At 50.0% G+C, this 57,671-nt stretch carries 51 protein-coding genes (1 of these 51 only partly in view); 21 read left to right on the top strand and 30 right to left on the bottom strand.

Annotation, left to right across the window (positions count from 1 at the left end; all coding sequences use genetic code 11):
* On the top strand, positions 1-228 hold the 3' end of the coding sequence (glf, locus tag HMPREF3192_RS01005) for a UDP-galactopyranose mutase (RefSeq protein WP_066304575.1). 975 nt of this gene lie to the left of the window's left edge; the window shows 228 of its 1,203 coding nt (coding positions 976-1,203); its start codon lies beyond the left edge, outside the window; its stop codon occupies positions 226-228.
* A gap of 141 nt (positions 229-369) precedes the next feature.
* A complete protein-coding gene (locus HMPREF3192_RS01000) occupies positions 370-1,446 on the top strand; it encodes a glycosyltransferase family 2 protein (RefSeq protein ID WP_407921945.1) in 1,077 nt (358 codons plus the stop codon).
* A 102-nt stretch (positions 1,447-1,548) separates the two neighbouring features.
* Here the strand turns inward: HMPREF3192_RS01000 and HMPREF3192_RS00995 are convergent, their stop codons facing one another.
* Both HMPREF3192_RS00995 and HMPREF3192_RS00990 read right to left on the bottom strand, forming a co-directional pair.
* The gene (locus tag HMPREF3192_RS00995; protein WP_082715517.1) at positions 1,549-2,700 is read right to left on the bottom strand and encodes a P1 family peptidase; all 1,152 of its coding nucleotides are present in this window, start codon (positions 2,698-2,700) and stop codon (positions 1,549-1,551) included.
* Between the two features lie 62 nt (positions 2,701-2,762).
* Positions 2,763-3,368 (bottom strand): Maf family protein, encoded by a 606-nt coding sequence (locus tag HMPREF3192_RS00990; RefSeq protein ID WP_066304572.1) that lies wholly within the window; start codon positions 3,366-3,368, stop codon positions 2,763-2,765.
* A 194-nt stretch (positions 3,369-3,562) separates the two neighbouring features.
* Between HMPREF3192_RS00990 and HMPREF3192_RS07035 the strand changes: the two genes are divergently transcribed.
* The gene (locus HMPREF3192_RS07035) at positions 3,563-3,688 is read left to right on the top strand and encodes a hypothetical protein (RefSeq protein ID WP_269447670.1); all 126 of its coding nucleotides are present in this window, start codon (positions 3,563-3,565) and stop codon (positions 3,686-3,688) included.
* Between the two features lie 9 nt (positions 3,689-3,697).
* Here the strand turns inward: HMPREF3192_RS07035 and HMPREF3192_RS00985 are convergent, their stop codons facing one another.
* The 7 genes from HMPREF3192_RS00985 to HMPREF3192_RS00950 form a co-directional block, all read right to left on the bottom strand.
* Complete coding sequence (locus tag HMPREF3192_RS00985) at positions 3,698-4,444, bottom strand: energy-coupling factor transporter transmembrane component T family protein (RefSeq protein ID WP_066304570.1); 747 nt, start codon at positions 4,442-4,444, stop codon at positions 3,698-3,700.
* Complete coding sequence (locus HMPREF3192_RS00980; protein ID WP_082715516.1) at positions 4,437-6,509, bottom strand: ABC transporter ATP-binding protein; 2,073 nt, start codon at positions 6,507-6,509, stop codon at positions 4,437-4,439. The genes HMPREF3192_RS00985 and HMPREF3192_RS00980 overlap by 8 nt, the downstream gene beginning before the upstream one ends.
* Before the next feature lie 5 nt (positions 6,510-6,514).
* The gene (locus HMPREF3192_RS00975) at positions 6,515-7,081 is read right to left on the bottom strand and encodes a hypothetical protein (RefSeq protein WP_066304568.1); all 567 of its coding nucleotides are present in this window, start codon (positions 7,079-7,081) and stop codon (positions 6,515-6,517) included.
* A gap of 461 nt (positions 7,082-7,542) precedes the next feature.
* Positions 7,543-8,274 (bottom strand): tRNA (cytidine(34)-2'-O)-methyltransferase, encoded by a 732-nt coding sequence (locus HMPREF3192_RS00970; protein ID WP_066304566.1) that lies wholly within the window; start codon positions 8,272-8,274, stop codon positions 7,543-7,545.
* A 115-nt stretch (positions 8,275-8,389) separates the two neighbouring features.
* Positions 8,390-9,388 (bottom strand): inorganic phosphate transporter, encoded by a 999-nt coding sequence (locus tag HMPREF3192_RS00965; protein ID WP_066304564.1) that lies wholly within the window; start codon positions 9,386-9,388, stop codon positions 8,390-8,392.
* Positions 9,381-10,004: a DUF47 domain-containing protein gene (locus HMPREF3192_RS00960; protein WP_066304562.1), complete on the bottom strand. Its 624-nt coding sequence runs from the start codon at positions 10,002-10,004 to the stop codon at positions 9,381-9,383. Before HMPREF3192_RS00960 ends, HMPREF3192_RS00965 begins: the two co-directional genes overlap by 8 nt.
* Positions 10,005-10,337: 333 nt before the next feature.
* Positions 10,338-10,700 carry a hypothetical protein gene (locus tag HMPREF3192_RS00950; protein WP_066304559.1) on the bottom strand — a complete coding sequence of 121 codons (363 nt, stop codon included), beginning with the start codon at positions 10,698-10,700 and terminating at the stop codon, positions 10,338-10,340.
* A 152-nt stretch (positions 10,701-10,852) separates the two neighbouring features.
* Between HMPREF3192_RS00950 and HMPREF3192_RS00945 the strand changes: the two genes are divergently transcribed.
* Positions 10,853-11,242, top strand: coding sequence for a pyridoxamine 5'-phosphate oxidase family protein (locus HMPREF3192_RS00945; protein ID WP_066304557.1), 390 nt, complete (start codon positions 10,853-10,855; stop codon positions 11,240-11,242).
* Positions 11,243-11,488: 246 nt separating this feature from the next.
* Here the strand turns inward: HMPREF3192_RS00945 and HMPREF3192_RS06875 are convergent, their stop codons facing one another.
* The 4 genes from HMPREF3192_RS06875 to HMPREF3192_RS00925 form a co-directional block, all read right to left on the bottom strand.
* Positions 11,489-12,403, bottom strand: a complete 915-nt coding sequence (locus tag HMPREF3192_RS06875; RefSeq protein ID WP_066304555.1) for a thermonuclease family protein — start codon at positions 12,401-12,403, stop codon at positions 11,489-11,491.
* A 55-nt stretch (positions 12,404-12,458) separates the two neighbouring features.
* The gene (gene sohB, locus HMPREF3192_RS00935) at positions 12,459-13,679 is read right to left on the bottom strand and encodes a protease SohB (RefSeq protein ID WP_066304554.1); all 1,221 of its coding nucleotides are present in this window, start codon (positions 13,677-13,679) and stop codon (positions 12,459-12,461) included.
* Between the two features lie 224 nt (positions 13,680-13,903).
* Positions 13,904-14,137, bottom strand: coding sequence for a hypothetical protein (locus HMPREF3192_RS06705; RefSeq protein WP_156422808.1), 234 nt, complete (start codon positions 14,135-14,137; stop codon positions 13,904-13,906).
* Positions 14,138-14,345: 208 nt separating this feature from the next.
* On the bottom strand, positions 14,346-14,732 hold the full coding sequence (locus HMPREF3192_RS00925) for a DUF4298 domain-containing protein (protein ID WP_066304552.1): 387 nt from the start codon (positions 14,730-14,732) through the stop codon (positions 14,346-14,348).
* A 119-nt stretch (positions 14,733-14,851) separates the two neighbouring features.
* Between HMPREF3192_RS00925 and HMPREF3192_RS00920 the strand changes: the two genes are divergently transcribed.
* Complete coding sequence (locus HMPREF3192_RS00920) at positions 14,852-15,565, top strand: HD family phosphohydrolase (RefSeq protein ID WP_197414522.1); 714 nt, start codon at positions 14,852-14,854, stop codon at positions 15,563-15,565.
* 79 nt (positions 15,566-15,644) lie between these two features.
* Here the strand turns inward: HMPREF3192_RS00920 and HMPREF3192_RS00915 are convergent, their stop codons facing one another.
* Together HMPREF3192_RS00915 and msrB are read right to left on the bottom strand one after the other, a co-directional pair.
* Entirely contained in the window at positions 15,645-16,490 is an 846-nt protein-coding gene (locus HMPREF3192_RS00915; RefSeq protein ID WP_082715515.1) for an SDR family NAD(P)-dependent oxidoreductase, read from the bottom strand.
* Positions 16,491-16,762: 272 nt separating this feature from the next.
* A complete protein-coding gene (gene msrB / locus HMPREF3192_RS07165) occupies positions 16,763-17,779 on the bottom strand; it encodes a peptide-methionine (R)-S-oxide reductase MsrB (RefSeq protein WP_082715514.1) in 1,017 nt (338 codons plus the stop codon).
* 292 nt (positions 17,780-18,071) lie between these two features.
* On the opposite strand from msrB, the gene rfbA reads away from it, so the two are divergent.
* The 3 genes from rfbA to rfbB all read left to right on the top strand — a co-directional run bounded on the left by rfbA (position 18,072) and on the right by rfbB (position 21,170).
* Positions 18,072-18,974 (top strand): glucose-1-phosphate thymidylyltransferase RfbA, encoded by a 903-nt coding sequence (gene rfbA / locus HMPREF3192_RS00905; RefSeq protein WP_066304550.1) that lies wholly within the window; start codon positions 18,072-18,074, stop codon positions 18,972-18,974.
* A 95-nt stretch (positions 18,975-19,069) separates the two neighbouring features.
* Complete coding sequence (gene rfbD, locus HMPREF3192_RS00900) at positions 19,070-20,008, top strand: dTDP-4-dehydrorhamnose reductase (RefSeq protein ID WP_066304549.1); 939 nt, start codon at positions 19,070-19,072, stop codon at positions 20,006-20,008.
* Positions 20,009-20,030: 22 nt separating this feature from the next.
* Positions 20,031-21,170, top strand: a complete 1,140-nt coding sequence (rfbB, locus tag HMPREF3192_RS00895; protein WP_066304547.1) for a dTDP-glucose 4,6-dehydratase — start codon at positions 20,031-20,033, stop codon at positions 21,168-21,170.
* A 6-nt stretch (positions 21,171-21,176) separates the two neighbouring features.
* On the opposite strand, the gene HMPREF3192_RS00890 is transcribed toward rfbB, so the two are convergent.
* From HMPREF3192_RS00890 to HMPREF3192_RS00880, 3 genes are all read right to left on the bottom strand, one after another.
* Positions 21,177-23,441, bottom strand: coding sequence for a DUF6541 family protein (locus HMPREF3192_RS00890; RefSeq protein WP_066304546.1), 2,265 nt, complete (start codon positions 23,439-23,441; stop codon positions 21,177-21,179).
* A 25-nt stretch (positions 23,442-23,466) separates the two neighbouring features.
* Positions 23,467-23,877 carry a DUF2304 domain-containing protein gene (locus HMPREF3192_RS00885; RefSeq protein WP_066304545.1) on the bottom strand — a complete coding sequence of 137 codons (411 nt, stop codon included), beginning with the start codon at positions 23,875-23,877 and terminating at the stop codon, positions 23,467-23,469.
* Positions 23,878-23,976: 99 nt separating this feature from the next.
* The gene (locus tag HMPREF3192_RS00880) at positions 23,977-24,660 is read right to left on the bottom strand and encodes a glycosyltransferase (protein ID WP_066304542.1); all 684 of its coding nucleotides are present in this window, start codon (positions 24,658-24,660) and stop codon (positions 23,977-23,979) included.
* A gap of 119 nt (positions 24,661-24,779) precedes the next feature.
* Between HMPREF3192_RS00880 and rfbC the strand changes: the two genes are divergently transcribed.
* Together rfbC and HMPREF3192_RS00870 are read left to right on the top strand one after the other, a co-directional pair.
* Entirely contained in the window at positions 24,780-25,514 is a 735-nt protein-coding gene (gene rfbC / locus HMPREF3192_RS00875; protein ID WP_231723320.1) for a dTDP-4-dehydrorhamnose 3,5-epimerase, read from the top strand.
* A gap of 78 nt (positions 25,515-25,592) precedes the next feature.
* On the top strand, positions 25,593-26,438 hold the full coding sequence (locus HMPREF3192_RS00870) for a LicD family protein (protein WP_066304540.1): 846 nt from the start codon (positions 25,593-25,595) through the stop codon (positions 26,436-26,438).
* A 96-nt stretch (positions 26,439-26,534) separates the two neighbouring features.
* Here the strand turns inward: HMPREF3192_RS00870 and HMPREF3192_RS00865 are convergent, their stop codons facing one another.
* A complete protein-coding gene (locus tag HMPREF3192_RS00865; protein WP_066304539.1) occupies positions 26,535-27,416 on the bottom strand; it encodes a glycosyltransferase family A protein in 882 nt (293 codons plus the stop codon).
* Between the two features lie 115 nt (positions 27,417-27,531).
* Here HMPREF3192_RS00865 and HMPREF3192_RS00860 point away from each other — a divergent pair, with 115 nt between their 5' ends.
* From HMPREF3192_RS00860 to HMPREF3192_RS00840, 5 genes are all read left to right on the top strand, one after another.
* Positions 27,532-28,449 (top strand): LicD family protein, encoded by a 918-nt coding sequence (locus HMPREF3192_RS00860; protein ID WP_066304538.1) that lies wholly within the window; start codon positions 27,532-27,534, stop codon positions 28,447-28,449.
* An 11-nt stretch (positions 28,450-28,460) separates the two neighbouring features.
* Positions 28,461-29,810 carry a lipopolysaccharide biosynthesis protein gene (locus HMPREF3192_RS00855; RefSeq protein ID WP_156422807.1) on the top strand — a complete coding sequence of 450 codons (1,350 nt, stop codon included), beginning with the start codon at positions 28,461-28,463 and terminating at the stop codon, positions 29,808-29,810.
* Entirely contained in the window at positions 29,803-31,029 is a 1,227-nt protein-coding gene (locus HMPREF3192_RS00850; protein ID WP_082715513.1) for an acyltransferase family protein, read from the top strand. Before HMPREF3192_RS00855 ends, HMPREF3192_RS00850 begins: the two co-directional genes overlap by 8 nt.
* Before the next feature lie 70 nt (positions 31,030-31,099).
* Positions 31,100-32,143, top strand: a complete 1,044-nt coding sequence (locus HMPREF3192_RS00845; RefSeq protein WP_066304537.1) for a DUF1015 family protein — start codon at positions 31,100-31,102, stop codon at positions 32,141-32,143.
* A gap of 78 nt (positions 32,144-32,221) precedes the next feature.
* Complete coding sequence (locus tag HMPREF3192_RS00840) at positions 32,222-34,027, top strand: aminotransferase class I/II-fold pyridoxal phosphate-dependent enzyme (protein WP_066304535.1); 1,806 nt, start codon at positions 32,222-32,224, stop codon at positions 34,025-34,027.
* A gap of 51 nt (positions 34,028-34,078) precedes the next feature.
* Here the strand turns inward: HMPREF3192_RS00840 and HMPREF3192_RS00835 are convergent, their stop codons facing one another.
* Entirely contained in the window at positions 34,079-36,349 is a 2,271-nt protein-coding gene (locus HMPREF3192_RS00835; RefSeq protein WP_066304533.1) for a DUF6541 family protein, read from the bottom strand.
* A 325-nt stretch (positions 36,350-36,674) separates the two neighbouring features.
* Between HMPREF3192_RS00835 and HMPREF3192_RS00830 the strand changes: the two genes are divergently transcribed.
* Entirely contained in the window at positions 36,675-38,237 is a 1,563-nt protein-coding gene (locus HMPREF3192_RS00830; RefSeq protein ID WP_066304531.1) for a DUF3825 domain-containing protein, read from the top strand.
* Between the two features lie 251 nt (positions 38,238-38,488).
* Here the strand turns inward: HMPREF3192_RS00830 and HMPREF3192_RS00825 are convergent, their stop codons facing one another.
* The 5 genes from HMPREF3192_RS00825 to HMPREF3192_RS00810 form a co-directional block, all read right to left on the bottom strand.
* Entirely contained in the window at positions 38,489-39,121 is a 633-nt protein-coding gene (locus HMPREF3192_RS00825; RefSeq protein ID WP_197414521.1) for a hypothetical protein, read from the bottom strand.
* Between the two features lie 91 nt (positions 39,122-39,212).
* Positions 39,213-39,359, bottom strand: coding sequence for a ketopantoate reductase family protein (locus HMPREF3192_RS06870; protein ID WP_197414520.1), 147 nt, complete (start codon positions 39,357-39,359; stop codon positions 39,213-39,215).
* 100 nt (positions 39,360-39,459) lie between these two features.
* Complete coding sequence (locus HMPREF3192_RS00820) at positions 39,460-39,960, bottom strand: hypothetical protein (RefSeq protein WP_066304529.1); 501 nt, start codon at positions 39,958-39,960, stop codon at positions 39,460-39,462.
* A gap of 345 nt (positions 39,961-40,305) precedes the next feature.
* A complete protein-coding gene (locus HMPREF3192_RS00815; protein WP_066304527.1) occupies positions 40,306-40,503 on the bottom strand; it encodes a helix-turn-helix domain-containing protein in 198 nt (65 codons plus the stop codon).
* Positions 40,504-40,837: 334 nt separating this feature from the next.
* The gene (locus HMPREF3192_RS00810) at positions 40,838-42,271 is read right to left on the bottom strand and encodes a class I SAM-dependent RNA methyltransferase (RefSeq protein WP_066304525.1); all 1,434 of its coding nucleotides are present in this window, start codon (positions 42,269-42,271) and stop codon (positions 40,838-40,840) included.
* Between the two features lie 833 nt (positions 42,272-43,104).
* Here HMPREF3192_RS00810 and HMPREF3192_RS00805 point away from each other — a divergent pair.
* The 3 genes from HMPREF3192_RS00805 (at position 43,105) to HMPREF3192_RS00795 (ending at position 47,625) form a co-directional block, all read left to right on the top strand.
* Positions 43,105-44,355 (top strand): arginine deiminase, encoded by a 1,251-nt coding sequence (locus HMPREF3192_RS00805; protein ID WP_066304523.1) that lies wholly within the window; start codon positions 43,105-43,107, stop codon positions 44,353-44,355.
* 201 nt (positions 44,356-44,556) lie between these two features.
* Positions 44,557-45,552: an ornithine carbamoyltransferase gene (gene argF, locus HMPREF3192_RS00800; RefSeq protein WP_066304521.1), complete on the top strand. Its 996-nt coding sequence runs from the start codon at positions 44,557-44,559 to the stop codon at positions 45,550-45,552.
* 495 nt (positions 45,553-46,047) lie between these two features.
* Positions 46,048-47,625, top strand: a complete 1,578-nt coding sequence (locus tag HMPREF3192_RS00795) for a YfcC family protein (protein ID WP_066304519.1) — start codon at positions 46,048-46,050, stop codon at positions 47,623-47,625.
* 200 nt (positions 47,626-47,825) lie between these two features.
* Here the strand turns inward: HMPREF3192_RS00795 and trpS are convergent, their stop codons facing one another.
* The gene (gene trpS, locus HMPREF3192_RS00790; RefSeq protein ID WP_066304518.1) at positions 47,826-48,878 is read right to left on the bottom strand and encodes a tryptophan--tRNA ligase; all 1,053 of its coding nucleotides are present in this window, start codon (positions 48,876-48,878) and stop codon (positions 47,826-47,828) included.
* 494 nt (positions 48,879-49,372) lie between these two features.
* Between trpS and nrdD the strand changes: the two genes are divergently transcribed.
* Together nrdD and nrdG are read left to right on the top strand one after the other, a co-directional pair.
* Positions 49,373-51,598: an anaerobic ribonucleoside-triphosphate reductase gene (gene nrdD / locus HMPREF3192_RS00785; RefSeq protein WP_066304516.1), complete on the top strand. Its 2,226-nt coding sequence runs from the start codon at positions 49,373-49,375 to the stop codon at positions 51,596-51,598.
* Between the two features lie 158 nt (positions 51,599-51,756).
* Entirely contained in the window at positions 51,757-52,305 is a 549-nt protein-coding gene (nrdG, locus tag HMPREF3192_RS00780; RefSeq protein ID WP_066304514.1) for an anaerobic ribonucleoside-triphosphate reductase activating protein, read from the top strand.
* 86 nt (positions 52,306-52,391) lie between these two features.
* Here nrdG and HMPREF3192_RS06560 read toward each other — a convergent pair whose 3' ends face one another.
* The 4 genes from HMPREF3192_RS06560 to aroC all read right to left on the bottom strand — a co-directional run bounded on the left by HMPREF3192_RS06560 (position 52,392) and on the right by aroC (position 57,663).
* The gene (locus HMPREF3192_RS06560) at positions 52,392-53,537 is read right to left on the bottom strand and encodes a type II 3-dehydroquinate dehydratase (protein ID WP_082715511.1); all 1,146 of its coding nucleotides are present in this window, start codon (positions 53,535-53,537) and stop codon (positions 52,392-52,394) included.
* A gap of 305 nt (positions 53,538-53,842) precedes the next feature.
* Positions 53,843-55,270, bottom strand: a complete 1,428-nt coding sequence (locus HMPREF3192_RS00770; protein ID WP_066304510.1) for a shikimate kinase — start codon at positions 55,268-55,270, stop codon at positions 53,843-53,845.
* On the bottom strand, positions 55,270-56,454 hold the full coding sequence (locus tag HMPREF3192_RS00765) for a bifunctional chorismate mutase/prephenate dehydratase (protein ID WP_066304509.1): 1,185 nt from the start codon (positions 56,452-56,454) through the stop codon (positions 55,270-55,272). Before HMPREF3192_RS00765 ends, HMPREF3192_RS00770 begins: the two co-directional genes overlap by 1 nt.
* 84 nt (positions 56,455-56,538) lie before the next feature.
* A complete protein-coding gene (gene aroC / locus HMPREF3192_RS00760) occupies positions 56,539-57,663 on the bottom strand; it encodes a chorismate synthase (protein WP_066304508.1) in 1,125 nt (374 codons plus the stop codon).
* Positions 57,664-57,671 lie beyond the last annotated feature (8 nt).

The raw sequence follows: 57,671 nt of genomic DNA, 5'->3' as shown, positions 1-57,671 counted from the left end.
ATGCGCGAGTATTCCAAGGCGTTTGAGCCTGGCAGTGGCGAGACGCCGTACTATGCCATTCTTGAGGACTCGAGTCGCGCGTTGTACGAGCAGTATTGCAGTCGCGTGCGTGGTCTGTTGAATTTCCACCCCGTGGGCCGCTTGGCGGAGTATCGTTATTACGATATGGATGGGGTTGTGGCCTCGGCGCTCGACGTTTGCGACGACATCGTTTCGCAGCGTTCATAGGATGTGCATGCAAACGTGACGAGCTCGTTTGACACATCAGCCTTAAAGCCCGCTGCCGAGAAGAGCGCTCAAGCTGGCGCCGTTAGCACGAGCGTTAGCACTGATCCCGCCCTGCACGAGGCACTTGTGCTGCACAAAGCCCTGGTCGCGCGAGACCCGCAAGCGCTTGCTGCTGCACCTGTGCAAGACAAGGTCATTACCTTTGGTATCCCATGCTACAACTCGGCCGACTACATGGATCGCTGCATCACCTCGCTGCTTGAAGGTTCAAACTATGCCACTGATATGCACATATGCATCGTCGATGATGGCTCAACCAAAGATGCAACGTCGCAAAAAGCTGACGAGTGGGCCGCGCGCTATCCAGACATCATTAGCGTGGTGCATCAGCCCAACGGTGGTCATGGCATGGCAGTGCTGGCCGCGTTAAGTCATGCCCGTGGAAAATACTTCAAAATTGTCGACTCGGATGACTGGCTGCAAGCCCATGCTTTGCAGGCGCTTCTGTCCAAGCTCCGCGAGTTTATAGCCAACGACGAGGCCGTTGATCTGGTCATTACCAATTACGTCTTCGAACACGTGCTGGACGGCAAGCAAAACGTCGTCGATTTTCGTTACGCCCTGCCGCGCGAGCGCATCATTTGCTGGGACCAAATCGGCCACTTCATGATGACGCAAAACCTGCTCATGCACTCGCTATGCTACCGAACGGACGTCCTTCTCGACGGCGGCCTGCCCATGCCCGCACACACGTTTTACGTGGACAACATTTACGCCTATGTGCCGCTGCCGCGCTGCAAACGTCTGTATTACTTGGACGTCGACTTGTACCGCTATTTTATTGGCCGAGAAGACCAATCGATTAACGAAAGTGTCGCCATTTCGCGCATTGACCAGCAGCTTGTTGTAACGCGCATCATGATGCATGCGTATCATTTGAATGATGACATTGCCTGCGTTAAGCTGCGCAATTACATGTGCAATCACTTTACGCTGATGATGGCGGTGTGCTCGGTGTACTCTCGCATGTCCGATAAGCCCGACGCAATGGCCAATTTGCAAGCGTTGTGGGATGAGCTGAAGGCGTACGACGAGTACATGTACAAGCGCGCTCGTCGCGGGGCGTTTGGCGTGGCAACAAATCTGCCCACGAAGGCGGGCGTAAAAACTACGATTTACATTTATCGTATCGCGCAAAAGTTGTATAAGTTTAATTAGGGTGCGGGCCGCGCGATGTCGCCCAGCACTTACTATTCTGAGTCGCGTCTTACTGCTGGCGCTGCCGCTCGCGTGCCGATAAGCTCGCTCGGCTGCTGACCTCTACAAATCGCGCGCTGCTACAAATCCGTAGGCGCTTTTTGCCTGCATTACACCATCGACAATAGCGCGTTCAAGCGCACGTGTTGCAAGAACTCCCACAACATCTACTGCAGCATCAACCTGGTTGGTGGCCATCACAAAAATGGTATCGCCATCGTTAGTGGTGTGCGTTGGACTAATGACATGCGCATATGCATCAGCACACATTTGAGCAACCTTGGTGGCTTGTGCCTTGTTTAGCCGCGCATTGGTCACGATGCACGAAATCGTGGTGTTGGTGCGCGCGGATTTGGGGCTGCTTGTTGATGCGTTTGGAGTTGCTGCTGCACCGCCTGTTACCCCGTCGCCCGTTGCTTCATCACGTTTGGTGTCGAGTGGCATTTGTGCTTGCATTGCGCAAAGCATGTCGGTTGAACTGGCAAGTTGCGAGGGATCCGACGCATTACGCACGCCAGCGATACGCGCATGCGTTTCGGGGTCGATAATGTCTCCGCAAGCATTCACAGCACTGACCGCTCCACAGATAAGAGTGCCTGCTTGCTGGATATTCTCACCAAAGCCGCCCTTCATGGCAAGGTTTTTGCCTGCGAGTTTTCCGACTGTCGCGCCTGTTCCAACTCCGACATTTCCGCACTGCAGCGACTCGGAGTCGTGCGTTTGAATGACGTCTTGGGTGTCCGCCCACGTAGCATTACGAAGTGCCTTTTCGGTCGCTGCAGCACCATCCTCGCGTGTGGGGCGAACATCAAACTCGCCGCACGCCAGATCAAAAATGCAGGCTCCCGAAACGATGGGAACAACGCCGCCAGGAACAGGAAGGCCAATGCCATGTTTTTCGAGCTGATTGGCAACGCCGCACATGGATTCCAAGCCGTAGGCGCTGCCGCCCGATAAAACCACAGCATGAAGCACCTGGACGGTTTCCTCAGGTTTCAACAGATCGGTCTCGCGCGTGGCAGGAGCTCCGCCGCGAACATCGACAGCGCCCGTCGCGCCCTCGGGACAAATGATGACGGTGCATCCAGTACCCGCTTCTGCATTGGTATAATGAGCTGCGCAAATGCCAGGGATCTGCGTGATTGACTGAGGAGTTGTTACGTCAAATTCGTTGTCGTCGGCGCTTGCGCCACGCAAGCCACATTGAGCGGTCATGTGATTCATTCCTTTATCGTTAATATCGTGAGGCACTCGGCTTACGCTGCTAAGTGCTTAGCTTATAAGGATAGCGCTTCAAGTTCGCGCATCACGCGCGCGATGGGCAAACCCACAATAGCAAAATAATCGCCCTCGATGCTTTGCACGAGCAGACGTCCCAGCCCCTGAATGCCGTAGCCGCCCGCTTTATCAAAGGGCTCGCCCGTTGCAATATAGCGATCGATCTGCGCGTCTGAAAGGGGATAGAAGCGCACTGTACTCGTTTCGACAAAGGCTGTCTTGCGAGCGAGCGCGGTCTTCTCGTCAAGCTGTAGCAGACAAACGCCTGTTGAAACGTGATGCGTGGTTCCCGATAAGAGCTTCAGCATGTGACACGCTTCATCGGCGTCGTGCGGCTTGCCGAGAAGATCGTCGCCCCGCCAAACGCTGGTATCAGCCGCCAAAATGCATTGACGGGCGAGGGGAGTGGCGTTGAGCTCTTGTTGCTGGTTCTGCAGGTATTCATAGCATGCCTTAGCCTTCGCGCAAGCAAGGCGTTTGACGAGCTCGGCGCCTTTCTCGCCCGCGAGTGGTGTTTCGTCAATACCAACGCTTATTACCTCGGGTGTGATGCCGATTTCTTTTAGGAGCTGCAATCGCCGTGGCGATGATGAAGCAAGTATCATGAATGGTCCTCATAACGTTCTTGTGATGTGTCAGGATATGCAATTTTTAGAACTCATTTTTAATTGTATCTTATTCTTTTTGTTTAGGGTTTTGTTCATGGGAGCTATAACCATCCACTTCAATAGATAAAAGGGGTTTAGCGCTTTTTAACTTTCTAAAAATTGCGAAGTCAACATGAGATGCGGGATGTTTTATGAACTCTTCTGGCGAGAAGTTCGTCGTTTGTGCAGCGACTATCGTGGCGAGCCGTCAGCGCGCTGGCGGTGGTGTGCGTGCGAGCGCCAAGCGCTCTTCTCGTCGGCGCATCCGTGTCGGCTAAAATCGTTTGCTAAAACATAATTCCAATAACAACCAGCGCGACTGCATACACAATGGTGGCCCAATCAAGCGCCTGCAAGGGAAAGCGCTTGTACGAACTCTGTGGTCCACGCAAATAAAATCCGCGCTGCTCAGCCGAAAGCGCCGACGCATCGGTTTTAGCAACCGAGCTAATGAGTAAGGGGATAATGACGGGTAGCATGAGCTGCATTTTTTTGATCGGATTTTTAGAGTCAAACTCCACGCCGCGTGCGGTTTGCGCCTCCATGATGGCTTGCATTTCTTGAGCAAACAAAGGCACAAAACGAAAGACGGTCGTAAAAGTAAAGGCATACGGATAGGGAATGTGCAACTGCTCGACACAGGCGTTAGCCAGGTCATTTGGTTTTGTCACCATAAACATTAACACGAGTGGCAGCGCAATACCCACCAAGCGCAAGCTCACGCGAGCGCCATCATACATACCCCCTTGCGTCATGCCTAAAAACAGCACTGGCCCTGAAGGAACAAAGTAGGTCTGCAGCAAAAACATAATGATGGCGAGAGGAATGAGCAGCTGTGCCATACATATGATGCGCTTGCCAACCGTGGCGCTAAAGCCAAGCGCAAGGGTGTGCACGAGCAAAAGCGCCAACAGCACAAGGGAGTTTGAGCACAGGGTGGCCACAATAATGCCAATTGCAAGCACCAATTTAATCAGCGGATGGACGCGGTGTAAAAGGCTGGTACCTTTGGTATACGCAAGAGGATTAGTCATGGTGAATCAGCCTTTCGGTTTGTGCGGGAGTTGCGTTTTGCGTGCGGTCTTCGGCTGTAGAGGGCACCTCGATAAGCCTTTCGGTTTGTGTAACGATTTCGTTAACCTGGGTAAGGCCCTCAAACGCTGCGGAAGTTTTGCGTGTCAGCGCCTGCGAAAGTTGCATAACTTGCGGTGGCTGCAGATAGGCCTGCTTCATGATCTTCTCGTCAGTAAAGCTGTCGAGAAGACCGGCGTCCTTGAGGACACATCCGTGGGCCATCACCAGAAGACGGTCAGCAAAGTCAGAGACTACCTCCATGTCGTGGCAAACCATCAGCACGGCGCACCCCGTGTGGGTCATGGCTTTGACCTGCTGCATGATGGTCATGCATTCCAGATAATCGAGGCCGCTGGTTGGTTCGTCAAGAATAATCAGCTTGGGGTCCAGGATTAAAACGCAGCCCAGCGCAAGGAGCTGGCGTTGGCCACGCGACAGTTGGAAGGGTGAGGCGTCGGATGGAAGCTTAAAGTGTTTTGCAAAGCGCCGCGCGGTTTGCGTGGCCGTGGCTTCGTCGGTTCCGTGCAAGGTGAGGCTGAAGATAAGCTCCTCGAGCACGGTATTTTTTGAGAGTTGTCGATCGGGATTTTGGAATAGGGTTGCCACCTGCGTCGCCAGCGTGCTCGTCGGCGTCGTCTTTGTATTAAGTCCTGCGACGGTGACGTTGCCTTTGCGTGGCTTAAGCAAGCCGTTAATGAGTTTTGTGAGGGTTGTCTTACCCGCACCGTTTTGGCCGACCACTGCGAGCACATCGCCAGGATACAGTGCAAAGTTTACGTCGAGAACCCCGTCGCCGTTCGAATAGTTAAAACTTACGTCATCTACCTGCAGGATTGGCTGGTGCTGGGGGCCGGCTTCGTGCTGAGGGTCATGTCGACCCTGCTGTGGGCTCGCCATGTGTTGCGTGGTTGCCATATGCTGTGCTGCGTGGTGCTGCGAAACGCTGGTCTTCTCGGCAGCACCCGCATCGATCTTCTCGTCTGTGTCGGCATCCAGCGCGCTCACGCCGTGCTTCACCACATCATCGATAAGCTGCGCTGTTTCGGTCACGCTTAAGCAGGTTTGGCGTGCAAGCAACAAGCCCTTATCGTACAGCTGATTCGAAACGCGGGTCATACGGGGGGTGTCGACACCAATCTGGCGCAACAGAGCCGACTGTGCAAAGACTTTGCGTGGTGTGTCGTCAGCCGCAATGCTTCCCTGATTCATAACCACAATGCGCTCGCAAAAGTCGGCCAGAAGCGCCACTTTTTGCTCGATAACCAGCACGGTAATGCCGCGCATGTGGCTGAGCGTTTGCAGGATCTCAAAAATCACCTGTGATGACTCTGGGTCGAGTGCGGCGGTTGGCTCGTCCAACACAAGAATGCGGGGCTGCAGCGCCAAAATTGCCGCCAAGGCAACCTTTTGCTTTTGTCCGCCCGAAAGCGTTGCAATTTCGCGGTCGCGAAGTTCGGTGATGCCTGTGGCCTTAAGCGCCTGTTGCAGACGCACTTCAATCTGGTCGCGCGGAATACCAAAGTTTTCGAGCCCAAAAAGCAGCTCATCTTCGACTTCCGATGCGACCATCTGCGCGTCAATATCCTGCAAAATACTACCGACGACCTGCGAGATGTCGGTCAGGCTCACCTCGCAGGTATCGCGCCCTGCCACCCGCGCACTGCCGTAGAGCGTGCCATGATAGTGGTGCGGAATCGCGCCCGAAATAATCGACGCAAGGGTGGACTTACCAGCACCCGACGGGCCGATAATACCGACGAACTCGCCAGACGCAATCCGCAGGTTTACGTGCTTAAGCGCGTAGGGAAGTGCAGCTTCGTCAATCTTCTTGTCATGCGATGCACGAAGGCCCTGGTACGAATAGCTGATGTCATCGAGCTGAATCAAACAGTCGTTGTCGAAACGCTCATCAAAGCGCTTATCGGCGTGCTTGTCGAAATCCTCGACGCCAAGTTTGCTGTATAGCTCATCAATCTTCTCGTCCGAAAAACGAGCGGTGTCGTGGTGCTGGTACGTGTCAGACATGTGAGTTATTCACCAATCTTAAGAGCTTTGCATAAAGGAATGTAGAGTGCTTGTACCACAATTGCGTTGAATGCGGCTGTCAAAATGATAACAGGAAGCATGGCGGGGACCAGCTGTGCTGCGCCGCCGACGATGGCGACTTTGATCACCATAAAGATCAGGCCCGATACGGTCGTGGTAATAAAGGTGGCGATAAGTGGCAATAAGGGCAGGTCACCAGGGCGCTTTTCGAGTTTGAGCAGGGCAGCCATAAGCATTGCGCTGATGCCCTCTGCCGCAAAATCAATGAAGGGAGAGTTGGTCGTGATCTGAATTACGGCTGCCGATACCAGGCCGATAATACCCGCCTGAATAAGGCTGGGGCGCTCGATCAAAATCGTCAGGCAGAAGGCCGAAATAATGAACTCGGGTCCAATGGCGCCACCCGAAAGGCTCGCGATGGCCTTACCCAGGGTAAAGTTCAGAATAAATCCTGCGGCAAGTAGCACCGCGAGCAGGATCAGCGAGCGAATATCGAGGCCGTGAGTTTCGTCGGTTTGGATAGTACGAGGTTGTTGAGAAGTGCTTGGCATGCTGGTTTCCTTTCTACAAACTAAGTACTGCCGCGTCACAACAAAAAAGAGCTCCCGGTCATACGGGAGCTCTTTTTGAAGGCTGATGTGTATGCGCAAGAGACTCACGATTGACCAATCGATATAGACTTGCTCCACCACCAGTTGTTAGCTGTGAATACCACGTTGGCTACTACGGCTGCGATTGCGTTGTTGTGTGCAACATTGTTGTTTGCAATGCTGCTGTTGCTTGCGATTGCGCGGGTGGTGCTCATCTGTCTCTTACGCCTCCTTAAAATGTGAGATGTCGAATAGGTTTGCACGCGGCGTCGCTGCGCTGTGCGGCTTGTGCGCCGTCGTGCGTAACTGCTTGCGTTGCTAAGAACTGTACGATAGCTGAACAAACAATGCAAGCACTTTTTTGAGCATCTGCGAACGGAAACAAAGTAGTAACGAAATATAAGCGAGGTCTCATATATTAGTTACATGCCTACAAAACCCGTTTGTCGCAGCGCTTCATATAGCACAATCGCTGCGGCGTTCGAGAGATTCAGTGCGCTGACGTGGTAATCTTCGGGATCGATAAAATTCCCGCAGATGTCCTGCTGCAAAAGCGCCTCGTGGGTGCGCGTGTTTGCGTGCGCCTCGTCCGTGCGTAGTTGCGCGATATGGTCTGACCAATCCGTGGCATTTACGAGGGCCTTCTCGTCAGTCAACATAGGAATGCGCTCACATTCGAAAGGATGCTGCGCCAAGAGTTGCTCGTCAAGCCCTGAGCTTTCTTTTCCGAAGATGATAAAATCGCCGTCTTTATAGTTGGCCTCGGTGTAGGTCTTTGCGGCCTTCTTCGTCAAAAAATGCAGCCGCGGCAACGGGGAAGTTGCTTGATTTCGCAAGCTGTGTGCTGCGAGTGGATCGCATCGGTCTAGATCTGTGTGTCCGCCATGCCAACCTCTGGCGTCCGTTGCCGTCGCGTCCGTTGCTGTAGGATCTGCAAAAGGCTTGTTCTTCTCGACAAATTCATCCCACGAGTTATATACACTGACCTGCAGACTTTCCCAATATGCCATGCCTGCGCGCTTAAGTTGTTTGCTATCAAGCGAGAAGCCCAACGGACCCACCAAATGCAAATGCGTGCCACTCACCACGCAGGTTCTGCCTATATTGCCCGTGTTAGCAGGAATTTCGGGCTCTACCAGTACGATGTTAAACATAGCTGTCCTTTGTCTAAGATGTGCTGATGCCTTTGCGAATGACGTACGTGGTGGGTTTTCGTCGTGCTTGCGCGATCTTCTCGTCCGTACGCTATACATCCACCGCGCCAGCGCCTTACGCGCCAAGCACCAATCCCGTGACGCATCCAACGATGGCACCGAGTGCAATCGTTGCTGGTAGTGTAACAAACCAGGCCGCAATTATCTTGCGAGCCACGCCCCAGCGCACACTGGTACGACGCCGAGCACTGCCAGCACCCATAATAGAAGTGGTAATAACCTGCGTGGTCGAGACGGGCGCGCCCAACGCGGTCATCGTCTCGATAGCAATGGTCGAACTCGCTTCGGCCACAAAGCCAATGACGGGAGTCAGACGCGTGACGCCGTCGCCCACGGTACGCATAATGCGACTGCCGCCAATCGAGGTGCCCAGCGCCATCGTAGTAGCGCACATAATTTTTACCCACAGCGGAATGCCGTCCGCAGGATTATGCAGGCCTGCAGTGACCAGCGCTAACGTAATAATGCCCATCGTTTTTTGCGCATCGTTATTGCCATGGCTGTAGGCCATAAACGCTGCCGATAAGACCTGCAAGCGGTGAAACAACCCATTAGCCTTCCGAGGCGTCCAGTCGGCAAAAAGCTCAAACACAAGGCGCATAAACACAAATCCGAGCGCCATGCCAATGAGCGGCGAGGTAAACAGAGGAATCACAACTTTTTGCAGCACGCCTGCCCAACGGATATGGTTGCAGGTCCCCGTAAAAACGCAGGTCGCTCCAATAAGGCTGCCGATAAGAGCATGTGAAGATGAACTCGGAATCGAGCACCACCAAGTAAACAAATCCCAGATGATGGCACCCATCAGCGCCGCAAATACGACGTAGAGCTCAAGCTTTATGTCGACGAGCCCCGCCGCAATAGTCATCGCCACCTTTTCGCTGGTCAACGCACCAATAAAGTTCATGGTTGCGGACATAATAATGGCCCAGCGCAGCGTGAGGGCGCGAGTGTACACGGTGGTTGCGATGGCGTTAGCGGTATCGTGAAAGCCGTTGATAAATTCAAAAATGAGCGCGGCAAGAAGCACGGCAATAAGAAACATGTTAGGCATTTTTCACAATGACATTCTGCATGGCATTGGCAACATGTTTGCAGGCGTCGAGCGTTTCCTCGAGTTTATCCATGAGGCTTTTCCATTTAATAACCTCGATAGCATTGGTTTCGTTGCGAAAAATATTCGAAAGCGCCGTGCGATACACCACGTCGCCCTTATCTTCATACTCGTTTGTCGCCTTGGTGTGCTTGATGACGGAGTCGTCCTTTTTGTAATCCGAAAAACGGTCGAAGGCCTTTTGCAACTCCTCGGCAGCAAAAAGAATCAGGTGCGCCATTTGTGCTGCTTCGGGATGCATCGTCTTGATGTCGTACAGCCCGATACGCGCTGAGGTGCTCTCCATGCCGTCGACAATTTCGTCCATGAGCAGCGCCAAACTCGAGATGTCTTCTCGGTCAAAGGGCGTGATAAACGAAGAGTTGAGCGTCGAGAAAATCTTGCCGACTTGATCATCGCACAGGGTTTCGTAATCTTTGATTTTGGGAATGAGATCCTGGGAGTGAGGGTAGTTGTCAATAAGTTCGACGAAGAGCTGGCCTGTGGCAACGGTAAGCGAACTAAATTCGTAAAACAAACTAAAAAACGCTTCTTCTTTGTGCGACACTCGACTCATGCGTATACCTTCCTGCTCTGATGTTATGGCAGAGTTTTGGCTGTTTTTTGCTTATGCTGTGTTTGCGTTCGCTGCGCTGCGTTCATATTGCTGCGTCCGAGTGTGCGCGCTGCGCTTACACTGTTGAGCATAAGCTGAAAAAAGCCAACTTTTCCATTATAGGAATCTGTGCTTGCGTCAACGCGACAAAAAAGAAAAAAGTTAAAAGTTTGAGTAGGCACTACGCTTTAAGAAGATACTGTTCAAGTCCGTCTGGGCAGTTTAGTCAGTTTGGACGTTATCACACACGCACTCCGAACATGTGGGCTGTCCGCTCAATCTGCGCACCCGTCGTTAAAAAAGACGACCCTGTTCAAACAGTGAACCACATATCTGCCCGATGTAGCTTACAACACCAAAAATAAAAATGTAGATGGCGGCAGATTCATTGAGCATGGCAAGGTTGGGCAACCATATCAAACCAACGATGGCAGAAAAAGGCCAGCTAAAACCATACTTTTTGCCATACACAAACGAGACTGCAAAAATAAGCAGTGGCAAGACAAGCAAAAGAAGAAACATAGCCATGCCCGTATCATGTATCAAAAAGGGGAAGGCAATCTCTGCAATCGCAAGAGGACCCAGGTAGAGCATCTGCGTTTTGAAGTTCATTTTAAAGTTCGATTTGACGGTCTTCTCGACAGGTGTATGTTTCATAGGAGCCTTAGCGTTTGTGTATCATGCAATCCAAACCATGCACAAAATTTTGCAAGAACGTATCACGTGTGCGGAAGAACAAGACTATTATAGGGTATATACAAAGCGTCTTACAAGGCGTCTTTGTGAATAAATCGAAAGGAGCTTATAGTATGAAGCTTACCAAGGAAATGCAAGAAGTCATTGGTGACGAGCTTGCCTGGATTGCGACGGTCAACAACGATGGTACCCCCGATTTGGGTCCCAAAAGGACGATGCGCGTGCTTGACGATGAGCATCTTATTTTTTGCGAGAATACCGACGGCCAGCACCATGCAAATATAAAGGCTAACGGCAAGATTGTGGTTGGTGTCGCAAAGCGCTTCGACAACGTTGGCTTTAGGTTTGTTGGTAAGGCAACTTCATACACCGACTCCGAGCACATGGAGCTTGCTAAGGAAAAAGCAGGTGTCATGCCCAAAGCTGCTGCCATTATTATCGATATCGAGAAGATCTACACCTTGAATTCTGGCCCTCTTGCAGGCAAGCCTGTTGAGGAGTAGCGCGAAGTACGTACGCGAATAGCGTTTTACGTACGCGCTTCTGCGTTTTGAGTACCCGACGTTTTGAGTACGCGACAGCGTTTTTTGAGTGCTTCACAGTTCGTGCAGCAATAAAGTTGTGGTAATAACCGCAGGGTGCTGTACACGTTTATGAAGGGGTTCCCCCTGTGGCGACGCTGCGGCATGGGGTCCCTTTTTTATACGTGAGTTTTATTCGTGATCAAAAACAACCAGCCGAGAACAGCACTACCCCCACAGGCCTGCACCTTTGTTACGAGCTTCAGCCTCAAATTTACGGAATTCATGCACATATTTCACGTCAGGTGGGAATGTTGACAGATATGCGTAGCCCTCGCGCAGCAAGATTGCGTTGAAGCATTTTGTGCCAAGTTCACTTTGATTAGCGGGAATATCAAGCCATACGTAGCGCAGCAAACGCTTGTAACGGTCGCGTTCCGAAGTGTCCTTTTCGAGATAGACAGTTCGTCCTTTGAGCTGCGATTTTGTAAAGTTGGAAGCTTCTTTTCCGTAATACTCAACACCTTTTCGTGGGTGCTTTGTCTCGGGGGTGTTCACCAGTATGAGGCGAACTTTTTCTTTGCCATTACCGCGATTCACCACGATGGTGTCTCCATCAACGACGCGCACGACGGTGGCCTTTTCAAAGTTACTCGGGATGGCTGTGTTACGATCGTTGGCTGGCAGAGGCTTGCCGTCCCACTTGCCCGTTTTGTTAACATAGTAGCCGTCGGGAGTAGTGGCATCCTTAAGCATCTTGCCATCGCTGCCGACGTAGTAGACGTTGCCAACCCAGCAATTGCTAAGCATGTATCCCGATGCATCAAAATAATACCAATCAAGCTTGCTGCCTAAGGCTCTCCATTGATTTTTGGGATAGGACCCATCGGCCTCCTGATACCACCAACGACCATTGGTTTGCTTCCATCCCTCAACAATCGCAGGTTTTTCTGGAGTCTTTGGCTTAGCTTTTTTATCCTGTGCTTGTTGGCTGTTCGAAGCACTTGAAGCGCTTGAAGCGACCGTTGCGCTGGCATCGTTTGTCGTCTTGCTGCTGGAAGACGATTGGGGATTAAGCGCATTTCCAATGGCGCCAATAAGTATGAGCGCAACAAAACCCTGCGCTATTCGTTTTAACTTCATCAAACTCACTTCTTACCACATACTGTGACTCACTGCGGCGCATGATGGTCTCAAGTTACATCTTGTTGGCGTGCCCATGCATCAAGCTGGTGATAATGCGCACCACGGCAGACTCCGTATACACACCGAGTTGCTCGAGCCAAGTCTCTTCTTTTTTGGTGCGGACGAGAAATACATCTTTGGTATCCATCGCATCTAGAATGATGTCGTCGCTGGTCGCAATCTCGTCAACCAGATTGAGCTCGCGCGCCTGTGTGCCAAACCAGTATTCGCCCGTGGCGATTTTTTCGATATCGACCTGCGGACGGTGCTTGTGGACAAACGCCTTAAAGAGGCGGTGTGCTTCGTTGAGCTCCTCGATGAATTTCTGTCGACCTTCCTCGGTATTCTCGCCAAGCATAGTCATGGTGCGCTTGTATTTACCAGCGGTAAGAATGTCGACGTCAACGTCGTGTTTTTTCAAGAAGCGGTGCACGTTGGGGATTTGCGCGACAACGCCGATGGAACCGATTTCGCTAAAGGGCGCCGCGACAATTTTGTTGCCGATGCATGCCATCATGTAGCCACCGCTTGCCGCGACTTTGTCAACGGCGACGGTTAGCGGAATGTTGCGATCTCGAATGCGCTTGAGCTGCGAGGCGCCCAGGCCATAGCCATCGATGACACCGCCAGGGCTTTCGAGCTTGACAAGGACTTCGTCGCCCTTATCGATAAGGGCAAGCGTGGCGGTGATTTCTTTGCTTAAGTCCGAAACCTCTTCTGCTTGCACCTCGCCTTTGAAGCTTAAGACAAACAGGCGTGGCTTGTGGTGCCTGCCGCGAAACGCCCGATATTCTGCCTCAGCAGCGTTAGCTGCGGCAAAAAGTTCAGCCACCTGAGCTTCTCCAGATGGCTCCTCGGGTTCAGTGGGTTTTGAGCCGTTTTCAGCAGCTTTTGCAGCGGCCATCGCTGCTTTTCTTGCTTCTTTCTTGGCCTTCTCGCGGGCCTCTTCTTCGAGTGCTCGCTGCTCTTCTTTGGCCTTGCGGAGCGCCTTTTTGGCTTTCTTTTTGATCTTATCGCGATCGTCGATCGTGTCGCTATCAAGGAGCGCTTCTTCGAGGCGCTCCTTTTGCTCGATGTACTCCTTCTTGAGGTCCACGATCTCGATTTCTTTGGTCTTCTCGTCCTTGTCCTTAATAAAGGCATATGGAATGCCAATAATGATCCCGATGACGGTTACTGCCTTCAGAGCAAAGACGATGTAGTCGCTAAAAAAATTTCCTAGACTTTCAAGCATAGATACCATCTTTCTTATTGTTTGATCGTCTCTTGTATCTTACACAGGACCATAGACACATCAGACAAATTTATGTTGCGCTGGCGGCGCCTGCATAAAACCTTAACAGCTTCGATAAGCTTTTCCTGTAAATGGCGAGAATTCCATCATTAAGCTTTCGGTCAATCTCTATCCAAACGGAATCGATGCCCTTGGTATTCTGAAGGTCGATCGCTACGATCGTATTAAGACGGATCCCAAGTATCCCCGTACAAGGACAGCTCATCCGCACGGGCTACAAAATTTCGAACCTTTTGCCGCACGATCAGGCGCGTATTGCTGGCGAAGTGTATCATCCCGATGGCACGGTGCTTGACCAGGCAAAAGCCTTTATCGTGACGAAAGAGAATGCCGAGCAGTACAAAAAGTAGCTCGGTGTTCGCGATTTTCACCCCGGCGAAATTCTTTCCAGATGCCAAAAGGTGCCTTGCAGAACAAGGACTCCGTGTTTAATCAGGACAAATTTAGGGGCATCCAAAGTCTCAAAGTGCCCGCAGCGAATCCCGCCGCCGCAACCTATATGGCACCCATGGCGAGCACCGTGCACGCACAAGCCAAGCACTTTGCGAAACCTGCGCTGGTCATTGCGTCAGCCAAGGCTCGCTCGAGTCAAAGCCGCCACTCGTCTTACATCAAGCTTTCTAAGCGCTCATATAATGCATCTTTTTCGGCAAGAGCATTATAAATGCCATCTTCCGAAAGGACTCCGCGGGGCAAGTCTTTGGGCAATATGCCCCGCTCGTCATCTCGAAAGTCTTTTTGCCACAGCTTGCTGGAATAGTATTCTTCCAACAGTTCGTAGTCAGCCTGAAAATCGCTGTATTCGTCAAGGGCAGCGTTAAGGCGCTCGATACCTGCTGTCAGCCTATTGAGCGCCGCTTCCGTTACTTGGATGCGCTCGCACTGTTCGAGTTCGTCAATGCCATTATCGCCCCAGCTAGAACGACTGTTTGCGACCCTATCAAGAAACTTACGCGCGAAGTGGCTGGCGGTATTTTTGTTATCGTTGAACATATTCACTCCTTATAATGCGTTCCTACAAGAGTTCCAGAGTCCTACGAGAGTCCCGTAGAGAGGCTATTTCACGCCTTATGTATGTCTTATACCATATAGAGTACACTAACGATATGATTATGCAGCAAAATCGCCCAGCCACCAACGAGGAAGAGGCGTATACCATGGTGACGACCTTATCGACAAATCTGACACGAGACGAAGCCTTCGCGTTAGTTAAACAATACAATCAAGAAGAGTTCCACATTGTGCACGCCTTGACGCTGGAGCGTTTGATGCGCTACTTTGCAGCGATTCACGATAAGGACAATATCGAGTTTTGGGGGCAGGTTGGCCTGCTGCATGATATGGACTGGGAGATTTGCGACGGCGACGAGGACCACACCCTGTGTACCGAACGAATTTTGCGCCAGCACGACGTTCCCGATGCCCTGATCCGCGCTATCCAAACACATAACTCGGATTGCAATACTGAGCTGCCCAAACCCGAGCTCAAGATGGAGCGCGTTCTTTTTGCGATTGACGAGACGTCTGGTCTTATCGACGCCTGCGCGCGCCTGCGCCCGTCAAAGTCGTGTCAGGATTTGCCCCTGAGCAGCTTGAAGAAAAAGTTCAAAAACAAAAAGTTTGCGGCTGGCTGTGGTCGTGAGCAAATGACCTTGGGCGCCGAGTATAACAATTGCGATGTCGAAACAATGCTCGCCGCCACGCTTGCCGCCTGCAAAGCGACCGATCCTAGTCGTGAGCAGTGGCTGGCCGAGAACCCCGCGTGGCTGGTCGAGAATCCCGATGAGCGCGATGGGGCATTGCTGGAGATCGCTTCGAAGCTGTGATGTAGCGGTTGCTCATCAGTTGTGCGACCTTACCGATCTTCTCGTCAGCCGCTGGCAGCTAGTGGACAGGCGTCGTAGTTTACAGCGTCGTCCAGCCGCCGTCAACACCCAGTACTTGTCCCGTCGTGTACGAACTCTTATCGGATGCCAAATACAAAAGCGCGGTGTCGAGTTCACCTTCTTGTCCAGGGCGATCCATAGGTGTCATTGCGTGAATCGTCTGCTTAAAGCCCTCGGCCTGCAACATGGCGTGGGTCATCTCGCTGTCAAAATACCCTGGTGCAATGGCGTTAACGGTGATACCGTATTGTGCCCAACCCGCAGCCAGCGCAATGGTGATGCCCTTGACGCCGTGCTTGGCGGTGACGTAGGCGATAAGCTGGTCGCCCGAAATATTTTCGGTCTTCATCGTGACACTCGCATGCACCGATGCCATGTTAATAATGCGTCCATAGCGCTGATTAGCCATGACGCGACCCACCTTTTGAGACATGTAAAAGACGCTGTTCATGTTGGTGTCGATAACGCGCAGCCAGTCGGTTTTTTTCATCTCGAGCGCAGGTGCGGCACATGAAGTTCCTGCGTTATTAACGAGAATATCGATGGTGCCGAAGTCGTTTACGATCTCATCGACGACGCGGTTAATAGCGTCGGTGTCGCTTACATCAAGCAGATAAGCTTGCGCACGCGTGTGGTAGGTCGAGGTGATTTCGTCGCGCAGGGCTTCTAGCTTTTCGCGACGACGCGCGCATAGTGCAACGTCTGCACCTTGTGATGCTAGCACCTTAGCAAAACGACGGCCAAGCCCTGAGGATGCACCTGTGACCAGCGCAACTTTGCCTGTAAGGTCAAAGTAGTTTTGAGACGTTGTGCTGGCGTTTTGTGTTGTTGTCGCTGTAGTGGGGGTCTTCTCGGTAGTTTCCATAGGTGATTCCTTCCTGTGAGCCTTGCCTTGTCATTACTGCTGATTGCAGCGGCGAGTACCACTACGTCTCGCGTCGCGTGCTGATTTTTGTGCAACATCTTGTCGCACGTTGCTCTTCGGGTGCAGATGACAAGGTTTGTACCCATATACACCTGAAACCTATATTACAACTTAAATTTTTCTGAATACCCAAAGATTTGTGAGCGGTGCAAACTTCTCTGTGGCGGTCTACAAATTCACCCGTGATGACCTACAAATCCGTTCGCTGCAGTCTACAAATCTGCAAGATACTGCCCGTAACCTCGCTCGGCCATCTCGGCTTCGGGGATAAACTCCAGTGCAGCACCGTTAATGCAATAGCGCAGACCACCCTTTTGAGCAGGACCATCATCAAAGACATGCCCCAAGTGGCTGTGCGCTCGCGAGCTCGTCACTTCGGTTCGCATCATGCCGTGTGTGGTGTCCATCCTGTAACTTACCTCGCCTGCAGAAAGCGGCTTCGTAAAGCTTGGCCAGCCGCAACCCGCATCGAACTTATCTTTTGACGAGAAGAGCGGTGCTTTGCTAACCACATCCACGTAAATACCCCGCTCGAAGGACTTGTCATAGGGGCTCGAAAAAGGTCGCTCAGTGGCAGCATGCTGTGTTACCTCAAATGCCAACCCCGACACCCGCTGCCGTGCCTCCTCTAGATTCTCAGGCTCATCATAGCTGGGTTCAAGCGGTTGTGTTGCCAACGCCAAGTTGATATGGCAGTAACCACCTGGATTTTTGTCAAGATAATCCTGATGACAATCCTCCGCCGCCACAAAATTATGCAACGGCTCAATCACGATAGCGCTGAGCTGTCCAAGCATTTTTTCTAATGAGAAGATCGCTGTTTGAATGACGGGCACATCCTGTTGGTCAACGTAAAAAATTCCTGTTCGATATTGGCGACCGACGTCATTGCCTTGTCGGTTTACTGCTGTTGGATCAATGATGCGGAAGAAGTGTCGTAAGATTTCTGCAAGGGAGATCTGGTGTTCGTTGTAGTCAAGCTGCAGTGTTTCGGCATGATCGGTGTCTTTTATCTGGGCATAGTCGGTTGTTGTGGTTTTGCCATTGGCGTAGCCAACCCGTGTTGCCACAACGCCCGTGAGCTGCTTGAAATAACCTTGCGTTCCCCAAAAGCATCCCGCCGCCAAGTAAATGCGTTTGATGCTTTGCGTTGGTGTTGCTGGTGCGGATTCTGATGTGTGGTTGGTTTCAGGGCCGTCTGCGCCTGCGCGTGCGTGGTGCCTATCCATGTGATTTTCCTTTCGAGCGTGTGAAGGTGTGTGATACCTTGAGCGTGCTAACATGTGCTTGCTCTAGTCGTACCCAATCCTCGGCAACTACGGTCTTCTTGCCCTCAAATTCCTTGTTATATTTTTGCAGTGGTCGTTTCGCACGGCGAGCGTGCGTATAATGAATCCGATAGTTGATGTGCGCCAATAAGAGCGCTACCATGCGCGCGTATGTGCACCACCATGCGTGCCAACATGATCGCGTATGTGCGCCAACACGTGCGTGTGAGCGAGCTGACAGGAGGAACACGAGGTGAAAGGCATTATTTTGGCGGGTGGTTCGGGTACTCGTTTGTACCCGCTGACGCTGGTCACGAGCAAGCAGCTCCTGCCAATTTACAACAAACCCATGGTGTATTACCCCCTAAGCACACTTATGCTTGCTGGTATACGCGATATTTTGGTGATTTCGACCCCGCACGATCTGCCGAATTTTAAGCAGCTGCTGGGCGATGGATCGCAATTTGGCGTGAGCTTCTCGTACGCCGAGCAGCCACAGCCCAATGGTCTTGCGCAGGCCTTCGTCATTGGCAAAGATTTTGTCGGTGATGACAGCTGTGCGCTTGTGCTGGGCGATAATATCTTTTACGGCAACGGCTTGTCGCAACGCCTGCGCCGAGCGGTTGCGGCTACCAACGAGGGCCGTGCCACCGTGTTTGGCTATCGCGTTGACGATGCCGAGCGCTTTGGTGTCGTCGAATTTGATGCCAACTACAATGCGATTTCGATTGAAGAGAAGCCCGCAGTGCCCAAGAGCAATTATGCGGTGACGGGCCTGTATTTTTACGATAATCGCGTCTGCGATTTTGCCGCGACGGTGCGTCCGTCTGCTCGCGGCGAGTACGAGATAACCGACCTCAATCGCATGTATTTGGAGGATGGTAGCCTCAACGTCGTGACGCTTGGTCGTGGCTTTGCTTGGCTGGATACGGGCACGATGGAGTCGTTGTTCGAGGCGTCTCAGTTCGTGCGCACGGTCGAAAAGGCGCAGGATCTTCCCGTGTCAGTACCCGAAGAAATTGCGTTTGAAAATGGTTGGATTTCTCGCGAGCAGCTTCTGTGCAGTGCCGAGAAGTACGGCAAAAGTGATTACGGTAAACACTTGCAGATCGTGGCAGAGGGAAAGATTGTTCCGAGCCCCACGATGCGCGAGTAAGTACGATGCGTTGGCGCGCGAGTAAGCAAGCTCGCGATCTTTTCGGCATGCAACGGCGTAAAACGACATGAGAGTAAGTATAAGGCGATTGTAGTATGCATATATTGGTAACAGGATCAAAGGGTCAACTCGGCTGTGCCTTTCGGCATTTGTTTACAGCAGGTGCTTCTGAGGTGGGGGTGGTGCCTGATGCGTTGTGTAACGCTGAGGTCGACTATATTGACAGATCTGACGTCGATATAGCCTCTTTTGAAGCGGTGAGCTCGTGGTTTGACGAGCATAAACCCTATGATGTAGTTATTAATTGCGCTGCGATGACCAATGTCGATGGCTGCGATGCCGACCGCAAGGCTGCTTTTGCCGCCAACGCGCAAGGTCCGTATCATCTGGCGCTGGCCTGTGCGCAACAGGGCGCTGCACTCGTTCATGTTTCGACCGACTATGTGTTTAGTGGTACCGAGGAGCGCCCCCGTACTGAGGACGATATTCCGCATCCCATCAGTGGTTACGGCCAGTCAAAATTCGCAGGTGAGGCGCTGGTTCGTGCCACCTGTCCGCAAAGCTATATTGTCCGCACGGCCTGGCTCTACGGCTATGTGGGCAAAAATTTTGTCAAAACCATGCTTTCGCTTGCCCAGACGCATTCGCACATCACGGTCGTTGCCGATCAGCTTGGCAATCCCACGTCCGCCGAGGATGTGGCTTATGCCATCTGTCAGATGCTCACCTGTGGCAAGCCTGGTATTTATCACTGCACCAATGAGGGAACTTGTAGCTGGGCTGAGTTCGCGCAAGCCATCATGGATGAGTTTGGGCGCAGCTGCACCGTGGAGCCCATAAGCTCCGAAGAGTATAAAAAGGCGCATCCCGCAACGGCCGATCGCCCTCATTTTTCGAGTTTAGACAAACGTGCACTTCGTCAAAACTGCCAGCACACGATGCGTTCATGGCAAGAGGCGCTGACAAGCTATGCACATAATTTTAGGAAGTTCGCACGAGATCGTGAGGAACAGCATTGCGAGAATAGCTCGTAAGACCAAGATCGTGAGGAATAGCATGAAAACATATCTTGTAACTGGTGGCGCCGGGTTTATCGGCTCGAATTTTATTCTGTACATGCTCAAGAAGCATACCGACATCACCATCGTGAATGTCGATGCACTGACTTACGCTGGTAATCTCGAAAACCTCAGCTCGGTCGAGCACGATGATCGCTACAGCTTCGAACACGCTGATATTCGTGACGCTGCTGCTATTGACTGCATTTTGGCGCAGTACGACCCCGATGTGGTCATTAATTTTGCTGCCGAGTCGCACGTGGATCGTTCCATTTCGAATCCGTCGATTTTTGTCGATACCAATGTGGCTGGCACGGTCAACCTTTTGAATTGTTGTCGCCGCGCCTGGGAACAGAAGGGCGACACCGGTACCGCTGGCAACGCCGCCTGCACGTCCGCTCCCTACGGTAGCAAGCGCTTTTTGCAGGTCTCGACCGACGAGGTCTACGGCGCGTTGACGCTCGACCACGAGATGAATCCCGACGGCAGCCCCGCGCGCCCGACTGAGGTTTCGTATTTTTATGAAGACACACCCTTGGCTGGTCACAGCCCCTATTCGGCATCGAAATGCTCCGCCGATCTGTTTGTGCGCGCCTACCACTCGACCTACGGCTTCCCAAGTGTGATTACGCGCTGTTCCAACAACTACGGACCTTATCAATTTCCCGAAAAGCTCATTCCGCTAATGATCCACAACGCCTTGCAGCACAAGGAGCTTCCCGTATATGGCGACGGCCTGAATGTACGAGACTGGTTGTATGTCGACGACCATTGCAAGGCCATCGACATGGTTGCCGAGAATGGCCGCTTAGGTGAGGTATACAACGTTGGCGGTCACAACGAGCGATCGAACATCTACATTGTTAAAACCATCATCGAGCGTCTGCAGGAAGTGACGGGGGATAGCGCGATCAACGAGTCGCTCATTCGCTACATTTCCGATCGCAAGGGTCACGACCGCCGCTACGGTATCGACCCCTCGAAGATAAAAGCCGAGCTCGGCTGGGAGCCTGACACGGCCTATGAAGACGGTATCCGTGCAACCATCGACTGGTATCTTGCGCATCAAGATTGGGTGGATCACGTCTGCACAGGTGTATACGCGAGCTACTACGAGCAGATGTACACTGGCCGATAAGCCCTGCTAGTGTATATCCGTGATTTCGTACAGACGCATATCGCCATCGGCGGCAAGAACTTTAAAGCCGGGCGTTCTGTCGCTTATGTGATCAATGCCTGCATAATCGGGCTTGTGGTAGTTTTGCGAGAAGGGGATAAAACCAGGATCTTCCAGCTGTAGCACATAGCGAATGCCTGTTTGCTTGAGCGCTTCGATAACCTCGGGGTGTACCTGGTAGTGCACGAGCTTCTCGCGAATAATGCGTGTTTGTTCGCGTTCGTCCTCAAAGGTGACAGGATGGCGGTACACACAAGGCAGATCTGCAAGACCGTAGGCTATAAAGGAACCATCATAAGGATTATTTGCAACTCCTGCGCGACCACGAGCATTGATTATGTTCGCAGCTTGCTTTAAAAATGCCTGCTCTTTAGAGCTTACTTCGCCAGCTGTATATGTGTAATGACACATTGCCTTGTAGACTTGTGGCGCTGCTTGGTGGTAATACTCAGATGGAAAACGAAGCGTAAGTGCACCTAAAACGACTAGGCATGCTACAGCCGCGGTGGAACATGCGAGCGCCCCTTTGCTTAAAAGCGGGGTGGTGTTTGTGGCGGCGGCGGGTGCGGTGCTTGCCATTGTGTTCAGTTCATCGTTCGGAGTTGTAATGTCTAAAGATGCGTTCTTCTCGTGCTTCTCTTGCATACGGGCAATGAGCTTAGCAACAGCAAAAATCAAATAAGCCATACCAACTGAAGCAAGGAGTATGGATAAAACCCCTGAATTTGCTCCAACGCGTTGATAGTCTGTGTACCAAAATCCCGTGAGAAACCGTTTTCCAACAAGATCGGTTGCCGTAACGTAATAGCACATGCATGCCGATGCAACCCAAGAAAAAGCAAGCCACTGGCATTTGATTTTTCGTACCGCAATCCACAATCCTAAAAAGACTAGAAGCGAAAGTGCTGGTTGTGGCACTTGTAAAAGGTACTTGGGCAATTCGGGTACAAAATTCATACCAAGAATGCTGCGCACTGCCTGCCAGGCATCGGCATACGCTCCCCAATAAAACGCACGTAGGGGGCCTTTCTTTATGAGGAAAAACCATGCGGTAAACCAAAGCGCGCCACAAAAGAGGGTGAATATCGAGGCCGCAAGCTGGCGAGGAATAAAGCGCGCGGGCTTTTTTGGGGAATGCTTGCGAGAGATTCGAGGAAGTGACCACTGAACAGAACCTGTCCAGAGCGCTTGAATATACCATGGTATGACAAAGAGCACGCAACTAAAAAGCGTGGAAGGATGTATGAGTACGAGTGATAAGATACAACAAATAAGCAGCACAAAAAGGCGTAAGCGCATGTGCCATACGTATTGGTTTTTAGTGAGTGCATACTGTATAAATAACCAACAGAGTGCAGGAGCAAGACTCAAGCCGAGGATGTATGGGAACAAAGGTCCAAAGACCAAACAGCTCCAAGGAAAAATAATAAAGAGGCAAGAGATAAGAGCTCCCGACCAACATATGAGCTGCTCCATAAAGCGTGAGGATGTTTCTTGCTTTGTAGTCGTGTGCTCCATACCCATGTGCTTTGTACCAGTGTGTTCCGTAATCATATGTGCCATGGATGCGATGAAGCCCATCATAGAGAGCGGAAAAACCAAACTACACGAAACAGTATTTAAAGCATTTGATGCTATGGCAAAATTGAGATTTATTACGGATCCTATCGAGGCATAAAGCATATTCCAAGTGGCAGGATACACAACTGCGCTGTTTCCTTCCCAGGGGATGTAAGGCATTTCAGATGTAAGATACGAGCTAATGTGAAATGAAGAAAAAATACCATCATTAACCATGGCTCTTGTAGCATTAAAGTGATTGGCCATATCCCAAGCAGGGTTGACGTTATTAGGACTTTCAAGAGAGCTAATAAACAAAAACAAGGTGGCAGTTATGCCACATGCCACGTATGCCAAGGGAAGCAAGGCAGGCATAGCGGGAAGCTTGATGCGAGGAGTTTCGAGTTTGTATGTTTGCACAACAAGCTTTTGTAGTGCAAAAGCAGCCACTATTACGAGAAGGGTCACCGCAGTAAGCTTCGTGGGTGTCAGAGGGATGTGTGCTCTATAAGCGACTTCACCCACAAGAGACATAACGCCTGAGGTCAACAGCGGTGCAATGCTCAGTGCCCAACCACCTCGTATTCCAAAGGTTCGTGCGCAAATGTAACCTGGTACATACAGAAGTAGCGCTCCGTAGAGGTATGCAATAAGAAATATAGTCCAGCCCATACGTATCTATTCTCGTTGTCGTTGACTAGTTGTTACCGGTCTTATCAAGATTTTTATCGAGGCACTTATCGTCGTCCTTCTCGTCACGTCCCGCACACTTGTCGTACGTCGCCTTGTTCGTAAGGGCAATTTCTTGTGCGAGCTGGTGTACCTGGTACTTCAGGCGCGAGATCTCGATCGACGAGGTGAAGACCTTCAGTAGTAGCACGCCGATAATAACCAAAAAGACAAAATTGCTGGTAGAGATAAAGCCAAAAAGACCAGCGGCCCACATCATAATGCTCGGGAACAGTGCGATAAGAATGATAAGGCTGACAAAGCAGGTCCAAAAGAGCGAATCTTCAATTTGGATGCGCGATTTTTTGATGCTTCGCAACACGAGAAGCATGACAAAGACGGCACCAGCAATTAAGAGCAGTCTCAGGGGGAGTGACATAGACAAATCCAATCGGCTTAGTGGAATGTGGTGTGGCTAGCAGACGAGGCGTGGCTTAGCGGAACAGCGCGCACTTTAACAGACGCATAACGCCGCACCTTAGCGGAACCATTGAAATAAAATGATAGACAAGCAGGTTCTGCTCATATAGGCAATGATGCTCTTCAGATTAAAATAGCTCTCGCCACCTTGACGCTCACGCATGACGGTAGGAATTTCTTCAATATGCGCGCCTTTACGAGCAAAAAAGGCGAGGGCGTCGGGTTCGGGAGCTAAATCAAAGCTGTGAGCATAGGCGTTAATGAGCTTGGCGTTAAACATGCGCATGCCACTGGTGGGGTCATAGATTTTAACGTGCGCAAAGAGCTTGATAAGTGCCGAGATCAGCTTGCTTCCCGCGCCGCGTGCACCTGTGGGACGCGTGCCATCGCAAAAACGAGAAGCAATAACGATGTCGGCATTTGTTATTTGCATGTGTTCGTACATGGGCATGATGGATTCGGGGCGATGCTGCCCGTCAGCATCAAATTGCACAACTGCTTCATAGCCGTGACGGTGCGCATACTTCATACCGGCTTGGAAGCCACTCGAAAGCCCGCAGTTGATGGGCACGTTAAGGTAATTAAAATGCTCACGGCGGCAAATATCAGCGGTATTATCGCGAGAACCATCATTAATGACGAGGTAGTCGATGTTGGGACAACACGCCGTCAACTCCTCAATCGTGTTTTTAATGCATTGTGCCTCGTTGTAGGCAGGCACGATGGCTAAAATGTTTACCATAACACTCCCATGTATTGCTATAACCATCTAAATATAGCATACCTGTGCCGTAAATGCGCAGCTGGCGCTTCCGTGCTACCATGCTTGAGGAGCTTATCGGGGGCCGAAAGGAACATACTATGCCAGATATGCAAACCTCTCCACAAATTATGACAAATGTCGTGCCGAGAAGGTCGTCGAGCGGTACGTTGGATGACGCTACGGCCGACGTGACGACTGCCGAGTCGGGCGCCTCGAATGACGTGTCGACCGCCGCACCAAGCGTCACGTCGGGCAATTTTACCTTTACACACACGGGCATCGAGGGCGTCATACTGGTTGAGGTAAAGCAGTATGCCGATAAGCGCGGCTATTTTATGGAAACCTACAAACGCACAGATTTTGAAGCGGGCGGTATTCTCGCCAATTTTGTGCAAGACAATCAATCGAGCTCGACGAAGGGTGTGCTGCGTGGATTGCATTTTCAGATAGCGCATCCTCAGGCCAAGCTCGTGCGTGTCGTGCGTGGTCGCGTCTTTGATGTGGCCGTTGACCTGCGCCGCAACTCAGCTACCTTTGGCAAATGGGTGGGCGTGGTGCTTTCGGAAGAGAATCAGCGCCAGTTTTTTATACCGCGCGGCTTTGCCCACGGCTTTTTGGTTTTGAGCGATGCGGCCGAGTTTTGCTATAAATGTGACGATGTATATCATCCTGGTGATGAGGGTGGCTTGATGTGGAATGATCCAGACATTGCCATTAGCTGGCCTGCGCTTGACGGCGACGCAAGCTTCGACGAGCAGAAGGCAATCCTTTCCAAGAAGGACACGAAGCACCCGTCACTGGCCGAGCTTATCGCGCAGCAAGACGTCAAGTAGCGCCGTGCCCCACCAGGTAGCATCGCAAACAATACCAAAGAAAATACCAGCTAATAATAGGTAATAGGAGTTTTACGTATGAAAGAATATGACGACGAGACACTGCATCACGTGCAACGCCTTGAATTGATGATTTTAAAAGATTTTATCAAGGTGTGCACTGAGCATAATCTGACATATTTTGCTTATGCAGGCACTGGCCTTGGCGCGCTTCGTCACAAAGGATTTATTCCCTGGGATGATGACATTGATGTGTGTCTTCCTGCGGCCGATCACGATAAAGTCCTGCGGATATTCGAAGAGCAGTACTCCGATAAATACGAGGTCATTAACGCTCAAAAAAATCCTCAGTACCCGCTGCCCACGTCGCGCATCATGATTAAGGGCACACAGTTTTGTGAGGAAGCACTGAGGGATTTGCCCCTTGATCTCGGGATTTTTTTGGACGTGTATTCGCTTGATACGGTTAGTGAGGGCGAGAAGGCCTTCCGTAAGCAAGCTCGTCGCGCTTGGTTCTGGTCACACTTGCGTTTGCTGAAGCTCATCCCGCGACCCTTTATTGTGTTCCATGGTTGGAAAGGGCGTCTTATAAAGGCAGCAACCTATACGGTTGGTACCTTGGTGTCGCTGTTGCCTATTTCGCTTGAACGTTGCGTTGCCAAAGAAATGCAAGTGCGCCGCATGCATGCCGATAAACCTTGGAAGCGTGTCGCCTATATGTGCGACACCTTGCCATATGATTCATCGTGGACCTATGATGAGGTGTTTCCTTTACAGCAGCTTGAATTTGAAGGTATGAAGGTCAACTTCCCTGCAAATCTTCATGAGCATCTCACGAAGTTTTACGGCGATTATATGCAGTTGCCCCCCGTTGAGCAGCGGAAGAACCATTATCCTGCACGTCTTGATTTTGGCACCTGGTAATACGTGCACCGACAGCACTTGATTAAAAGCTTAATTAAGAGTTCATTATTACGAGACGCAAATAGTAGGTAGCTATATCTAACCGCAGTTACTCGTTTACCTGCGGTTACTTTTTTGTCCCTTTTTGTAGACCACATTAATGAGGCGCGCAATAGGGCGAGGCCAAAACTTTGCGAGCATTTCGAAGTCTTCGTCTTCACGGGCATGATTTTGTATCAGGCGAGAGGTCTCCGACTCTTCATGGATACGGTGACACATCTCAATGGTTGGATTGTATACAAAGGCTCCAGGAAGTTTGGCAATCATAAGCCAGGTTTGCCAATCAAGGTTACTACCAAAATGCGCGTCAAAAAATTCTTCCCGTCCAAGCTTGTCTAAGGTTGTACGCAAAAGCGTAATGGAAGGACAGCAAATAGGGTTTCCCAGCCCCAATATGGCAGTGCGCACCCAACGCCAACAAGCAAAAAGCGAAACGCGCAGAGGAACAAGCATCAGGCGTTTAATGCGTAGTAACTTGTTGTGAGTAATTTCGTACCCGTCGCGAAGCTCAGCGTAGTTCGTAAAATACAGCAGCGGCTCTTTATGTGTCGACGGCTCGTTGTGCTGCACGCCTTCTGTTTGTGTCTCGTCGGTCTTCTCGGCAGCTTTATTAAGCACGGCAAGCATATCAGCGGTATAACTGGGCTTATACACATCATCTTGGTGGGCGATGGTCACGAGTTTTGTGCTCGTTTGTGCAACACCAAAGTTCCAGTCGCCCGCAATACCGTGATGTGGCCCCTGATTGATATACAGGGGGATCTCAAACTCACCGCAGAGCTTCTCTATGGATTTATTGGGGGTCGACGTGACGAGAATAACGCGGGAAGTTGTGGTTTGCCCTACGAGCGATTCGATACATTGACGCAGGTATTCACTTTGTTTGTAGGCACACACAACAAAGGTATGATCGTGCGGCGTATATACAGCTTGGTTCATCGTAGGCGTTTGTCTCCATCACTATATGGCGTTCACATTTATATAATAGTATATAGTGCTTGTGTTCAAGAACGATGTGCAATCTTTTGCATGATTACTATGAAAAGTTGGTAGCATGGCATACAAACAGTACGAAGACCCAGCTGAACTACGTAAATTGCAGCTCGTTACGACTGACATTCTTGGAGAATTTGACAGAATTTGTCAGCAGCTTAACATTCCTTATTTTGCGTATGGTGGCACCGCTATAGGTGCCGTGCGTCATAAAGGTTTTATCCCCTGGGATGATGACGTTGATATTGCATTGTTTCGTGAGGACTATGAGCGCTTTATGAGTGAGGCACCCGCGATTATGGGCGATGAGTTTGTGCTTGTTAGTGGGCGCAATGAGCCATTTTTCCCCGCCTGTAATGCAAACTTTTCCCTCAAAGGGACTCTCTGTGTGCCTGAAGAATTTGATAACTGCCCGTTTCAATATCCCATAGGCATTGGGCTCTTTGCACTGGATAAACCTTCGCGTGATGCACGGATTTTCCGTGCGCAAAAACGCGCTTGCTGGTTTTGGGCTCGCTTGGCCTTTTTGCGCGCAACGCCACGCCCGCATATACAAGCAGCACAGCCTTGGCGTAGTCTGGCGCAAATTGTCTGCTATGTTGCATATGGTTTGATGAAGCTGTTCTGCGTTTCTCCCTTGTGGATTCATGAACAGTGGGAAAGATCTGCTCGTCGAGCAGAACAAGAGGATGGCAATCTATACGTTGACTTTATGGATCGCAATCCGTTGGCATGGGCTTCTCGCCCAGATGAGGTGTATCCCGCTATACGCGCACCGTTTGAGCACATTGTCATAAATCTTCCTAAGAATTATGACGAGCAACTCACACGCGGTTACGATGACTACATGGAGCTTCCGCCGCTTGATGATCGCAAAAATCACTATCCCTCAAAGCTTGATTTTGGATCCTATGTGACACGCGACGTTGCTGACGCTGGCTCCGATGCGGCTCGCGACGCTGACGACACGACTCATTAAAGGAATTACGAGTGCAGATTGAACAAAGTGCTTCTCAACTAAAAAAGAATTATCTTTGGAATACCGTGGCGTCGTTTACCAACGCCTTGTCGAGCGCCTGCCTGCTTCTTGCCTGTGCGCGCATCTTGGGTACAGTTCCCGCTGGGATTTTTTCGTTGGCCTTTGCGCTTTCGCAGCAATTCCAGGTCATCGGTCACTTTGAAATTCGTTCATTTCAGGCAACCGACGCCGAAGAACGTTTTTCGTTTGCAACATATCTAGGCGCACGCTATCTTAGCTGCGGCTGCATGGTGCTTGCGATTGTGGCCTACACGTTGGTTATGAGGGGCTTCAGTGCCGAGACGCTTACTATCATGTTCATTATGCTCTTGCGCGTGTTCGATGCATTTGAAGATGTCTTTCATGGCATGTTTCAGCAACGAGGACGTTTGGACATTGCAGGTAAGGCATTCTTCTTCCGCGTCCTGTCGATGATGCTCGCGTTTTGCGTTGTGGCAGCTCTAACCCTTGATTTGACCTCGAGCGCTATAGCAGCGCTGGCGGCTTCGGCACTAAGCTGCTTTGTTTGCAACATTATTCCAGCACGTCGTTTTGTGAGCCTCAAACCGTCCTTTAGTTTGATCGATATTCGCCAGCTGCTATGGGCATGCTTCCCGCTGTTTTGTGGCTCATTTATGCTCATCTACATCACCAACGCTCCTAAGTATGCCATTGACGCCTATCTTAATCCCGAGTTTCAGGCGTTGTACTCCTACATTTTTATGCCTTCGTTGGTCATTAATTTGTTGAGTGGTTTTGTCTTTAAGCCGCTTTTGTCCGAAATGGCAGCAACGTACAAAAACCATCAGATCACGCGTTTTATGAGCATCATTACCAAGGGCTTCGTCGCGGTGGGTATTGCTACTGCGTTTACCATGGTCATCGCTTGGTTTTTGGGCACGCCTGTCTTAGGGATCCTGTATGATACGGAGCTCGATTCATACACCTTCGAGCTCATGGTCCTTTTAGCGGGCGGTCTCTTCAATGCTTTGGGCATCATTTTGTACTATGGTATCGTGACCATGCGTCATCAAAAAGTAATTTATGTTGTGTACGGCGCGGCCTGTACGTTTTGCTATGCTGCATCGCATTTAGTGCAGCAATATAAGCTTTTGGGCGCAGCCGTGCTCTATGACGGTGCTATGTTCGTGTGCGCGCTGGGCTTTTTGTGTGCGCTCGTATATTTCTTACATAAGGACAACCGCGCTTACGAGAAGATCGCGGATGCCGATATCAACCACGCTGCCGAGAAGGGCGCGAATGACGAGGATTTTGTCAGTAACGCCAACGACAATCTTTTGAATGAGGATGCAGATGCATAAGTTGAACTCCTCTGATTTTGCGAGATCCGACTCTACGGCGTCTGCCAATACGCAGCCTGCAACTGCGCAATCTGCCGCCAGCACTCGCTCGCGCAGCGTAGCATTGCGTGAAGTGTGCTATTCTCGGCATAATAACCTCAACTTGATACGTTTTATTGCAGCGTTAGCCGTCATTTTTTCGCATTCGTTTAGCGTGACGCAAGGCGCCAATAGTCCAGCTACTTTTCTCGATCAACTAACAGCCGATCGTCTAAGTTTTGGCGGACTAGCAGTCGGGATTTTCTTTTTGTATAGTGGCTTTTTGATTGCGAAGAGTTGCGAGCGACACGCAAGCTTTGCTGAGTTTTTTAGAAAGCGCGTGCTACGTATTTTTCCTGAGCTGCTGGTATGCGTCATTGCCTGCGTCATTATCGCGGGCTTCTGCCTGAGTTCCTTGGGTGCTGTGCAATTCTTTACGAATCTTCTGACGTATAAGTATCTGCTGAATGCCTGCCTTATTCCCGTGCACAGCTTGCCAGGTGTCTTTGAGACAAATCCATATCCCGCAGTAGTCAATGCGGCGCTATGGACCCTCCCTGTTGAATTTGTCTGCTATGTGTTTTGCTATGCGTTGTATCGCTTGACTGCCTTTGACCCAAAGCGCATGCTCGTATTCTCGCTCATTCCATCGGCGGCACTCGCAGCATATATCGTAGTGGGACACAATTTTATGCTCAGCGCGGTGCGTGCCGTTCTTGAATTCTATATCGGTGTGCTGCTCTGGTCGCTGAAGGGCAGCATAAAACTCAATATATATGCTGCGAGCTTCGCTGGTCTTCTCTTCATCGGCTTATGTGTGACTGGATATGATTTAGCGGCAATGCTTATCGCTTTTCCGTATCTTTGCCTGTGGTTTGGGTGGGGCACGCGTCACATATATGATTCTTTTTCTGCGAAGCAAGACTATTCGTACGGCATCTTTTTGTGGGGATTTCCCGTGCAGCAAACTTTGGTCTGGCTGTTTATGAATCATGCGGGAGCGCCCATGCCATTTTGGTTGAATACGTTGCTTTCGTGGGGGATAGCTGCGGAGCTTACCTGGCTTACGGCTCAGTTTTTACGCGCACTGAATAGTGTGAGTAACCGTCTGCGGTCCGTCGACACGACACAGTCACAGCACCCGTCCCAGCCACATCGACAACACCCGCAGCAGCCACAACGCCCACCCCAGTCACATTAATCACATCACCCACAAGTCTGATTTGCTAGAATGCATAAGGTAAAGTGTAAACACCTGAGGAGAACCTCGTATGAAATTACGCGCGCTGGATAACGCATATCTTAATGTGAGCGGCAATCGCTATGATCCCGACTTTATAAATTTAAGCGTCATTACAAACGATAAGACCACCCTCGACGAGCGCGTGATGTTCTTATCGGAAGCACAAAAAGAGATGTTCAATCACGACATCATCAAGGGTTATAAAACAGCGGTCTTTGTGACCAAAATCGAAGATCGCTATGCCTTGGTTGCCGACATCGACATCAATGAATACAAGCAGGGCAACGTTAAGACGCACGAATTGGTGATTCCCGACACCATCCAAGGTATGCTTGCCAATTTTAATGTCTATAACACCGAGGTACAGCCCATATTGTTGGTACATAAGCCGCATATTCCGCTCAGGGAGTACGTCCGCGAGGTTGCGAGCGATGACTTTTTTGAGTGTCAGGGTATCCAAATTTACGTTTATTGTGACGAGAAGGCCGACGCTCTGTTAGCTAAATACCAGGATATCGACCACATGTATGTGGCTGACGGTCATCACCGTCTGTATTCAACTTCCATTTTGAAGCATAAAAAATCGATGCTGTCGTGCTTTATGAACATTGATGACACCACGATTTATCCTATTCACCGCATTTTGCGCAATATCGATGCCGTAAAGTTTGACTTTGCCAAAAAACTCTTCCAGTGTAAAAACATGCTTGTTGAAGCCCCCTGTGTCGAGAAGAACATTGTCAAGATCAGCTATCAAAACGAAGTGCTCTACGTAAAATTGATTAATGTAGCGGATGATGAGTTTTGGAATAACGACGTTCTGCGACTCAATACACAGATCCTTACCACGGCATTTCGCATTAACAATTTTTCGGATCTGTCGTTTGTGTCTGGCTATGACTTTGAACAAGGGAATTACATCTTAGAAAAGCATGATGTGCTGTTGGAAGTTTCGGCCGTTACGCCGTCCGAGTTCATCGATTTTATCGACCTCGACCTCATGATGCCTCCAAAATCGACTTGTTTTGAACCAAAGTTTCCGTCGTTTTTGATTATGAAAAAATACAAGTAGGCTACAAGACTCCAGGTAAAGGACACCATAACAGGACACAGGATATTCTCGAGAGCAATGCTTGCGTAAGGAGCAATAATGCAAGGACTGATATTAGCAGCAGGTATGGGAAGCCGCCTGAAGCACTTAACGCAAAATCAAACAAAGAGCATGGTTGAAGTCAACGGTGTTTCTCTAATCAAGCGCATGCTCACACAGCTGTCTGCGCTTCCTTTGGAGCGCGTCATCATTGTGACGGGCTATGAGGCTCAAAAATTCGAGGCATATATCAATGACCTGCAGCTCGATATTCCCATAACCTATGTGCATAATGACATTTACGACACAACGAATAACATTTATTCGCTTTACCTTGCAAAAGACGAGATGCTCAAAGACGACACGATTTTGCTTGAGTCGGATTTAATCTTTGATGATGCGCTTCTCACGAATTTGCTTGCCGATAAGCGACCTAATTTGGCAGTCGTTGCTGCTTACGAACCTTGGATGGATGGGACCTGCGTCGAGCTCGACGATCAGGATTGCATCACTAAATTTATCCCTGGTTCTGAGTTCGACTTTAATCATACACAGCGCTACTTTAAGACGGTGAACGTCTACAAGTTCTCGCGGGACTTTTTGAAGAGTTGCTATTTTCCGTTTATGGAGGCGTATCTTTCTGCGTCAGGAACCAACCAATACTACGAGCGCGTACTTAAAAGCATTATTGAGCTTGATAGTTCGCTTGTTCGAGGCAAGCGTATTGCTTGCGAGAAGTGGTACGAAATTGATGACGAGCAGGACCTCGACATTGCCTCATCACTGTTTTGTGAGCCTGCTGAGCAGCTGCAAAAGATGTTTAGTCGCTACGGCGGCTACTGGCGCTATCCCAAGGTTTTGGACTTTTGCTACCTTGTTAACCCTTATTTCCCTCCACAAAAACTTGTTGACGAGCTCAAAGCGAGCTTTACGACGTTGCTGACGCAGTATCCGTCGGGAATGGGTGTTAATTCGCTGCTCGCAGCAAAGAATTTTGGCGTTCGTCAAGAAAATATGGTCGTTGGCAATGGCGCTGCCGAACTCATAAAATCACTGATGGATACGACCGACGGGGCTGTTGGTTTTATCCGCCCAACCTTCGAAGAGTATCCTAATCGCTATCACGCGAGCGAGTCGATTTCGTTTTACCCAGCGAACGACAACTACTCTTATACGGCCAACGATGTCATGCAATTCTTTGACGATAAGACCATCACGACGCTAGTGCTTGTCAATCCCGATAATCCGACGGGAAATTACATCCCCAAGGCTGACATGCGTAGGCTTATAGCCTGGACTAAGCAGCGTGGTATTAGGTTTATTTTGGACGAGTCTTTTGTCGACTTTTCTGATGAGCTTGATGCAAGCTTTATTGAGCAAGACATCCTCGAGAAAAATCCGCAGCTCTTTGTCGTTAAGAGCATTTCGAAGTCGTATGGTGTTCCGGGCTTGCGTCTTGGTGTGCTAGCCTCAGGAAACACGCAGGCGATAGCTGCCATAAAAAAGGATGTTTCTATTTGGAACATCAACTCATTTGGCGAGTATTATTTGCAAATTGCCGAGAAGTACAAGAAGGACTATCAAAAAGCACTGGTATCGATCCGCGCTGAGCGCGCTCGTTTTGAGGCAGCGCTTGCTGCTATTGAGGGGCTGCGCATCATTCCTTCGCAAGCGAACTATGTCATGGCAGAACTTATTGGTAACATGAGCACTGAGCAGCTCAGTGAAGTTCTTCTGACAACATACAACATCCTCATTAAGGATCTGTCGCACAAAATGCATGGTAAGAAATATGTGCGTCTCGCGATTCGAAATAAAGCAGACGACAATCGACTGTTAGAGGCACTCAAAAAGGAAGTCTTTTAGGTCTGAGGGATCAAATTTAGGGATATAAGTCTTGGTATTTGGGCGGCGCCATCAATTTTTAGTGGCGTCGCCATTAGTTTTATCGTCGTCGTTATTAATTTTAGGGATTTTGATCCTGTACAGCCGCATATCGCCCTCTTCAAGCACGAGCTCATAGGCGGGGGTGTCCTTTTTCACCCGATCAATACCTGCGAAGTCATATGGCATATATGTTTCTGCCAGACTTGCATCTTTGCGGATGTTGCCTCTCAGTTGTATGAGATAGTGGGCTTGTATCCATTCACATGAGTCCTGTACCTTGTAATTTGTTGCAAGATTATGAGCCTCGCTACGGATTCGTGCAAAACCAGGCCGCTCATAACTACCTTCAGCTGTTTCAAGAGTATGAGGATAACGCCAAAAGACATTCATGTCGCAGAGACCATAGGCCAAAACGCTTCCGTCATAGGGGTTATTGAGGACAACGTCATTTTTAGTGATTTGCTTGGCCCGTTTAAGAAAATCAAGCTTTGCGCTATTCAGAAAACGATTGTCATGCGTGCCCATAAATATCACTTTGATATTGGTGAATGGCGCCGACAGGGGAGGAAATGTTTCTCCCTTGGGCCATTTGGGTCCTCCGGGCAGCACAATAAGCGTATGAGCAGCGAGGACAAGAATGCAGACCACGAAAGAAGTTGCCTTCACCAGAAACGCTTTTTGAGCGTTGGCGCTTTTCTTGCCGTTACCCTTCTTGGCAATGTCATTGATCTTCTTGCCAGCGCGGTTCTTAAGACGCTTCGCGACGAAGTTCTCGACAACATCGATCAGGTTGTCGAGGCCCAAGCCCAAAAGAGGCATAGCACAGATAATGGCCAGCGCAGCAAGGCGATAGGGGTCGGTGTACCAAAAGCTTCCGAGCAGACCTTTGAGCGCGCCGTCATAACTGATCATAAGGATGCACAAAAAGGCGAGATACGCAAAGGATACGATTAAAAAGCGCCCGCGCTGCAGTTTAATGGCTTTCCAGGCGCCCATGATGAAAAGCAGCGTTAGTACTGGTTGAGGAACCACAAACCAGCTGCTTTGAAGTCCTGTCCCGACAAACTCAAGTAAAAGTAGCTGTGCGAGTGCCTGTGGAACGGTGGTATAGGATTTCCACCAAAAATTGAGTGCATGTTTCCCCAAGACGAGCACATAATAGCAACCAGCCCACGCGAGGAGCACCACTGCAAAAAAGGCGATGCTTAAAAAGACGGGGCGCACGCCTTTTTGAATGATAGCGAGCTTTCGATGCGTGCGGGAAATGCGTGCCATGCACCAAGGCGTCATAATGATAACGCAGGCAAAAAATGATGAGGTATGCAGCAAAACAAGGCAAATACCAGCCAAAATAAAGCACATCCCTAAGCGCCACAACTCCGAGAGCGGAGTTTTTGACCTGGTAAGATGCATAAATATCCAAAAGACGGACGGCATCGCACAGCAGGCAATAATAAAGGGATACAGCGGTCCATACACAAGCAGCGTCCACGGAAAAATGCAAGATATGCCACAGAGAAGCGATGTTAGGCGTAACGCACGATCTTCTTGGGCGAAAGCCGAGCGTACAAAAAGCATCATACTTAACGGATACACGAGCGCGCAGGCAATATAATTCAACGCATTAGCAGCGATGGGCAGCGTGGTGCCGCCAAACTGCGCGATGTAGGCGCACAAAATGTTCCAGCCGCTTGGGTAAAAACCGTACGGGACACTCGATGGATTTAAAAACGCTTCGGCTGCGCTGTAGTACGAAGGGTTCAGCGAGGTATAAGCGCCGTTGTGGATCATGGTTTGCGTGAAGTTGAGGTGCGCAACAATATCCCAACCATGTGCAAGATTCTCGGGATTTTTCAAAGGGAACAAAAAGAAGCAAATCGCCGAGATTGTGCCCGCGACAAGGTAGTACAGCAGGGTACGTGCTGGTATTTGGGGGAGTGACGAGAAGATCGTTTGTTGCTCCGCTCTAGTTGTTTGCGCAGCGCCTCGCATTGAGCTTTGCATGGCGCCTTGCGTGATGTCCCGTGTGCAACTTTGCGTGCGCATGATCAGGAATATGCAAACAGCACCAAATGCCGTCAGCACCGCAGTAAGCGCAAATGGCATAGGGTTGATATGCAAGCACGCAAAAATCTCGGATAGGCAAAAGATGCAAGCACCACTTATAAGCGGTGCTGCTCCTATAGCCCACATGCGAGGTATACGAAGCGCACGAAGAACGAGAAATCCAGGAACAAAAAGCAGTATCATACCCACAGCAAGCGCTTGTAAAAACTGTATCCAGAGGCAGGTGATGTGCAACAAAAGCTCCCTATCTATGTACGACGTAAAACATCCTAGATTATAGGGCATAGACCGCTTGTTGGTGCAGTTTGTGTCTTACTTACGGTAGATACTAGCGTTACAAGCGTTCGTCTGGGGTACAAGCCTCGTCTGGGGAGCAAGAGCCCGCAAGCTAAAGAGGGAAGCATCTTATGATAAAAGCATTAGTAGCATTTTTCTTGGCAACGGGTACCATAAATTCACCTTGCGTGTAGCACTTTTGATTTTACGCACCCGCAAACGATATAATTCTTTTGACGAGTTAGTCGATGAGGCTAAAGCAGAACACCAAAAAGAGGTAAACGTGTTTCAATTTGATCAGATTACAGATAACAACTTGAGTAATGAACAACTAAATGACGTGTCTTTGGATGATGAGCAAGTAAGTGATGCCACGCTAAGTGACGAGCAGCTGAACAACGAGCAAGTAAGTGATGCAGCGCTGAGTGATGCGTATCTGAGCAACGACGACTTGAGAGGTCGTCTGTTAGAGATTGCGACAAGTCTGCAAAAAACGCCAGATACTTGGATTAATTTGGTGCAGATTGGCACAGAGCTTATCCAGAAGAAGATAAGCTATCGTGATTTTGGGTTTGCTAAGCTACGTCCCTTTTTGGAAAGTTTTGACGATACGTTTGAGTTTTACGTAAAAGCAGAGCCAGGTAAAACTCCTGTGTATTTCTTACGGCCACGTGGAAGTGATTCTTCTCGCGAAAATGCGTATGAAAATGCGTATTCGGGAAGCGCCTATTCCGAAAACGAGTCTCGCAACGACGCCGATCTTCTCGCCAGCGCGTATTCAGAGAACGATCGTCGCGACAACAACTACCGTGACAGCAGCTACCGCGACAACGGTCATCGCGAGAAATTCCCCACGGTGCATTCGTGGCTCACAAAGTGGGCGTTTATTCACTACGATAAGTATCCAAGTCTTGCTGGGATGGCGCTGCCAGAACGTTGGTATTGCGGAGAAGATCCTGAGGTAGACGACGAGTATCAGCGCTATGCCCTTCTCCGTAATTATTTGAATTACACCTTTTTGCGCCTCGTGTACGAGCGCAAAGTGCTTATCAAGAAGGATCTCGAGACAAACGAGGAATACGCCGCTTTTAATACGGGGTTGGTCGATCGCAAGTACAATGACATTTTTGCACTCTTCAAAAAGAGTGACATCCTGGATAAAGAGAATTACTGGTATTTGATTGATTTTGTTGTTGCGGGCGAAGACGCAGGTAAAACGCTTGTTCGGGTCTTTAATCCACTGCCCGCACGTGCCAACTATTTTGGTAAAAACCTGCAGAACATGCTCTACGATACCAGTACGGGCGATCTTTCATGCGACTATCAGCACATTATTATCGAGCGCTTGTATCGTTTTCCCGTGCCGTTTTTAAAGAAGTGCTGCCCGCCCGAAATGCGGCAGATTGGCGACATGGATATAGATGACGCCTACGATTTGTCTGCTCCGCTTGCCGAGCGAAAAGCATACTTTGAGGAGCTTGCGCAGCGCATTGACGCCAACAACCAGAGTTTTAACTGGATCAAGAATCGTTTGGAATACGCGATCAAAATGGCGCTCAAGCGGGTAGAATGGAATTATAAGACGGCCATTCCTATGTACAACCCAAAGTATAAAAAGGTGCAGCTTCTTTTACCGCTTTCGTTGCTTGACGAGAATAAAGTGGACTTGGCGCTCGTGGTGCAACGCTATCTTTCGGGGGCGTACCAAGGGGAGACTATTTTGCCGTTAGATCGCGCGTACGGCAACAGTCGCTTGGTTACAAGACCCGATAGTGATTGGTTGAAGACCGAGGGCATTCACCTCAGCGAGGATGGCGTTGATGATGACGAGAATATCGACGACTAAAGATGCTCCTTTTTTCGGAACACCGCTGGAATCCCCTAATTTCAAGCTGTTTCTATTATGTTTACTCCTCAACCCGTGACAGGAGACAGACCGTCTCCACATGTATTAAGACTACTCTGATGATAACCCTACATCAAGAAATAGGTCTGCACGCTCGTTGCACGATGGAAGTTGGCAAAGGGAAGGATGCTTGAGAATAAACATCCAGTATGCTTTTAGAAAAGCATAAAAACCTACAAACACTTATCGGTTCATTCGTCATAAATACCTATATAGTTATAAAATTGCTCATGTAACCGCCTCATTTCATCCGGAACCTTTATTGAATGTCGGTACATAAACTTTTCACCAAAACGGCTTCGAAAAATAATCCCAAGAATAAACCCCATAATAGAGCATGGAAGAATTTGTAAAAACTTCATTTTTATCGGAACAAGTTTAATTCCTTTTGTTTTAACATTAAAAAGATTTCTTCTGATTTGCTTAGCTGTTTTATTCATTAATACACGATCGTTTCCGGCATGCTCAGGATCATCTGAATGATAATAAGCATCTGCAATCGGCACGACCATTGCAAGATGACAGATCTGCCATGAATGCATGTCTTTTACAACTTGGCATGGAATTCTTGCCGATCGGAACAAATCGAACAGTTCTTTCTCACGACCACCTGATATGCCGATTGTAGTTGGCTGAATAAAGCGAGGCGCAAGGGCTGCATCCAAAATATCTCCGTCAAAGCCGCCGCCGGCACCAGGGAAAGCAGGGAGGATACGTCCTTTTCCGCAAATCTTTTCCCATGTATCATACGTTTCTAAAGAATTTACCATAGTTACAATGACGGGACTTATATTAGCTTTCAGTTCCGCCAAAGCAATATGCAACTGATTTTCTCTTACCGCAAGCAATATAAAATCATAACTGTCTAACGGCAGCAGTCGAGATAAAACGGATACTTTGGCAGTCTGAATCTCATTATTTTTTTTTATACCTTAGCCCATACATCTGTAATTCTTTCAAACGATTTCCACGAGCATATACGGATACGTCTGCTCCCGCTTCGGAAATCAAAGCCGCATAAAGACTTCCTATCACTCCTGCACCATAAATCAATACTCTCATCTTTACGGTCCTTTTATGTTTCTTCCTAAATTTCGATGTATTTTACGTATCCAAACAAAAGCTCACTATCCATTTAGATAAATGACCCAAAAATTCATCTTTATAATATTCCAACAATCAAAGCCTGAACCGCCGCTACAAATGGTATAATTAAAAACGGAGTAACTACAAAATGTTCCATGATTGCCAAATGCCTCATCCAGTTACTGAATTCATAATCCGGATGTCCCTCTGTCCCCTGAATGACGATTTTATCCTTATATTTCCCCTGGAACAACAGACAATCCAACAAAAAGAAATCCCCTAAGTTTAATATGCTCCACTGAATATAGCCCATCCAAAAAAGATTCCAAAAACCTGAAATTCCAGCATGGAAAAAACTTGCTGCTGAATATATGAAACAAATCCCGCAAATTATAATTGTTAGAAAGAGATTTATGTTTTTCTCTTTTTTTGTCATCTGTTCCGGCGCAACTTTCTGAATTGCCTTTGGATAAGAATCAAAAAAGTATCTTGGATTAATAAGTACCAAGACTGCCACTGCACCGTTAAAGATTGCGGCTATTGCAATCCCGTCCAGAATCGCTCGTATATAATCCATAAAACTATCTCCTTAGCAAATTCTATTCTTTATCGCCATATACTATGCTTAAAACTTTGCTGCGACAGAAAAATCAAAGAGTTTTATTCGCATATAACCTTATAACCATAATGGAATAATTACCGTTAAAACGAATGCCAGAATAAGACTTATTCCGCAAAATACAACAAGCTTCATCACCTGGCTTTTGGCATTAAATCCAATGTCTGGCAAAACGGATGCTTTGTTAGTCCAGGACCGACGGCCTTGTACATATATCTTGATGTTATCAACGAGTATGGCTTATATTTTGATGAATATAAGAATCGATTATCACCAAGAATAATTTCCGCAAATATTACCTTGTCATTCGATTGCACTTTTTCCACTGGCAATCCACTCCTTCAGTTCGGAGAGTTTGAACTTCCAGGCTTTCCCTATCTTCCTCCGAGGGATATCTTTGCCCTTGCGAATCCAGTCACGAATAGTGGCAGGCTGCACGCCAAGATACTCAGCCGCCTCTTTTGTACCGATCCATTTTTCTTCTTTTATTATTTCGCTCATTTAGGTTCTCCCCACTCACGAAAATGCGCACGCAATATTCCAAAAAAACATTATACCAGATATCTTATATTTTTCAACGGTTTGAGTATTTTTGTATCATTTTGCGTGGTGACTAAGATAATTGACGACGGTTCCATAGTCTCAATATCTCCAAAACCACCTATAACAACAGTTCTGTAGTCTCAATACGGCAAAAAGCACTTCCGTAGTTACAACCCTCTATTTTCCAGTAGTCAGAACTGTTGTCAAACGGTCTAAAAAAGGAATTTCGAACATTTGCCCAAACCGGGACAGTTCTTCGAAATCCCTTGATTTCAGGCCTTTTTTATACAGTTTAGTCCTTCACTCTTGACATCAAACAGACCGTCTCAACATGGAATGTCTGCGGGAATAAATCAACAGGCACAATGCGTTGTACCTTATAGATGCCCCTCTCTTCAAAGCGAGCCAAATCACGGGCCAGTGTCGCTGGATCACATGACACATAGGTAATGCTTCGAGCGGGCTGTTCGCACAGCTGATCGATGACGTTTGGCGCCAGGCCCGAGCGTGGGGGATCGACCACGATGATATTTGCTCGCGTATCGGGAAACTCGCGTCCCGCATCGCCGCCCGTGATCTGCACATTGTGCAAGCCACATGCATCAAGATTTCGGCGTAGGTCCCGAACCGACGATCCGTAGCTTTCGACGGCATATACCTGCTTGCAGCGACGGGCGAGCGGCAAGGTAAACGTGCCCGCGCCACTATACAGATCCATGGCGATATCGTTGCTCGCGGGCTGCAAGAACTCCATGACCAGCTCGACGAGTTTCTCTGCACCCTTGGTATTCACCTGGAAAAATGAAGGTGCCGAGAAGGTCATGCGTGTGCCGTTTGTGGTGACGCTTGAGCCTGCGTGCGCATTCAAATTTGCATTTACGTCTGCCTGCGGTGTCGCGGGCATGTTATACAACAGTTGCTCGCTCCAAGAGCCCTTGCCAAAAAGGCGCTCGACACCAACTGTTTTTCTCGCCTTTTGTGGACCTTTGATAAGCACGCGCACAATGCTTGTAAGCTTGGCCTGCTCCTGTATTGCGTCATTTAAAACGCGTGCCACCTGCGAGCGCGGAAACGCTTCAGGTTCGCACCATAGCGCCAGCTCGAGATCCTTGGTGCGTTTTGATGCGCGTATGCCAACTCGCAGCAACGACAAATCACGCGAGTTTGACAGATAGCCTAGGGCACCAGCAACGGCTTTTGGCAGACTCGCAAGAGGCGAGGGGAGAAGCTCAGTGCGCTTTAAGGCCATGAGCTGGTTTGTAGCACTATTGCGAACGCCGATCTGGACGCGGCCACAGGTCTTCTCGGCAGTAAGTTCGAGTTTATTGCGATAGTGCCATGAATCCGATGCCTGCTGGCATGGTGCCACGAGCGTTTCTATCCGCGATGGATCGAAGTGCGCAATACGCATGAGGGCATTGGTAACGTGCCCTTGTTTGGCGATGAGCTGGTAGGCATAGTCAACGTTTGCCCAAGGGCATCCGCTAAGAAGTTCAACTTCGGAGCACGCGGGCTTTATATGATGTGGCCCTCGCTCGACGATGTTGACGACCTGAGCATTGCTATAGCTTTTATGCTGCGACGTGATTTGCGCCTCGACGGTATCGCCCGCAACACCACCCAGTACAAACACAGTTTTGCCGTCCCTGTCATGCGCAAGCGCACTTGGGCCATAGGTCATGCGTTCGAGCGTAAGTGTGGTGTTTTGTGCTGTGCTTTGTGCCATGCGAGATCATCCTTTTAAAGTGTTGTGGCGCACGCTTTGCGTGCTTTAAAAATATACCATCATTCTCAGCGCTCATGTGCACCAGCGCCCAGCGCTGGGCAGTTGATAAGCGGCCGCTCTTCTCGGCTGTTAGACGACCATTAACCTACGAACAGCCGATTATCGATACTTTGTGACCGATTATTGAAAACTGTGCCTCAGTATGCACTGCAAATTTATTCATTTTTTGGGGCATATCGCAAAAAAATATACTTGCATATCGATACAAACCACAAATAAAAAGCGCCTTAATCCTTATAAATTTTATAAAACATGCTGGTCAGGTGCTTTTTATAGTCAGCGTGCACCCGTCAAGTCTTAAAGCATAAAAACGGGTATAAAACCATCCGTATGTAGTGAATAAAAATATCGATTTTACTGAATATTATGCCATATTACCGAAATGTTAACTATTTGTACAAATGATGAATTTCTCGAAACGTTTATTTTATAAAAATTCGAGTTTCAACGAAAAATACCAGTTAATTACCATAGTTTATGGGGGATATATGAATCATTTATGCAGACGCAAGTATTTCAAGGCCGTTAACGGGCGGATACATGCCGTTCAAATTTTTTGTTTGATTTATTGGATAATGCGGGTATATTGATAGATGTAAATCCACGGTACGGACAAGACGTTTGTTTCCGTGTTTTAAGTAAGGCATGCCGTACATGGCTGTGCAACCAGCGCGCCGCCGCAAGGCGACATAGCGCCACAAGCCGCACAAGCCCGTACACGCGTGCTAGTCCAGAGAGCGTCGCATAATGCGGCATTGAAAGGAGGAGGGACAATGGCTAACGGACTCTACGTCCACAGCGAGATTGGTCCTCTGAAGCAAGTCTTGCTTCACCGTCCTGGTGAGGAACTTCTCAATCTTCCCCCCGATGAGCTTGGTCGTTTGTTGTTTGACGATGTACCTTTCCTAGAGGTTGCTCAGCAAGAGCATGACAAATTTGCAGAAATTCTTCGCGGTGAGGGCGCCGAGGTTCTTTACCTCGAGAAGCTTGTTGCTGAGGCTCTTGATGCAGCTGGTTCTCGTGAGGAGTTCACCAACCAGTGGCTCGACGAGTCTGGCCTTCGTGGCACCACTGCTCGTGCAGCAGTTAAGGAGTTCATGGACTCCATTACCGATACTCAGGCATTTGTAGAGAAGACCATTGCTGGTATTCGTAAGAACGAGCTTGAGCTTCCTACCAACTCTTCTTCTCTTCTGGATGACATGGTTGGACACGATGTCGATGGTGAGTCTGATCTTCTGATCGACCCAATGCCCAACACCTACTTCACGCGTGACCCCTTCGCAATTGTTGGTAAGGGTGTAAACCTTAACCGCATGTACTCGGTCACCCGTAACCGCGAGACCCTGTACGGTAAGTACTTGTTCCGCGATCACCCAGGCTTCAACGACGCACCTTTGTGGTACCGTCGTGACTCCGCATATCACACCGAGGGTGGCGACGTTCTGAACATCAACGCTCACACTTTGGCTATTGGTATTTCTCAGCGCACCCAGGCCGCAGCTATCGATGCTTTGGCTCAGAACATGTTCTGGGAGAAGGGCGACGTTTGCGAGATTGACACCATCTATGCATTCGACATTCCTTCCACCCGTGCATTCATGCACCTCGACACTGTCTTCACGCAGATCGATGTTGACAAGTTCACCATCCACCCAGGCATTATGGGTACCCTGCGCGTCTTCAAGCTCACCAAGGGTGCTTCCCAGGGCGAGGTCAAGATCGAAGAAATGAATGACACGCTCGAGCACGTTCTTTCTAAGGCTCTTGGCCTTGACGCCGTCAAGCTCATTCCTTGCGGTGGCGGCGATCCTGTTGCTGCTGCTCGTGAGCAGTGGAACGATGGCTCCAACACCCTGTGTGTTGCTCCTGGTAAGATTTGCGTATATCAGCGCAACTCCGTTACCAACGATGTTCTTTACAAAGAGGGCCTCGATCTTTTGGTATGTCCTTCCGCTGAGCTCTCCCGCGGTCGTGGTGGCCCACGCTGCATGAGCATGCCTTTCGTACGTGAGGACATCTAATTTTAGGCTTGTAAGTCTGTGATCCGGGGGTGGTAATCCATCCCCGGATTACCCTTGATGTGTGCATGCAATCTCGCGAATCTTCTCTTGAAATTTGCATAATTTTGATGATTGCATGCATATTTTATTTTCAATAACTCTTGTTTTTATTTGTGCTTTAATCAAAACATCCGTTGTAGTTTTCTATTGAAAGGAACGTTCATGGGAGTAAGCCTTTCTGGTCGTAGCTTCTTGAAGCTTCTCGATTTCTCTACCGATGAGATTAACTACTTGCTTGACCTTTCTGCAGAGTTCAAGCGCATGAAGATGACTGGTGTTCCTCACCGTTATCTCGAGGGCAAGAATATTGCTCTTATTTTTGAGAAGACTTCAACCCGCACTCGTTGCGCTTTTGAAGTTGGCGCTTATGATCTTGGTATGGGCGTAACCTATCTTGAGCCAACTGGTTCACAGATGGGTCACAAGGAGTCCGTTGAGGACACCGCTCGTGTTCTTGGCCGCATGTATGATGGTATTGAGTACCGCGGTTTTGATCAGGAAGTTGTCGAAGAGCTTGCCGAGAAGGCCGGTGTTCCTGTATGGAACGGCTTGACCGATGCTTTCCACCCAACGCAGATGCTCGCTGACATCTTGACCGTGAAGGAGAACTTCAACAACGACATCAAGGGCAAGCAGCTCACCTTCATGGGCGACGCTCGTAACAACGTAGCTAACTCCTTGATGGTTGTTTGCTCGAAGCTTGGCGTTAACTTTGTTGCTTGCGGTCCTGAAGAGTACATGCCTGAGGAGTCTTTGGTCAACACCTGCCGCGCTCTTGCTAAAGAGAATGGTTCTACCATTACCCTTACCTCCGATGTTCACGAGGGCGTTAAGGATGCAGACGTCATCTACACCGACATTTGGGTATCCATGGGTGAGCCCGATGAGCTTTACAAGAAGCGCATTCCTCTGATGGAGCCCTACCGCGTAACCACCGAGGTTATGGCTCAGGCTCATGACGATGCAATCTTCCTGCACTGCCTGCCTTCCTTCCACGACACCAACACCAAAAAGGGTGCTGAGGTTGCCGAGAAGTTCGGCGTCACCGAGATGGAAGTTGAGGACAAGGTATTCGAGTCCTCCGCATCGAAGGTCTTTGAAGAGGCCGAGAACCGTATGCACACCATTAAGGCTGTTATGTACGCAACCCTTAAATAAGGTATGTCTGCGTTAGCTTTTGCACCGCAAGTCCGCTAAGGACTTTGTAAAGAGAAGTCTCCTCGCGCGAGCGGGGAGACTTTTTTGCCGCTCACACAAAACTTTTTGTGAAAACCTATATGTAATAAAAAGTCAAGTACTTTTCTCTAAACGGAGTTTAAGACTTATACAATAAAAACCAGAAAAAGTCTCTTTTATGCAAAATTTATACCATAAACAAAGATATTTCTAATTTTTTTGCAAATACTAAAAGATGTGTAAAAAGGAGAACGCAAGTCAGTCACTACCAAAATGACCTGTTACTTTTTACGGAACTCAAAATGTAAAGCCACAATTTGGTAAAAAAGTAACGTTCACCGACTATTGGATAATAATTAAAAATTTTTAGTGCATTTTGTCACCAAATCTGCAAAACTTGTATATGTCAGTGATGGGCATCCATGAGGTGCCCTGTCGTTCGTTGTTGCTTATGTTTCTCATGAAAGGAGAACGGTCATGACAGACCAGGCACAGCCTAAGAAGAAGAGACAGATGCTCTCGTCTTTCTCTATTATCTTCATTATTCTTGCTGCAGTATGTCTTATTACTATTGCAGTTGCGCAGACCACCAAAGATGTTACGGGCGCAACCCTTGGTGACTTCTTGATGGCTCCCGCAAAGGGCTTCGCAGACGCTATGGACGTTTGCTTGTTCGTTATGGTTCTTGGTGGATTCCTTGGAGTTGTAAACAAGACCAATGCTCTTTCGGATGGCATTGCTGTTCTCGTTCGTAAAATGGGCGGTAACGAGCTTATGCTTATCCCCATCCTGATGGCCCTATTTGCCTTCGGTGGTTCTACCTATGGTATGTGCGAAGAGACCGTAGGTTTTTATGCACTTCTTTCTGCAACTATGATGGCTGCAGGATTTGACGCCCTCACTGGCGCCATGATTGTTCTTTTGGGTGCTGGTGTTGGTTGCCTCGGTTCTACCGTTAACCCCTTCGCAACGGGTGTAGCTTCTGCTGCTCTTACCTCTGCAAATATCGAAGTAGACCAGACCATCGTCTTGGGTCTTGGTATTGTTCTTGCTGTTGTTTCTTGGGCCATTTCGCTATTCTTCGTTATTCAGTATGCAAAGCGCGTTAAGGCTGATCCTTCTCGCACTCTTCTTTCTGCAACTGAGCTTGCTAACACTGAGGCTGCCTATGGCAATGCTTCTGAGGAAGCTACCAAAGACGTTAAGCTTACTGGTCGCCAGAAGGCTGTCCTTTCCGTCTTTGCTGCCGCCTTCATTATCATGGTTATCTCCTTCGTACCCTGGGAGAAACTGAATATTAAGACCTTTGTAAGCGATGCTGCATCTCACGAAGAGACCACCGAGATTACTGGTGAAGACATCATTAAGAAATATGATGATAAAGGCTTTGGTGCTCTTGATATTCCTCAGGATCTTCAGGGTAAGCTCACCGAAGAGGTTACCGATAATCCTGGTTGGTCTGCTTTCTTAACCGGCACTCCTATTGGTCAATGGTACTTCGCTGAGTCCACAACGTGGTTCTTGCTCTTGGCTATTATCATCGGTGTTATCGGTGGTCTTTCTGAGCGCGAGGTTGTTGACGAGTTCATGGCTGGTTCTGGCGATATGATGAGCGTTGTCATGGTCATCGCGCTATCCCGTGGTGTTTCCGTCGTTATGAGCTCCACTGGTCTTTCGGATTACGTTTTGAATGCTGCTGCTGCCGCCCTTGAGGGTACGTCTGGCATCGCCTTCTCCCTTGGTAGCTATGCACTCTACTTCGTCCTTTCCTTCCTGATTCCTTCCACCTCTGGTATGGCAACGGTTTCCATGCCCATTATGGGACCCTTGGCCGCAAAGCTTGGCTTCAACCCTGCAGTCATGATCATGATCTTCTCTGCAGCATCTGGTGCAGTCAACCTCATTACCCCAACCAGTGGTGCAATCATGGGTGGTTTGGCACTGTCCCGTGTTGAGTACTCTACCTGGGTGAAGTTCGCCATCAAGATCGTGGTAACCATTGCTGTCGCAAGTATGGTCATCCTTACCATTGCTATGATGACCCTTCATGCATAAGCAGTTAGCTCTGTAACACAGTAAACGCTGTTTAGCAGATAAAAGAAACCGCCTCACGTATGTGGGGCGGTTTTTTGTGGGTGCGCTTGTTTGGTTGGAACGTGCATCGGCCGAGAAGAGCGCATGGGTGAGAAGGGCATGTCCGCTTGTGAGTCGTCCAGACGCACGATGCGTCGGCCGAGAAGCCGTGCCTTCCGAAACTAGTACACCATACCCATAGCCTCGCGTACCTCATCGAGGGTTTGTGCTGCTACCTGGCGTGCACGCTTATTACCTTCGTGCAGGACTTCCTTAATATAGGCGAGGTCCTTCTCGTACTCGTGACGCTTTTCTCGTATGGGAGCAAAGTAGTCGTTGACGACTTCAGTGACATAGGCTTTGAGCTGACCAGAGCCACCCATGCCAATCTCGTCAGAAATTTCGCGAGGGTCACGTCCAGAGCAAATGCCTGCCGTGGTAAGCAATGCCGAAACACCAGGACGCCCTTCGGGATCGAAGCTAATCATGCGCTCAGAATCCGTTTTGGACTTTTTAATGAGCTTGGCTGTTTGCTCGGCGGTCATGCTCAGCGAAATCGCATTGCCATATGATTTGCTCATCTTGCGCCCATCAAGACCAGGCAGCAGGGGAGTGGAGGTCAAAAGTCCCGAAACCTCGGGGAAGACCTGTCCGTAGCGCTCATTAAAGCGACGTGCAATTTTGCTCGTGATCTCGATGTGAGGAAGCTGATCGCGACCCACGGGTACCACGTTGCCCTTGCAGAACAAAATGTCGCAGGCTTGATGCACGGGGTAGGTGAGCAACAGCCCCGTTAAAGTATGACCAGAAGCAGCCTGTTCGGCTTTAACCGTCGGGTTTCTCTGCATTTCGGCCTCGGTGACCAGCGATAAAAACACGAGCATGAGCTGGTTTGCCTCGGGGATGGCGGAGTGCGTAAAGATCATCGTCTTTGCGGGATCAATGCCGCAGGCCAAATAATCGATGACCATGTTGTAGACATTGTCTTGAATTGTTTCGGTGGTGTCTCGGTCGGTGATGACCTGGTAGTCGGCGATGACGATATTGGTTTTGATTCCCGCATTTTGCAGAGCGACTCGCTGCGAGAGCGTGCCAAAATAGTGGCCGAGGTGCAAACGCCCTGTGGGACGATCACCGGTCAGCATGGTGTAGGCCTGTGTTTTACCAGCCGCAATATCGGCATGGATGGCGTCACTTCGCTTGCAGGCTACTTCATAACTACCCTCATTGGGCATGGCGTTCCTTTCGTCGTTTTTCATACCTTACTAGTGTAGCGTGTTGTGCCTCGCGCGTGTGACGCATGCTGATGTTGCGCGGGCGTTTTGCAAAGGTTTTGCACATGTTGTGAACGAATACTGCGCCCGCTTACGCCGCTGGGCCTTCTGTCGAGAAGACCTTGTGCGCCGCTACCCCACACTATGTAGGCCCTGCGCAATGTGATAAAAAAATAGCAAATTTTCTAGCTGCAAAAACAAGGTCTTCTCGACCAGCCGCACGCCCTTTAACACACAATATGTAGTGTTCCTTATAAAAAAATACACAACAATTTGTGTTTTCTCGCTTCCCTTAGGCTCCTCAATACGATAGGATAAGTATGTCGATGGGAGTACCAATCCCATCTGCGAGACAAACTTGCTATACGCTGCAGGTTCGTCATTTATGCTGTCGCGTCCACTAGGCGACCCACAACAAACCATATCGGGATATATCGGGAGAAAGTTTAACAGCCATGAAGATTATCAAACGCAACGGATCTGAAGTTGTCTTCGATATCAATAAAATTTCGAACGCTATTCGTGCGGCCAACAAGGAGGTTCCTTCGGATGCGCGCCTGACCGAGCGCCAGGTAATTTATGCGTCCGAAAACGTTCGCGATCGCTGCCAGGACGCGGGCCACACCGTCACCGTTGAAGAGATTCAGGACATGGTCGAGGACGAAATCATGGCGCTCGACTGCTTTGAAGTCGCCCGTAAATACATCATTTACCGCTATGTCCAAAGCCTCAAGCGTCAAAAGAACACGACTGACGATAAGATCCTCTCGCTGATCGAATGCAACAACGAGGACGTCAAGCAGGAAAACTCCAACAAGAATCCAACCGTCAACTCGGTGCAGCGCGATTACATGGCCGGCGAGATTTCAAAAGACTTGACCATGCGCATGCTTTTGCCCGAGGACATTGTGCAGGCGCACAATGAGGGTATTATCCACTTCCACGACGCCGACTATTACGCGCAGCACATGCACAACTGCGACTTGGTGAACCTCGACGACATGCTGCAAAATGGTACTGTCATTTCGGGCACGATGATCGAGAAGCCCCACAGTTTCTCGACCGCTTGCAACATTGCAACGCAGATCATCGCACAGGTGGCCTCAAGTCAGTACGGCGGCCAGTCCATCTCGTTGGCGCACCTCGCGCCCTTCGTGGATGTGTCTCGTAAGAAGATTCGCGCCCAGGTGATCGACGAGCTCAACAGCCTTGGCATTGAGCCAGATGCCTCCAAGCTCGATGCCATTGTCGAGAAGCGCCTGCGCGACGAGATTCGCCGTGGTGTACAAACGATTCAATACCAGGTCGTTACCCTGATGACCACCAATGGCCAGGCACCGTTTGTGACTGTCTTCATGTACCTCAACGAGGTTGACGATCCCCAAACCAAGAAGGACCTCGCACTCGTCATCGAAGAGACCCTGCGTCAGCGCCACGAAGGCGTCAAAAACGAGCAGGGCGTCTGGATCACTCCCGCATTCCCGAAGCTCATTTACGTGCTTGAGCCCGACAATATCGAGCCAGGCCAGCCCTTTTTCTACCTGACGCAACTTGCAGCAAAGTGCACCGCAAAGCGCCTAGTACCCGACTACATCTCCGAGAAGAAGATGAAGGAATATAAGCTTTCGACTGGAGAGAAGCCCGGCGAAGGTGACACCTTTACCTGCATGGGTTGCCGCTCATTCTTAACGCCCGACCGTTCGAGCGGCGGCTACAACAACATTGCTCGCGCCAAGAACTATGTTCCTGGCAAGCCCAAGTACTACGGTCGTTTTAACCAGGGCGTTGTGACGATCAACTTGCCTGACGTTGCCCTTTCCTCCGGCGGCGATGTCAAGCGTTTCTGGGAAATCTTTGATGAGCGCCTCGAGCTTTGCCACCGCGCACTGCGTTGCCGTCACGAGCGCTTGCTGGGCACCCTTTCAGATGCTGCTCCTATTTTGTGGCAGTACGGTGCCTTGGCGCGCCTCGACAAGGACGAGCCCATCGATAAACTCCTTTACGATGGCTACTCGACCATTTCTCTTGGTTATGCAGGTCTGTACGAAGCTACGCGCTTCATGACCGGTCATTCTCACACCGATCCAGAAGCAACGCCCTTTGCGATTGCCATTATGCAGCGCATGAACGACAAATGCGAAGAGTGGAAGGCTGCCGAGAATATCGACTACTCGCTGTACGGTACGCCCCTGGAGTCGACCACCTACAAGTTTGCTCGCTGCCTGCAGCGCCGCTTTGGTGTCATTCCACACATCACCGACCACGGCTACATCACTAACAGCTATCACGTGCATGTTGCCGAGAAGATCGACGCCTTTAAGAAGCTCGAGTTCGAAAGCCAGTTCCAGCGCCTTTCGCCTGGCGGAGCTATCTCCTACGTCGAGGTTCCCAATATGCAGGACAATCTACAGGCGGTCATTAGCGTGATGCGTTTCATTTATGATCACATCATGTATGCCGAGCTCAATACGAAGAGCGACTACTGCCAGAAGTGCTCCTATGATGGCGAGATCAAGATTGTCGAAGACGCCGATGGTAAGCTGGTATGGGAGTGCCCACGCTGCGCCAATCGCGATCAAAGCAAGCTTAATGTTGCGCGCCGAACCTGCGGCTACATTGGTACGCAGTTCTGGAACCAGGGTCGTACGGAAGAGATTAAAGACCGCGTTTTGCACCTGTAAACGCACGTTGACGCAACCTGAGTAAGTACTACGCTGTGCGGGCTACGCAAGTGGCCCGCCTTGGCATCTATATCCACCTGAGCGTCTGCGCGCCATCGAACTGCCTGCAGCACATCGCAGCCAGGTAGTACATGAATCTATATTGAAGGAATAAGCACGTGAATTACGGAACGATAAAATATGCTGACATCGCCAATGGGCCTGGTGTGCGTACCTGCTTATTCGTATCGGGCTGCCGTCGCGGCTGCAAAGGCTGCTTTAACTTTTTGGTTCAAAACTTTAACTTTGGTGAACCGTTTACCTCCAAAACCGCGCAAGATATTATCGACAGCCTTGCCCCCGACTACATTGCGGGCCTGACGGTGCTCGGCGGCGAGCCCATGGAGCCCGAAAATCAACACGGCCTAGTGGATCTGTTTGAGCGTGTTCGTCGCGCCTATCCGCATAAAAGCATTTGGTGCTACACAGGCGACACCTACGAAGAAATTAGCGAGGGCGGTTTTCACCACACCGACGTCACGGATCGCATTCTGGCCTGTCTTGACGTGCTGGTCGACGGCCCTTTCGAGAAAGATTTGTACGACATCACGCTGCGTTTTCGCGGGTCGTCCAATCAGCGTCTGATCGACATTCCTAAAACGCTCGCGCAAAACAAGGTTGTTCTGTGGCAGGACGAGAAGGTCTACGCAACGCACAAAATGGAATAACGCGACCCGCGCGCCGCACCTCACTTCGCATCTCTGCACACAAAGACCGCTGGCGCGTTGATCTTTTCGGCGAAGCAGGTATAGCTTTACGCTTGCAGTAAATGCTGTGCCATATCGTGAATGGCCTGAACGTAGCCATTAAGCCCCATGCCCATAATGGTTTTGAAGCACGCGCGACGAATATACGAAATCTGCCTAAAATCCTCGCGCTTATCGACCTCAGAAATATGCACTTCAATGCAGGGAATTTGCACGGCGTTCAGCGCATCGAGCAGCGCAATGGACGTGTGCGTATAGGCACCTGGATTGAAGATAATTCCATCGTAGAGCCCGCACGCATGCTGAATTTCGTCCACAAGCGCGCCCTCATGATTCGACTGATAGCAATTGCAGGCGCCAAAGCCAACAAGCCTAGCTTCGCACTGGCACAGGGAGATAAGATCGGCGTAAGTTTGTGCTCCATACAGTGTGGGTTCGCGAATGCCGAGCATATTAATGTTGGGGCCATTCAGAATAAGAATTTTTTTAATGCCGAGAAGCTCAGCGTTTGATGTTTTTTGGATCTCAGAAGTTGACGGGGCACCACCTGCGCCATTGTTTGCGGCAGTTGTTTGATCATCGGTCGACATGCGGCTGCTAGACGAGTTTGTGCTGGTCTCCGCAGCAGTGGCCGACTTTTTCTTTGAGCTCTGAAGAGTGTCGAGCACCGCCAGCAATGACGCGATGTCATCATCAAGCGTCGAAGGGCTGTCCTGGGTATTTGATGAGGTCTGCGCGCTTGGCTGTGAGCTTGCTGTGTGCGAACTCTGCGAAGTGTTTGCATTTGCGCTGGTAGATGCGCTGTTGTTAGTCACGTCACTGGCGCTGCGGCCAGCGCTCGCCCCAGCGGCGACCCCTCCGCTATATGCACCACGAGCGATCTGCACGCGAAGCGTTCCTGCGCTAAGAGGGTGCTCAGGAGGTTCCGTCTCGTTATTGCTCGATCCAACAAGGGCCGCAAAAGGTTCGTAGATCTTCTCGACAATGCCAGGACCAAATACAATCTCGAGGCCATGATTGCCTCGACGCACGATACCCAGCACGCTCTCGAGCATGTTGAGCTCGTTATCGTCGATGCGCGAAATGTCCGTGAGATTCAGGCGCAGGCGCGTCATGCACACGGTGCTCGTTCGGACGTTGTCCTTGCCACCGATGTGAGTAAGAATATGTGAAGCTATGTCTGCATATTTCATGGCGCTCTCCTGTGCTCATCACGTACCAATATCATGCTTTGTTTATGCCAACGTATGCTTTGCTTTTGCCAACGCACTGAGCGGCTCGTTGTGTGGCGATGTCATCGTGTGGCGGTAGGCACCGTAAAACTTAGTACAATCTGAATATCGAGTACCTATTATCGCATGAGATTGCGATACGCGCGCGCCTTGCGCCGAGAATATCTACCAAGTGACACGCACGGCGCCGTCAGTGGTTGTTGGAACACGCATCTATACAATACCTCCATGTTTTTGCATAAATATTCTGTTTGCTGTATGCATGCTTACGATAAGCTGAGCGTATCGATAATGGTTTGCGTAGCTGTAGCAGGAGAGCTTGGATTGTGAATGCTTATGTCGGCCCACTGCTGGTAAAGGGGCATGCGCGCCTGTTGCAACGCCTGTAGGCTTTGCGCTTGCGTGATGGGTCGATTTTCGCAGCTTAGAGCCTTAAGTGGGCGATTGAGCATGACGATTGTGGCATTTTGCTTCAGGAGCTCATAGTTTTTGTGACGGCATACAACCCCGCCACCGCACGAAAGTATTTGTCCAGATTTTTTGGCATATACCTGCAGAACTTCGGTTTCGCGCGCTCTAAAAGCGGCTTCTGTGTGTTTGCGTATAAAATCGGCTGGTGTGGTGCCTACAATTTGCGTAAAAGCGTCATCCAGATCAATAAAAGGGCGCCCAAGGCGTTGGGCGAGGAGCTGTCCTGTGGTTGTTTTGCCCACACCCGGCATACCGATAAGCGCCACGTTTTGCATACGTTGCGCAAGATTATGCACGATACGGTCGATGCAAGTGGTATCAATTTCCTTGTGCAAAAAGAGTTGCGCGGCGGCCCACGCCTGTGCTGCGAGCATGCGTAGGCCGTTGGCATAAACCTTATGGCAGGCGAGGGCGTCCTGACCCAAGCGGGTAATTTGCGGATTGTAAATGCTATCGATAACGGCTTTCACGCTCTCGAGTGCCTCGAATTGCGTGTGGCTTAGGGGGCTGGCTTCGGTATTTGGATACATGCCGACGGGCGTCGCATTGACAAGAAGCACGGCGTCGCGGTGGCGTTGACTGAGCGATTCGTAGCTGTCGTAGCGTACGGGGGAGTTGGCTGTCTGTGCTGCGCAACTAGACTTCGGTGGGTTTCTCGATATGATGACGACCTGCGCTTGGAGCTGCTCAAGCACATAGCGGATGGCTTTTGAGGCGCCACCGCTTCCTAGCACGAGCACCTTTTTGTGTGCCACGAGTGTTCGAGCATCGGGAAGGCCCAGCTGCTGTGTACAGACATGCTTCAAGAGCTGTAAAAATCCAAGCGCATCGGTGTTGTGAGCAACGATACGACCCTTCTCGTCCTTTACAAGGGTGTTGGCAGCTCCAATGTGCTTCATCGCATCAGAGCAGCTGTCTGCGAGGCGCGCGACTTGTTGCTTGTAGGGGATGGTGACATTCAGGCCGCGCCAGTGTTCGTGACGAATAAACTGTTCGAGCTGGTCGGACTGAAGTTCATAGAGGGCATAGGGAGCGCTGCCGAGCTGCTGATGGATTTCGGGCGACCAGCTATGCCCCAGTGTTTTGCCGAGAAGACCGTAGGGGGTTGTGGGCTTCGGTGCTTGTGGCGCGGGTGCAGGCGCTGCTGGCGTGTTCGTGGCCTGCGGCGCTTGTGGCGCAGGCGTGGGCTTCGGCGATTTTCTCGGTAGATTTGAGCTAGGCATTAGAGTAACTCCGCGTAACTGCCCAGGTAGCGAAACTCCTCGCAGGTATCCTGTAGTGTGTCGAGCAGGATGCTGAATTGCGGGGAGGCTACGGGGCACTCGATGTCGAAGTAGAACATGAATTCAAAGTTTTTGTGGGGGATAGGGCGGCTTTCGAGCTTGCAAATATTGATGTCGAGGGCATAAAAACGCGAAAGTGTCTTGTACAGGGTTCCTGGCTCATGGCCGAGCACGAGCATCAATGAACTGTGATCAGCCCCTGGATAGATTTCGAGCTTTTTGCTTATGCAGGCAAAACGCGTGTAATTGTTGTCAGTATCCTGCACATCTTTTTGCAGCGCTACCAGGCCATACAGCCCAGCGCAGCTTCTGCTCGAAAGCGCGGCCACGCAATCGCGTGGGTCATCGGCAACCTTTTGTGCCGCGACGGCGGTATTCTCGCACACATGTACCGTGATCTCTTTGTGCTGATCCAAAAATGCCGAGCACTGTGCAATGGCCTGCGGATGGCTATAAATGTGACGCACATCGGCGAGTTTGGTCGAGGGCTTAGCAAGGACGCAGTGGTCAATCTTAAGGCGCAAGGTGCGCACAATATGAAAGTCGTAGCGCATCATCAAATCGTAAACCTTGGTGACCGAGCCTGCGGTAGAGTTTTCAAGAGGGATGACACCGTAGCGACTAAATCCCTGGTCAACGGCATTAAAAACGCCCTCAAAGGTGGTAAAAAACGAGATATTGGGTCGCTTAAAAAGGCGATCGGCGGCGAGTTGCGAATAGGCGCCCTCGACACCTTGGCAGGCGATTAAGGCATCGGTGGGAAAGAGCGCCCCCGTGTGTGCCTGCGCTTGATCGATGCGCGTGTGCATGCTTTGTGATGACGCTTGGAGCTGCAGGTGTTCGCTCGTGCGCGCCGTCTCCATAAGCAAGGAAAAGAGGACCAAACTCGAACTCTTAAGCTCAGCTGGAGTTTGAGATGCAATGTATGTCAGCTTTTCTCGTTCGCGTTTGCGATCAAGAATGGGCAGCTTGTGAGCCTTTTTGCAGGCCGAGACCTCATGAATACATTGCATGCGTTGCAAGAAGAGGTCGAGAATACCGTCGTCGATCTCGTCAATACGTTTGCGTATATGGTTGAGGTCGAGTGTAGGGTTTGCGTCGGGTGTGTTGTCTACATCTGCCATAAGGTTAACCTTACTGTTGAACTTGAGTCTTTTACATCGGTTTGCGTTGTTTGCTCGTGTGCTATCATCTACGAAGAGATGGCGCTACGCGACAGGAAAACTTAGCAGCTGATCGAGCACTACGAGTGCCGTTGTCGCTTCAAGAACAGGCACTGCACGAGGCACAATGCAGGGGTCATGCCGCCCGACAATCTCGAGGTTTGCGAGTTCATTGCAGCTCATATCAACCGAGTGTTGTGGACGCGCGATGGATGAAGTTGGCTTGACTGCAATGCGGAAGAGCAATGGCGCGCCTGTGGTAATACCACCAAGATTTCCTCCAGCATTATTGCTCACACAGCACGGTTTACCATCATGAATGGTGTAGGCATCATTGTGTTCAGACCCATGCATGCGAGCAGCGGCAAAGCCTCGACCAAATTCGATGCCTTTTACCGCACCAATACCAAAGACCGCGCGTGCCAAGGCCGATTCGATCCCATCGAACAAAGGTCCACCAATACCAGCGGGAATACCCGTGGTTACGCATTCAATGATGCCCCCCACGGAATCCTGCTCCTCTTTAACCTGTGCAATCGCTTGCCGCATAGCTTGGTCTGCGTCTTTGTTGAGGACTGGAAGCTGGGTCGCAGGTAGCTGTGCGAGAAGTTCCATTTGCTGTGTAAGAAGTTCGGTCTTCTCGGCACTCGTGTTATAGGCTTCAAAGGGTGTATCGGCAATGCCCATAATCTCTTGGATGTGTGCTGCCACATGAATGCCATAGCGCTCGTCCAGAAGCTGCAGCGCTATGCCTCCTGCGATGCATAACCCCGCCGTTAAACGGCCAGAAAAATGCCCGCCACCTGCAACGTCTTGATATCCATGCCACTTCATCTGCGCCGTAAAGTCAGCGTGACCAGGGCGCGGAATGCGCTTGAGGGTTTCGTAATCCTGCGAGCGCGTGTTGGTATTCTCGATAAGCCCACACAAAGGTGCTCCACAGGTCTGACCTGCAGGGTTTAAGCCCGAAACAATGCGCAGCTTGTCGGCTTCCTTGCGCGGCGTTGCCCAGGCGGAGTGACCTGGCGCGCGGCGTTGCATAAAAGCGTCAAGACGGGCCTGGTCAACGCTAAAACCAACGGGAAGCCCTTCGACCACCACACCGACAGCGGCAGAGTGAGATTGCCCAAAGAGGGCAACGCGTATGGTGGAACCAAAATTCGATGCCATGGTGTAAA

The sequence above is a fragment of the Atopobium deltae genome (genome assembly GCF_001552785.1).
Classification (GTDB): domain Bacteria; phylum Actinomycetota; class Coriobacteriia; order Coriobacteriales; family Atopobiaceae; genus Atopobium; species Atopobium deltae.
Note: the sequence above shows the minus strand (reverse complement) of the source record. Positions and strands in the feature narration are given on the sequence as shown.

Coding starts and splice junctions, on each gene's coding strand:
- HMPREF3192_RS00995 (WP_082715517.1), bottom strand. CDS start 2,700: ATGACCGCTCAATGTGGCTTGCGTGGCGCAAGCGCCGACGACAACGAA.
- HMPREF3192_RS00990 (WP_066304572.1), bottom strand. CDS start 3,368: ATGATACTTGCTTCATCATCGCCACGGCGATTGCAGCTCCTAAAAGAA.
- HMPREF3192_RS07035 (WP_269447670.1), top strand. CDS start 3,563: ATGAACTCTTCTGGCGAGAAGTTCGTCGTTTGTGCAGCGACTATCGTG.
- HMPREF3192_RS00985 (WP_066304570.1), bottom strand. CDS start 4,444: ATGACTAATCCTCTTGCGTATACCAAAGGTACCAGCCTTTTACACCGC.
- HMPREF3192_RS00980 (WP_082715516.1), bottom strand. CDS start 6,509: ATGTCTGACACGTACCAGCACCACGACACCGCTCGTTTTTCGGACGAG.
- HMPREF3192_RS00975 (WP_066304568.1), bottom strand. CDS start 7,081: ATGCCAAGCACTTCTCAACAACCTCGTACTATCCAAACCGACGAAACT.
- HMPREF3192_RS00970 (WP_066304566.1), bottom strand. CDS start 8,274: ATGTTTAACATCGTACTGGTAGAGCCCGAAATTCCTGCTAACACGGGC.
- HMPREF3192_RS00965 (WP_066304564.1), bottom strand. CDS start 9,388: ATGCCTAACATGTTTCTTATTGCCGTGCTTCTTGCCGCGCTCATTTTT.
- HMPREF3192_RS00960 (WP_066304562.1), bottom strand. CDS start 10,004: ATGAGTCGAGTGTCGCACAAAGAAGAAGCGTTTTTTAGTTTGTTTTAC.
- HMPREF3192_RS00950 (WP_066304559.1), bottom strand. CDS start 10,700: ATGAAACATACACCTGTCGAGAAGACCGTCAAATCGAACTTTAAAATG.
- HMPREF3192_RS00945 (WP_066304557.1), top strand. CDS start 10,853: ATGAAGCTTACCAAGGAAATGCAAGAAGTCATTGGTGACGAGCTTGCC.
- HMPREF3192_RS06875 (WP_066304555.1), bottom strand. CDS start 12,403: ATGAAGTTAAAACGAATAGCGCAGGGTTTTGTTGCGCTCATACTTATT.
- sohB (WP_066304554.1), bottom strand. CDS start 13,679: ATGCTTGAAAGTCTAGGAAATTTTTTTAGCGACTACATCGTCTTTGCT.
- HMPREF3192_RS00925 (WP_066304552.1), bottom strand. CDS start 14,732: ATGTTCAACGATAACAAAAATACCGCCAGCCACTTCGCGCGTAAGTTT.
- HMPREF3192_RS00920 (WP_197414522.1), top strand. CDS start 14,852: ATGCAGCAAAATCGCCCAGCCACCAACGAGGAAGAGGCGTATACCATG.
- HMPREF3192_RS00915 (WP_082715515.1), bottom strand. CDS start 16,490: ATGGAAACTACCGAGAAGACCCCCACTACAGCGACAACAACACAAAAC.
- msrB (WP_082715514.1), bottom strand. CDS start 17,779: ATGGATAGGCACCACGCACGCGCAGGCGCAGACGGCCCTGAAACCAAC.
- rfbD (WP_066304549.1), top strand. CDS start 19,070: ATGCATATATTGGTAACAGGATCAAAGGGTCAACTCGGCTGTGCCTTT.
- rfbB (WP_066304547.1), top strand. CDS start 20,031: ATGAAAACATATCTTGTAACTGGTGGCGCCGGGTTTATCGGCTCGAAT.
- HMPREF3192_RS00890 (WP_066304546.1), bottom strand. CDS start 23,441: ATGGGCTGGACTATATTTCTTATTGCATACCTCTACGGAGCGCTACTT.
- HMPREF3192_RS00885 (WP_066304545.1), bottom strand. CDS start 23,877: ATGTCACTCCCCCTGAGACTGCTCTTAATTGCTGGTGCCGTCTTTGTC.
- HMPREF3192_RS00880 (WP_066304542.1), bottom strand. CDS start 24,660: ATGGTAAACATTTTAGCCATCGTGCCTGCCTACAACGAGGCACAATGC.
- rfbC (WP_231723320.1), top strand. CDS start 24,780: ATGCCAGATATGCAAACCTCTCCACAAATTATGACAAATGTCGTGCCG.
- HMPREF3192_RS00870 (WP_066304540.1), top strand. CDS start 25,593: ATGAAAGAATATGACGACGAGACACTGCATCACGTGCAACGCCTTGAA.
- HMPREF3192_RS00865 (WP_066304539.1), bottom strand. CDS start 27,416: ATGAACCAAGCTGTATATACGCCGCACGATCATACCTTTGTTGTGTGT.
- HMPREF3192_RS00860 (WP_066304538.1), top strand. CDS start 27,532: ATGGCATACAAACAGTACGAAGACCCAGCTGAACTACGTAAATTGCAG.
- HMPREF3192_RS00850 (WP_082715513.1), top strand. CDS start 29,803: ATGCATAAGTTGAACTCCTCTGATTTTGCGAGATCCGACTCTACGGCG.
- HMPREF3192_RS00845 (WP_066304537.1), top strand. CDS start 31,100: ATGAAATTACGCGCGCTGGATAACGCATATCTTAATGTGAGCGGCAAT.
- HMPREF3192_RS00840 (WP_066304535.1), top strand. CDS start 32,222: ATGCAAGGACTGATATTAGCAGCAGGTATGGGAAGCCGCCTGAAGCAC.
- HMPREF3192_RS06870 (WP_197414520.1), bottom strand. CDS start 39,359: ATGAGAGTATTGATTTATGGTGCAGGAGTGATAGGAAGTCTTTATGCG.
- HMPREF3192_RS00820 (WP_066304529.1), bottom strand. CDS start 39,960: ATGGATTATATACGAGCGATTCTGGACGGGATTGCAATAGCCGCAATC.
- HMPREF3192_RS00815 (WP_066304527.1), bottom strand. CDS start 40,503: ATGAGCGAAATAATAAAAGAAGAAAAATGGATCGGTACAAAAGAGGCG.
- HMPREF3192_RS00810 (WP_066304525.1), bottom strand. CDS start 42,271: ATGGCACAAAGCACAGCACAAAACACCACACTTACGCTCGAACGCATG.
- HMPREF3192_RS00805 (WP_066304523.1), top strand. CDS start 43,105: ATGGCTAACGGACTCTACGTCCACAGCGAGATTGGTCCTCTGAAGCAA.
- argF (WP_066304521.1), top strand. CDS start 44,557: ATGGGAGTAAGCCTTTCTGGTCGTAGCTTCTTGAAGCTTCTCGATTTC.
- HMPREF3192_RS00795 (WP_066304519.1), top strand. CDS start 46,048: ATGACAGACCAGGCACAGCCTAAGAAGAAGAGACAGATGCTCTCGTCT.
- trpS (WP_066304518.1), bottom strand. CDS start 48,878: ATGCCCAATGAGGGTAGTTATGAAGTAGCCTGCAAGCGAAGTGACGCC.
- nrdD (WP_066304516.1), top strand. CDS start 49,373: ATGAAGATTATCAAACGCAACGGATCTGAAGTTGTCTTCGATATCAAT.
- HMPREF3192_RS06560 (WP_082715511.1), bottom strand. CDS start 53,537: ATGAAATATGCAGACATAGCTTCACATATTCTTACTCACATCGGTGGC.
- HMPREF3192_RS00770 (WP_066304510.1), bottom strand. CDS start 55,270: ATGCCTAGCTCAAATCTACCGAGAAAATCGCCGAAGCCCACGCCTGCG.
- HMPREF3192_RS00765 (WP_066304509.1), bottom strand. CDS start 56,454: ATGGCAGATGTAGACAACACACCCGACGCAAACCCTACACTCGACCTC.
- aroC (WP_066304508.1), bottom strand. CDS start 57,663: ATGGCATCGAATTTTGGTTCCACCATACGCGTTGCCCTCTTTGGGCAA.